This window comes from Kribbella sp. NPDC055110, from assembly GCF_053607525.1.
The window spans coordinates 1-49,359 of the sequence record NZ_JBSGTS010000038.1 but is presented as its reverse complement, the minus strand read 5'-3'; the positions used below and the strand labels follow the sequence as shown (position 1 = coordinate 49,359).

Annotated in this window: 45 protein-coding genes; 32 read left to right on the top strand and 13 right to left on the bottom strand. The window is 68.5% G+C overall.

Annotated features, from left to right (window positions below):
• The first annotated feature begins 146 nt into the window (after positions 1 to 146).
• From ACWF0M_RS35420 to ACWF0M_RS35375, 10 genes are all read left to right on the top strand, one after another.
• Complete coding sequence (locus ACWF0M_RS35420) at positions 147 to 329, top strand: hypothetical protein (RefSeq protein WP_452240124.1); 183 nt, start codon at positions 147 to 149, stop codon at positions 327 to 329.
• 37 nt (positions 330 to 366) lie between these two features.
• Entirely contained in the window at positions 367 to 1,134 is a 768-nt protein-coding gene (locus ACWF0M_RS35415; RefSeq protein ID WP_452240123.1) for an alpha/beta fold hydrolase, read from the top strand.
• A gap of 66 nt (positions 1,135 to 1,200) precedes the next feature.
• A complete protein-coding gene (locus tag ACWF0M_RS35410; RefSeq protein WP_452240122.1) occupies positions 1,201 to 1,695 on the top strand; it encodes a DUF5956 family protein in 495 nt (164 codons plus the stop codon).
• A gap of 123 nt (positions 1,696 to 1,818) precedes the next feature.
• Positions 1,819 to 2,925, top strand: a complete 1,107-nt coding sequence (locus ACWF0M_RS35405; RefSeq protein WP_452240121.1) for an exo-beta-N-acetylmuramidase NamZ family protein — start codon at positions 1,819 to 1,821, stop codon at positions 2,923 to 2,925.
• A complete protein-coding gene (locus ACWF0M_RS35400; protein WP_452240120.1) occupies positions 2,922 to 3,887 on the top strand; it encodes a GNAT family N-acetyltransferase in 966 nt (321 codons plus the stop codon). The genes ACWF0M_RS35405 and ACWF0M_RS35400 overlap by 4 nt, the downstream gene beginning before the upstream one ends.
• 1 nt (position 3,888) lies before the next feature.
• Positions 3,889 to 5,184 (top strand): extracellular solute-binding protein, encoded by a 1,296-nt coding sequence (locus ACWF0M_RS35395; protein WP_452240119.1) that lies wholly within the window; start codon positions 3,889 to 3,891, stop codon positions 5,182 to 5,184.
• Positions 5,181 to 6,119, top strand: a complete 939-nt coding sequence (locus ACWF0M_RS35390) for a carbohydrate ABC transporter permease (RefSeq protein WP_452240118.1) — start codon at positions 5,181 to 5,183, stop codon at positions 6,117 to 6,119. The genes ACWF0M_RS35395 and ACWF0M_RS35390 overlap by 4 nt, the downstream gene beginning before the upstream one ends.
• Positions 6,116 to 6,991, top strand: a complete 876-nt coding sequence (locus tag ACWF0M_RS35385) for a carbohydrate ABC transporter permease (protein ID WP_452240117.1) — start codon at positions 6,116 to 6,118, stop codon at positions 6,989 to 6,991. Before ACWF0M_RS35390 ends, ACWF0M_RS35385 begins: the two co-directional genes overlap by 4 nt.
• Before the next feature lie 10 nt (positions 6,992 to 7,001).
• Positions 7,002 to 7,748 (top strand): PIG-L deacetylase family protein, encoded by a 747-nt coding sequence (locus tag ACWF0M_RS35380; protein ID WP_452240116.1) that lies wholly within the window; start codon positions 7,002 to 7,004, stop codon positions 7,746 to 7,748.
• Between the two features lie 64 nt (positions 7,749 to 7,812).
• Positions 7,813 to 8,571: a carbohydrate deacetylase gene (locus ACWF0M_RS35375; RefSeq protein WP_452240115.1), complete on the top strand. Its 759-nt coding sequence runs from the start codon at positions 7,813 to 7,815 to the stop codon at positions 8,569 to 8,571.
• On the opposite strand, the gene ACWF0M_RS35370 is transcribed toward ACWF0M_RS35375, so the two are convergent.
• Positions 8,540 to 9,394 (bottom strand): helix-turn-helix domain-containing protein, encoded by an 855-nt coding sequence (locus ACWF0M_RS35370; protein WP_452240114.1) that lies wholly within the window; start codon positions 9,392 to 9,394, stop codon positions 8,540 to 8,542. The two genes, ACWF0M_RS35375 and ACWF0M_RS35370, sit on opposite strands and share 32 nt — an antisense overlap.
• Before the next feature lie 87 nt (positions 9,395 to 9,481).
• Here ACWF0M_RS35370 and ACWF0M_RS35365 point away from each other — a divergent pair, with 87 nt between their 5' ends.
• A complete protein-coding gene (locus ACWF0M_RS35365) occupies positions 9,482 to 10,243 on the top strand; it encodes a phytanoyl-CoA dioxygenase family protein (protein WP_452240113.1) in 762 nt (253 codons plus the stop codon).
• Positions 10,244 to 10,360: 117 nt separating this feature from the next.
• On the opposite strand, the gene ACWF0M_RS35360 is transcribed toward ACWF0M_RS35365, so the two are convergent.
• From ACWF0M_RS35360 to mce, 5 genes are all read right to left on the bottom strand, one after another.
• Positions 10,361 to 11,728: an AI-2E family transporter gene (locus tag ACWF0M_RS35360; protein ID WP_452240112.1), complete on the bottom strand. Its 1,368-nt coding sequence runs from the start codon at positions 11,726 to 11,728 to the stop codon at positions 10,361 to 10,363.
• The gene (locus ACWF0M_RS35355) at positions 11,725 to 13,557 is read right to left on the bottom strand and encodes a transposase (RefSeq protein ID WP_452240111.1); all 1,833 of its coding nucleotides are present in this window, start codon (positions 13,555 to 13,557) and stop codon (positions 11,725 to 11,727) included. The genes ACWF0M_RS35360 and ACWF0M_RS35355 overlap by 4 nt, the downstream gene beginning before the upstream one ends.
• A 95-nt stretch (positions 13,558 to 13,652) precedes the next feature.
• Positions 13,653 to 14,984, bottom strand: a complete 1,332-nt coding sequence (gene ccrA / locus ACWF0M_RS35350; RefSeq protein ID WP_452240110.1) for a crotonyl-CoA carboxylase/reductase — start codon at positions 14,982 to 14,984, stop codon at positions 13,653 to 13,655.
• 136 nt (positions 14,985 to 15,120) lie between these two features.
• Positions 15,121 to 16,035, bottom strand: a complete 915-nt coding sequence (locus ACWF0M_RS35345; RefSeq protein WP_452240109.1) for an anti-sigma factor RsbA family regulatory protein — start codon at positions 16,033 to 16,035, stop codon at positions 15,121 to 15,123.
• A 90-nt stretch (positions 16,036 to 16,125) separates the two neighbouring features.
• On the bottom strand, positions 16,126 to 16,551 hold the full coding sequence (gene mce / locus ACWF0M_RS35340; protein WP_452240108.1) for a methylmalonyl-CoA epimerase: 426 nt from the start codon (positions 16,549 to 16,551) through the stop codon (positions 16,126 to 16,128).
• Positions 16,552 to 16,677: 126 nt separating this feature from the next.
• Here mce and ACWF0M_RS35335 point away from each other — a divergent pair, with 126 nt between their 5' ends.
• The 4 genes from ACWF0M_RS35335 (at position 16,678) to ACWF0M_RS35320 (ending at position 20,091) form a co-directional block, all read left to right on the top strand.
• Positions 16,678 to 17,880: an acetyl-CoA C-acetyltransferase gene (locus tag ACWF0M_RS35335; RefSeq protein WP_452240107.1), complete on the top strand. Its 1,203-nt coding sequence runs from the start codon at positions 16,678 to 16,680 to the stop codon at positions 17,878 to 17,880.
• Complete coding sequence (meaB, locus tag ACWF0M_RS35330; RefSeq protein ID WP_452240106.1) at positions 17,880 to 18,836, top strand: methylmalonyl Co-A mutase-associated GTPase MeaB; 957 nt, start codon at positions 17,880 to 17,882, stop codon at positions 18,834 to 18,836. The genes ACWF0M_RS35335 and meaB overlap by 1 nt, the downstream gene beginning before the upstream one ends.
• Positions 18,837 to 19,132: 296 nt before the next feature.
• Entirely contained in the window at positions 19,133 to 19,291 is a 159-nt protein-coding gene (locus tag ACWF0M_RS35325; RefSeq protein ID WP_452240105.1) for a hypothetical protein, read from the top strand.
• Positions 19,292 to 19,380: 89 nt separating this feature from the next.
• Positions 19,381 to 20,091, top strand: coding sequence for a PH domain-containing protein (locus ACWF0M_RS35320; RefSeq protein ID WP_452240104.1), 711 nt, complete (start codon positions 19,381 to 19,383; stop codon positions 20,089 to 20,091).
• Between the two features lie 1,085 nt (positions 20,092 to 21,176).
• On the opposite strand, the gene ACWF0M_RS35315 is transcribed toward ACWF0M_RS35320, so the two are convergent.
• The 4 genes from ACWF0M_RS35315 to ACWF0M_RS35300 form a co-directional block, all read right to left on the bottom strand.
• Positions 21,177 to 22,661 (bottom strand): RNA polymerase sigma factor, encoded by a 1,485-nt coding sequence (locus tag ACWF0M_RS35315; protein WP_452240103.1) that lies wholly within the window; start codon positions 22,659 to 22,661, stop codon positions 21,177 to 21,179.
• A gap of 18 nt (positions 22,662 to 22,679) precedes the next feature.
• Complete coding sequence (locus tag ACWF0M_RS35310) at positions 22,680 to 23,027, bottom strand: YciI family protein (protein WP_452240102.1); 348 nt, start codon at positions 23,025 to 23,027, stop codon at positions 22,680 to 22,682.
• 76 nt (positions 23,028 to 23,103) lie between these two features.
• The gene (locus ACWF0M_RS35305; protein ID WP_452240101.1) at positions 23,104 to 23,826 is read right to left on the bottom strand and encodes a maleylpyruvate isomerase family mycothiol-dependent enzyme; all 723 of its coding nucleotides are present in this window, start codon (positions 23,824 to 23,826) and stop codon (positions 23,104 to 23,106) included.
• A gap of 31 nt (positions 23,827 to 23,857) precedes the next feature.
• A complete protein-coding gene (locus tag ACWF0M_RS35300) occupies positions 23,858 to 24,304 on the bottom strand; it encodes a DUF4231 domain-containing protein (RefSeq protein ID WP_452240100.1) in 447 nt (148 codons plus the stop codon).
• Between the two features lie 32 nt (positions 24,305 to 24,336).
• On the opposite strand from ACWF0M_RS35300, the gene ACWF0M_RS35295 reads away from it, so the two are divergent.
• The 11 genes from ACWF0M_RS35295 to ACWF0M_RS35245 all read left to right on the top strand — a co-directional run bounded on the left by ACWF0M_RS35295 (position 24,337) and on the right by ACWF0M_RS35245 (position 37,974).
• On the top strand, positions 24,337 to 24,840 hold the full coding sequence (locus tag ACWF0M_RS35295) for a MarR family winged helix-turn-helix transcriptional regulator (RefSeq protein WP_131463626.1): 504 nt from the start codon (positions 24,337 to 24,339) through the stop codon (positions 24,838 to 24,840).
• A gap of 158 nt (positions 24,841 to 24,998) precedes the next feature.
• Positions 24,999 to 26,585 carry a peptide ABC transporter substrate-binding protein gene (locus ACWF0M_RS35290; protein ID WP_452240099.1) on the top strand — a complete coding sequence of 529 codons (1,587 nt, stop codon included), beginning with the start codon at positions 24,999 to 25,001 and terminating at the stop codon, positions 26,583 to 26,585.
• The gene (locus ACWF0M_RS35285; protein WP_452240098.1) at positions 26,585 to 27,961 is read left to right on the top strand and encodes a M14 family zinc carboxypeptidase; all 1,377 of its coding nucleotides are present in this window, start codon (positions 26,585 to 26,587) and stop codon (positions 27,959 to 27,961) included. The genes ACWF0M_RS35290 and ACWF0M_RS35285 overlap by 1 nt, the downstream gene beginning before the upstream one ends.
• Positions 27,961 to 28,887, top strand: coding sequence for an ABC transporter permease (locus ACWF0M_RS35280; protein ID WP_452240097.1), 927 nt, complete (start codon positions 27,961 to 27,963; stop codon positions 28,885 to 28,887). Before ACWF0M_RS35285 ends, ACWF0M_RS35280 begins: the two co-directional genes overlap by 1 nt.
• Positions 28,880 to 29,761, top strand: coding sequence for an ABC transporter permease (locus tag ACWF0M_RS35275; RefSeq protein ID WP_452240096.1), 882 nt, complete (start codon positions 28,880 to 28,882; stop codon positions 29,759 to 29,761). The genes ACWF0M_RS35280 and ACWF0M_RS35275 overlap by 8 nt, the downstream gene beginning before the upstream one ends.
• Entirely contained in the window at positions 29,762 to 31,225 is a 1,464-nt protein-coding gene (locus ACWF0M_RS35270; RefSeq protein ID WP_452240095.1) for a serine hydrolase domain-containing protein, read from the top strand. It begins immediately after the preceding gene.
• Complete coding sequence (locus tag ACWF0M_RS35265; protein ID WP_452240094.1) at positions 31,218 to 31,730, top strand: GbsR/MarR family transcriptional regulator; 513 nt, start codon at positions 31,218 to 31,220, stop codon at positions 31,728 to 31,730. The genes ACWF0M_RS35270 and ACWF0M_RS35265 overlap by 8 nt, the downstream gene beginning before the upstream one ends.
• Complete coding sequence (locus ACWF0M_RS35260) at positions 31,727 to 33,352, top strand: dipeptide ABC transporter ATP-binding protein (protein ID WP_452240093.1); 1,626 nt, start codon at positions 31,727 to 31,729, stop codon at positions 33,350 to 33,352. The genes ACWF0M_RS35265 and ACWF0M_RS35260 overlap by 4 nt, the downstream gene beginning before the upstream one ends.
• 243 nt (positions 33,353 to 33,595) lie before the next feature.
• The gene (locus ACWF0M_RS35255) at positions 33,596 to 35,269 is read left to right on the top strand and encodes an acyl-CoA mutase large subunit family protein (protein WP_452240092.1); all 1,674 of its coding nucleotides are present in this window, start codon (positions 33,596 to 33,598) and stop codon (positions 35,267 to 35,269) included.
• Entirely contained in the window at positions 35,190 to 36,986 is a 1,797-nt protein-coding gene (locus ACWF0M_RS35250) for an NAD-binding protein (protein ID WP_452240091.1), read from the top strand. The genes ACWF0M_RS35255 and ACWF0M_RS35250 overlap by 80 nt, the downstream gene beginning before the upstream one ends.
• A 175-nt stretch (positions 36,987 to 37,161) precedes the next feature.
• On the top strand, positions 37,162 to 37,974 hold the full coding sequence (locus tag ACWF0M_RS35245; RefSeq protein ID WP_452240090.1) for a tetratricopeptide repeat protein: 813 nt from the start codon (positions 37,162 to 37,164) through the stop codon (positions 37,972 to 37,974).
• Here the strand turns inward: ACWF0M_RS35245 and ACWF0M_RS35240 are convergent.
• Positions 37,971 to 38,417, bottom strand: coding sequence for a MarR family winged helix-turn-helix transcriptional regulator (locus ACWF0M_RS35240; protein WP_452240089.1), 447 nt, complete (start codon positions 38,415 to 38,417; stop codon positions 37,971 to 37,973). The genes ACWF0M_RS35245 and ACWF0M_RS35240 overlap by 4 nt on opposite strands.
• 284 nt (positions 38,418 to 38,701) lie before the next feature.
• Between ACWF0M_RS35240 and ACWF0M_RS35235 the strand changes: the two genes are divergently transcribed.
• The 3 genes from ACWF0M_RS35235 to ACWF0M_RS35225 all read left to right on the top strand — a co-directional run bounded on the left by ACWF0M_RS35235 (position 38,702) and on the right by ACWF0M_RS35225 (position 42,142).
• Positions 38,702 to 39,592 (top strand): hypothetical protein, encoded by an 891-nt coding sequence (locus ACWF0M_RS35235; protein WP_452240088.1) that lies wholly within the window; start codon positions 38,702 to 38,704, stop codon positions 39,590 to 39,592.
• 143 nt (positions 39,593 to 39,735) lie between these two features.
• Positions 39,736 to 40,623, top strand: coding sequence for a MurR/RpiR family transcriptional regulator (locus tag ACWF0M_RS35230; RefSeq protein ID WP_452240087.1), 888 nt, complete (start codon positions 39,736 to 39,738; stop codon positions 40,621 to 40,623).
• Positions 40,624 to 40,666: 43 nt separating this feature from the next.
• Entirely contained in the window at positions 40,667 to 42,142 is a 1,476-nt protein-coding gene (locus tag ACWF0M_RS35225; RefSeq protein ID WP_452240086.1) for a hypothetical protein, read from the top strand.
• Positions 42,143 to 42,581: 439 nt separating this feature from the next.
• Here ACWF0M_RS35225 and ACWF0M_RS35220 read toward each other — a convergent pair whose 3' ends face one another.
• Positions 42,582 to 44,018 (bottom strand): citrate/2-methylcitrate synthase, encoded by a 1,437-nt coding sequence (locus ACWF0M_RS35220; RefSeq protein WP_452240085.1) that lies wholly within the window; start codon positions 44,016 to 44,018, stop codon positions 42,582 to 42,584.
• A 73-nt stretch (positions 44,019 to 44,091) separates the two neighbouring features.
• On the opposite strand from ACWF0M_RS35220, the gene ACWF0M_RS35215 reads away from it, so the two are divergent.
• On the top strand, positions 44,092 to 45,234 hold the full coding sequence (locus tag ACWF0M_RS35215; RefSeq protein WP_452240084.1) for a citrate/2-methylcitrate synthase: 1,143 nt from the start codon (positions 44,092 to 44,094) through the stop codon (positions 45,232 to 45,234).
• A gap of 2 nt (positions 45,235 to 45,236) precedes the next feature.
• Here the strand turns inward: ACWF0M_RS35215 and ACWF0M_RS35210 are convergent, their stop codons facing one another.
• On the bottom strand, positions 45,237 to 46,670 hold the full coding sequence (locus ACWF0M_RS35210; RefSeq protein ID WP_452240083.1) for a flavin-containing monooxygenase: 1,434 nt from the start codon (positions 46,668 to 46,670) through the stop codon (positions 45,237 to 45,239).
• 101 nt (positions 46,671 to 46,771) lie between these two features.
• Between ACWF0M_RS35210 and ACWF0M_RS35205 the strand changes: the two genes are divergently transcribed.
• Together ACWF0M_RS35205 and ACWF0M_RS35200 are read left to right on the top strand one after the other, a co-directional pair.
• Positions 46,772 to 47,143, top strand: coding sequence for a YciI family protein (locus ACWF0M_RS35205; RefSeq protein WP_134010936.1), 372 nt, complete (start codon positions 46,772 to 46,774; stop codon positions 47,141 to 47,143).
• Between the two features lie 38 nt (positions 47,144 to 47,181).
• Positions 47,182 to 48,717, top strand: a complete 1,536-nt coding sequence (locus ACWF0M_RS35200; protein ID WP_452240082.1) for an RNA polymerase sigma factor — start codon at positions 47,182 to 47,184, stop codon at positions 48,715 to 48,717.
• Positions 48,718 to 49,359: the final 642 nt, after the last annotated feature.

The window sequence follows — 49,359 nt, the reverse complement described above, 5'->3', positions numbered from 1 at the left end:
GCAACCCCAACCACACCCAGAACCGTGGCCCGAGCCAGAGCCGCACCCGGCGCCCAGGCCCCCGGGGGGGGCCCCCCCCCCCCCCGCTGCTCGGTGGTACCCAGAGCCGGGAGGCGAAGGCCGACGGCTCGTGGAACGTCCGGCGGGTGTCCGGGTCCGCGTCCGCGAAGTCGTACCGCTGCCCGGGCTGCGACCAGCAGATCCTGCCGGCCACCCCGCATGTCGTCGTGTGGCCGGAGAACCCCAGCCTGCTCGGTGCTCTGGGCGGTGCGCAGTCGCTCGACGAGCGGCGCCATTGGCACACTGCTTGCTGGCAGCGCAGCCGATGAAAGGGTTCTCGGTGAGCTCGGTGAAGGGTTGTTGGGCATGAAGCTTCCGGTCACGGCGTACGGCGAAACCGGTACGCCGGTCGTGGTGATGCACGGGTTGTTCGGCTCGGGACGGAACTGGATGACCGCCGCGCGCCGGCTCGCGGACCGGCACCGGGTGTTCGCGTTCGACCTGCGCAACCACGGCACCTCGCCGCACGTCGAGACGATGAGCTACCCGGAGATGGCCGACGACGTCCGCGAGACGATCGAGTCGCTCGGGGTCGGGCCGGTCGCGCTCGTCGGGCACTCGATGGGCGGCAAGACCGCGATGCTTACCGCGCTGCAGCATCCCGCGGTGGTCGAGCGGCTCGTGGTTGTCGATGCGGCGCCGGTTGCATACCCGCCGGCGTTCGTCGAGTACGCCCGAGCGATGCGGAACGCCGACCTGTCCTCGATCACCCGTCGCGCTGAGGTCGACGCCCAGCTCGTCGACGCCGTACCGACGCCTGGGACGCGCGCCTTCCTGCTGCAGAACCTGATCCTCGACGCCGACGGCGCCCGGTGGCGACCGAACCTTCCGGTCATCGAGGCTTCGCTGCCGGCGATCTCCGGCTGGCCCGCCGATGCTGCCGGCCTGGTGTACGACGGGCCGACGCTGTTCATCTACGGCGGCAAGTCCGACTACGTCCAACAGGACCACCGCGCGACGATCGCGACGTACTTCCCGCAGGTGCAGTACGCCGAAGTCCCCGAGGCCGGCCACTGGGTCCACGCCGAACGCCTCGACGACTTCTTGGCAGCACTCACCCCGTTCCTGCCGTAGAGCAGCCAGCCTTCGCCCCTCCGCGCACTCGTCTAGAGTGCCGTGAGACCAGCTGGGAGAGCGCTGATGGTGAGTTTCGACTGGGGACTTGATGAGCCGCCCGCGGCACCCGGCGACGGGCGCGTGGCGCTTCCACCCGCCGACCTACCTGAGGTGGTTGAGCTGGTAGATCAGGGCTGGAGTATGGCACCGGAGGAACCCCTCTGGGTCTTCTTGCCTGCGGTATGGCCCAGAACTCATCGAACGTGGGTGGTGGACCGTTCGACACGCTGGGTCGAGCATTCGCGTGACGGCATCGTTGTCGAACGCGTGCCATGGTCCGCCGACTTGTACGCGGAGGTCGAGGCGGACTCCAACGGTTTGCTGGCCGAGGCAGAGGTTCCACCCCGGCCGGCCAACCGGCTCTGGCTGCTCAAGCCGCCGTCACCCGATATCTCTGTCCAGGCCGTGCTCGACCGGGTGCTCGAGCCGACTGTGTCCCCGGACAGCGAGATCGTCCCAAGCTGCAATCCCGCCTTCGTCAGTCACGCACACCGGACGGTCCACGGACTCTTCAGGTGACCACGGTGGTACTGACAGGTGGGTGGTAAACGGTTGTCCGTAATCCATTGACCTCTGACTGGAAGTATCGGTAAGTTTTCAACCCAGTTCCTGCAGGATCCATGATCTGGGTTGGTGGTGGCGATGGTGGTCCGGACCGGCGCGCAGCGTCTGGCCGAGGACCCGGGGTTGGTGCCGGACGGGCGCCTGGGACTGATCACGAACTTCACCGGCGTGCTGCCGGACCTGACGCCGACGTCGGTCGCGTTGGGTGCGGCCGGGTTGCCGCTGGCGGCGTTGTTCGGTCCCGAGCACGGCCTCCGCGGTACGGCGCAAGCGGGTGCGAGCGAAGGGGAAGGCGTCGACCCCGACACCGGGCTACCGGTGTTCGACACCTACCGACGTACGTTGGCCGAACTCGACGACCTGTTCTCCGGTGTCGACGTGCTGCTGTTCGACATCCAGGACATCGGGACGCGGTTCTACACCTACGTCTGGACGATGTACGACTGCCAGCAGGCGGCCGCCCGGCTTGGTATGCCATTTGTGGTGCTGGACCGGCCGAACCCGCTGGGCGGCGTCCGGGTCGAGGGACCGCTGCTGCAGCCCGGGTTCGAGAGCTTCGTCGGGCGGGCGCCGATCCCGCTCCGGCACGGGCTGACGGTCGGCGAACTCGCCCTGCAGTTGGGCACGGCAACGGTCGTCTCCGTCGAGGGTTGGACCCGTTCGACCACCGGGACCGGTATGCCATGGGTGCCCCCTTCGCCGAACATGCCGACCCCGGACACGGCTTTGGTATACCCCGGCACCGGATTGTTCGAGGGCACGAACCTCAGCGAGGGCCGCGGTACGACGCGACCGTTCGAGACGATCGGGGCGCCGTACGTCGACGACCGGCTCGTGCCGGCGCTGCGCGCGTGTGAGCTGCCTGGGGTGATCTTCCGGCGGACGTGGTTCGAGCCGGTGTTCCACAAGTACGCGGGCCAGGCGTTGTCCGGCGTACAGCTGCATGTCGTGGACCCGGAGGCGTTCGAGCCGGTGCGGACCGCGTTGGTGATGCTGCGGGTGCTGAACGAGCTGTATCCCGACGACTTCGATCTGCTGCCGTCGCTCGACAAGTTGTGGGGTTCGGACTCGCTGCGGAAAACGCTGGAGGCCGGTGACGACCCGGTCGAACTCTTGCCCGCGGCAACCACACCGGCCGGATGGGTACGCGACGGCGTACTGCTCTACGAAGGGACAGACCGATGATCCGCTCGTTCCAAGTTGGTGACGGGCCGGCGATCGCCGCCGCGTGGACCGCTGCCGCACCGGCCGATCCGATCAGCTACCAGCGGTTCCGCGACCTGTTCCTGCTCGACCGCAATTTCGACGCGGCCGGTCTGCAGGTGGCCGTGATCAATGATCAGATCGTCGGCGCCGCGTACGCCGTCCGCCGGCTGATCGCCGTCGACGCCGACGACCTGGAGCCGGCGTCCGGCTGGATCCCCTTCTTCTTCGTGCATCCGGAGTACCGCGGTCGTGGCCTCGGGCGTGAGTTGTTGTCCGCGGCAATGGACTGGATCCGCTCCCACGGACGGTCCGAGGTGTACTTCTCGTCGTACACGCCGAACTACTTCCTCCCCGGTCTCGATGCAGCCCGCTACCCGTCAGCCGCTCGACTGCTCGCCGCGCTGGGTTTCGAGCGCGGGTACGACGCGGTCGCGATGGACCGCAGCCTCGCCGGGTATGCCAAGCCGGTCGAGGTCCGTAAGCGGATCGACGCGCTGACGGCCGAGGGCTACAGCTTTGGTACACCATCCGACGACGAGCTGACCGCGCTGATCGCGATCGCCGGCGCGGAGTTCAACCCGGACTGGGCGCGCGCGATCCGCGAAGGCGTCGTATCCGGTCTGCCATTGCACCGCATTGTGGTCGCACGCGATCCGAGCCGGGCGATCCTCGGCTGGGCGATGCACGGGACGTACGAGGCGGTGATCGACCGCTTCGGGCCGTTCGGCGTCCTGCCGGCCTCCCGCGGCACCGGGCTCGGGAAGGTGCTGCTGCACCTGACGCTCGAGCGGATGGTCGCCGCCGGCGCGCATAGTGCCTGGTTCCTGTGGACCGGCGAGAAGTCCGCCGCCGGGCAGCTGTACCTGAAGACAGGTTTCGACATCACCCGCACGTTCACCATCCTCCGGGCGCCCCTGCTCCCGGATGGCGGGAAGGAATGACATGAGGATTTCCAGAGGTCTGCGGCTTGCCGTTGCGCTCGGACTGCTCGCCACGGCCGCGGCCTGCGGCGGCAGTGAAGCGGGTGGAGGCGGTGACAAGGTCGAGCTGACGCTGCTGAGCCACTACAGCGACGGCCCGTCCAAGGAAGGGCTGGACAAGATGATCCAGCAGTGGAACAAGGAGAACCCGAAGGTCCAGGTGAAGGCGCAGGTGGTCAAGTTCGACGACCTGCTCACCACGATGACGGTCCGGCAGACCGGAGGCCGCGGCGCCGACATCGTCAGCGCGTACGGCCTGTGGGGCGGCCAGTTGATGAAGGCGAACGTCGTGGCGAAGGTCCCCGACGACATCGCGACCAAGATCAAGGCGGAGTACAGCCCGGCCGCGCTCGGCGCGGTCACCACCGGCGACACGTTGCTCGGCTACCCGACCGAGCTGAACACCTACGTGCTCTTCTACAACAAGAAGATCCTCGCCGCGGCCGGCATACCAAAGCCACCGACCACCTGGGCCGAGCTCGCGGATGCCGCCAAGAAGACGGTGAAACGGGATGCCAAGGGCAACATCCAGGTCGAGGGCCTCAGCCTGATCCAGGACGGCGACAACAAGTCCGTGCACCCGTTCTTGTCGCTCCTCGACGCGGCCGGCGGGAAGTTCCTCGCTCCGGACGGTACGGCGCAGTTCGACAACGCCGAGGGCAAGGCGGCGCTGAAGTTCGAGGCCGACCTCGCGGCCGCGAAGGCGACCAACCCGTCGATCATGCCGACCAAGCAGTTCCGCAGCGGCGGTGTCGCGATGGCGATCCAGGCCGGCTGGTGGATCGGCAGCCTGAAGACCCAGATGAAGGACAAGTACTCCTCCGACGTCGGCGTGACCGCGATCCCGGGGCCGACCGCGGGCAGCAAGGGCTCGCTGGCGTACGGGTTCTTCATGGGCGTGAACCAGCGCAGCAAGCACGGCGACGAGGCGTGGAAGTTCCTGACGTGGATGAACGAGCACAAGGCTTCCGAGAGCAATGGCACGGACGGCCAGGTGACGGAGACGGGCAAGTGGCTCGCGGATCAGGGTCTGATCCCGCCGCGGTCCGCTGACCAGGCGGAGTACAAGAAAACGCTGTCCGACCCGAACCTGGCGCCGATCTACGACGCGGCGACGTACGCGATGGCCGAACCCAACCAGCCGGGCGCGTACGAGGCGAAGACCGCGCTGCACAACGCGATCATGGGTGTGCTTGCCGACGGCAAGAACCCGGACGACGCGCTGGCGCAGGCCGCCAAGGCGGTCAAGCCGCAATGACGGCCGCGGTCGGCCAGGCCGGTGCCGTTGTGGTGCCGGCCCGGCGGCTCGGCAAGCTGCAGCGCGAGGGACGGGCGGCGTACCTGTTCCTCGCGCCGGCGTTGCTGTTCTTCTGCGTGTTCCTGATCCTGCCGTTCGTCTTCGCGATCGTGCTCGCGTTCTCCGACTGGGGCGGGTTCGACCTCGGGACCCTGAAGTGGGCCGGCACGGCGAACTTCACCGACGTCCTGAGCTTCGACGGGACGTTCGTCAAGCCGATCCTGGTGAACACGCTGCTGTTCGCGTTCGGGTCGGTGTTCCTGGCCACGTTCGGGTCGGTACTGGTTGCCTACTGCATCGATCGGCTGGCGTTCCAGGGGTTCTGGCGGGTGCTGTACTTCCTGCCCGTGGTCGCGACGGTCGTGGCCATCGGCAACGTGTGGAAGATGATGTACCAGCCGGCCGGGCTGATCAACGGCGCCCTGAACAAGCTCGGCGTGAACAGCATCGGGTTCCTGTCCGATGCGTCGTACGCGCTGCCGTCGGTGACCGTCGTACAGGCCTGGGCCTCGATCGGCGGCGCCGTCCTGATCCTGACCGCCGGACTGAAGGCGATCCCGGAGATGTACTACGAGGCGGCCGAGGTGGACGGGGCGAGCTCGTGGCACATGTTCTGGTCGATCACGGTGCCGTTGCTGCGGCCGGCCCTGCTGTTCGTGCTGATCACGCAGTTCATCGGCGGGTTGCAGTCGTTCGCGCTGATCATCGTGATGACGGGTGACGGCGGTCCGGTGAACGCGACCAACGTCGCGGCGTTCGAGATGTACCAGCGGGCGTTCAAGTACGGCGCCTGGGGTACGGCGAGCGCGATGGCGATGGTGCTGTTCGTGATCATCCTGGCGATCACGTTGCTGCAGTTGTGGGTCGCCCGGCGGCGCGGAGAGGAGACCTCGTGAGGCGGCACGGCAAGTTCCCGTGGTTCGCGTACCTGGTCGTGATCCTCGGCGGGGTGGCGATGGTGATGCCGTTCCTGGACATGGTGATGAGCTCGTTCAAGGGTGCGGGCGAGTACGGCGTGATCCCGTACAAGCTGCTGCCGGAGTCGTTCAATCTGGACAACTACCGCGAGGCGTTCTCGCAGCTGGAGCTGCCGCGGTTGTTCCGCAACAGCGTGATCGTCACGGTCAGCGTGACGGTGTCGGTGCTGATCACGTCCGCGCTGGCCGGGTACGCGCTGGCCAAGCTGCGGTTCCGCGGGCGAGCGGTGATCTTCCGGTTCATCCTCGCGACGATGATGCTGCCGCCGTTCCTGCTGCTGATCCCGACGTTCCTGATCATGCTCAACTGGCCGCTGGCCGGCGGCAACGACTTCCTCGGCCGCGGCGGTGACGGCGGGCTGACGACCAGCCTGCTCGCGCTGATCCTGCCGTTCACGGTCTCCGGTTTCGGGATCTTCCTGATGCGGCAGTTCATGATCTCGCTGCCGGACGAGATGCTCGAGGCGGCCAAGATCGACGGTGCGAACCAGTGGCAGATCTGGCGGCTGATCGTGCTGCCGCAGACCAAGCCGGTGGCGATCACGCTCGGGCTGATCACGTTCATCGGCACGTGGAACGAGTACATCTGGACGCTGCTGATCTCGTCGTCCGACCCCTCGTTGCAGACGCTACCGGTCGGGATCCAGTTGCTGCAGAGCTTCCTCGATCCGGACCGCACCATGCCGATCGTGATGGCCGGGCTGGTGATCAGCACGTTGCCGGTGCTGTTCGTGTTCCTGGTGTTCCAGAAGTACTACGTGCGTGGCGTCGTACTCAGTGGCCTCAAGTGAGGAGACCTTCGTGACCAGATCAGTGCTCGCCGTCGGTGCGCATATCGGCGACATGGACCTGACCGCCGGGCCGACGCTGGCCAAGCTCGTCCTGGAGGGCGCGTCGGCGACGATCGTCGCGCTGACGCCGGGGGAGCGCGGGCACCCGCGGCTGACGCCGGCCGAGTACAAGAAGCAGAAGATCGCCGAGGGTACGGCGTTCGCGGAGGCGATCGGCGCGGACTTCCTGGTCCTCGACAACAGCGACGGTTTCCTCCCCGACACCGACGACGTGGCCCTGCAGCTCGCCCAGATCATCCGCGAGAAGCAACCCGACACGATCATCACGCACTGGAAGCACTCCATCCACCGCGATCACGAACACACCGCCGTACTCGCCGAACGCGCTCGCTTCCTGGCCGGTCTGCCCATCGACCCCGCCGACGATTTCGCCGCCATCACGCCGTACGCCGCCTTGGCCGAGAAGCTGTCCGCGCTGCCGCGGCACGGTGTGCGCTCGTTCCTGCACGCCGAGAACTGGGAGGACATGGAGGGCTTCACGCCTTCGCTGTACGTCCCGATCCCGGAGGAAGCCTTCTACCGCTGGGTGTCCGCGATCCGGCACCAGGCGTTCGCGCGCGGCGAGACGTACGGGTTCCGGTACATCGACTACTACACCGCACTGATGACCACGCGCGGCTGCCTGGCCTCGTACCCGAGGGCGTGCGCGTTCCAAACGAACCAGTCCCCAGAGGTCACCAAACTTGCCGGACCATAGGAGATCTGTCGGCGGTCGGCCGTAGGGTCGTGGTTGGCTCTGTCAGCGGATGGTGGGAGTAGGCGTGAGTGAAGTCCGGCTGGTTGTTCAGGGTGACGACTTCGGGATGTGTCATGCGGTCAACGTGGGGACGGTGCAGGCGTTTCGCGAAGGGATCTTGACGCAGGCGTCGACCATGGCGGCCTGTCCGTGGTTCACCGAGGCGGCGGCGCTCGCGCGTGAGTTCGCCATCCCGGTAGGAGTGCATCAGACGCTGACGTGTGAGTGGGACTTCCTGCGGTGGCGCCCGCTGACGGACGGGGCGACGTTGGTGGGGGAGGACGGCACGTTCCGGCGTACGGTCGAGGAATCGCGCGCCGCGGTGAGCCATGCGGACGCGGTGCGGGAGTTGTCGGCGCAGGCGGCGAAGTTCGCGGCGGAAGGGCTGGCGCTCGAGTATCTCGACGTACACATGGGGCAGGCGGCGCCGGCGGCGTACGACGAGGTATCGGCGGCGCTCGGGAAGCCGTTCATCTACGGGCCTGAGGAAGCGAAGCGGTTCGGATCGATCGAGACGTTGAGCGACCGGGACGCCGTGGACAAGAAGCCTTGGGTGCTCGAGTATCTGGACAAGCTGACGCCCGGCGTGCACCTGCTCGTCACGCATTGCGCGGCGGCGGAGCCTGAACTCGCCGCCCTTCACCGCCCCGGCTCATACACGTATCGCTGGGCCGAGGAATACCGCCTGTCCGACCAGGCAATCGTCACCGACCCCGAAATCCGCCAGGCCATCGCCGACCGATCCATCCAACTCACGACGGTCCGCGAGGCCTTCGCCGACTGACATCCTCCGCCGAGTCGTGAATATCGGCTGCCGGGTCGAGCCGATATTCACGACTCGTCGTACGGCGTCTCAACCATTTGCCACGACTCGGCGAGCGGGCTTCTGTGGAGCGCAGGGCGCCGGGTGGTTTGCCGGTCGCGGCCTTGACGTGGCGGGAGAGGTGGCTGACGGAGTTGTAGCCGGTCAGCTCGGCGATCGCCTGCAGTGGGAGGGTCGAGTTGCGGATGTGGGAGAGCGCGTGGCGGAGGCGGACGGCCTGCAGCGCTGACTGGGGGCTGGTGTTGCGCAACCGGGTGAACACGGCACGCAGGCCCGAGGGGGAAATCCCCAGACCGGCGGCGACGTCGGCGATCCGCAGTCCGGCGGCGAACTGCTCCTCGAACAGCTGCTCCGCTTGAGCGACCAGCTGTTCAGCGGGCGTCGGCGGTGGGCTGGCGGCGCGGCGGAGGCGGAGGTCAAGTTCGGCGAGAAGGAGTGCCCGGAGTTCCTCGATGTTCTCGCGCACCAGGGCGTCGAAGACCCGGCCCAGAGTGTGGTCGGCGTCGTCGTAGCAGAGGCGCGGCCACGGGTGGGTGGCGGCGGCGTCCACCTGGAGGAAGCGGTTCGCGTATCCGGTGCGGCTCTGCTCGGCATGCCACGTGCGCGGTGGGGTGAGGAGGACGGTGCCGGGCGTGGCGTCGTACGTCACGTCGCCGACGGGGCAGGTGATCCGGCCGCGAACGTAGTACACAAGCTCCCAGGACGTGTGCGCGTGCGACGGGTAGTCCTTGCCAGGCGCAGCCGTGTGTACGCCGGCGCCGAGCAGTCGTGGCGATTTGTGCATAAGCCCTGTCGCCTCCTGCATTGATTCCCTGGTACGACGCAACGATGCTGGCATCGATTCGTGCATCTTGTGAAGGAGCACTGCGCTATGGATATGGCGACTGCACTACGCGAGCTCGGCGTGACGGACGACGTACTCACGCAGGACGAGAAGGACCAGCTCGACCGCGACGGATTCCTTCCGCTGCAGGGGATTCTCGCTGCGGAGGAGGTGGCGGCGATCAACGAACGGCTGGCCGAACTGACCGCAGCCGAGGGGGATCGGGCCGGCCGCGAGGTGCATCAAGAGCGGGGCGCGGACCGGCTGTCGGACCTGGTGAACAAGGACCCGAGGTTCGAGGTGTGCTTCAGCCACCCGCGCGTACTGGCGGCGATGCGGCACGTGCTGGGCGACTTCCGGCTGTCGTCGCTGAACAGTCGCGCGGCACTCCCCGGCAAGGGCCACCAGGCGCTGCATGCCGACTTCGATCACCCGGTCGAACCCGGCCAGTACGAGGTGTGCAACTCGATCTGGCTCCTCGACGACTTCACCCCGTCGAACGGTGCCACCCGAGTAGTCCCCGGCTCCCACCGACGCGGCACCATGCCCGGCGACGAAATGCCCGACCCCGCCGCCGCCCACCCCGACCAGATCCAACTACTCGGCCAGGCAGGCACGGTAGTCATCTTCAACAGCCACCTCTGGCACGGCGGCACCCAGAACCACACCAACAACCCCCGCCGAGCCCTCCACTCCTACTTCACCCGCCGCCACCTACCCCAGCAACTCGACCAGCAGGCCTACATCCGCCTGAACACCTACACCCGCCTAACCCCCGCCCAACACTTCATCCTCGACGTCACCACCTGAAAACCGTCTAGCTGGTGTACGGGCCGATCCGCGGATCGGCCCGTAGACAAGCCGGTTGGGGAGGGTTACCTACCCGAATCGGGTAGGTAACCCTCCCCAAGTTGTTCGGTTCGTGGGTTAGGAGGCGTCGGCTTTGCGGACCCAGACTTCTCGGATGATGAGGAGGATGGCGGCGGCCGAGGGGATGGCGAGGAGGGCGCCGACGACGCCAAGGAGGGCGCCGCCGAGGAGGGCGGCGATGACGGTGACGGCACCGGGGATGTCGACGGCTCGGCGCATGATGCGCGGTGCCACGACGTAGTTCTCGACCTGCTGGTAGATGATGCCGTAGATCAGGCAGGCGATACCGATCCCGACGCCGCCGGTGAAGCCGATCAGGGCGACCACGACGACGCCGATCAGGCCGCCGACCATCGGGATGAAGTCGCAGAACATCACCACGATCGCCAGCGCCACGGCGTACTCACGCAGCCCGACGATCTCCAGGAAGATGAACATCATGACGCCGGCGGTCAGCGCCACCAGGAACTGGCCGCTGACGTAGCCGCCGACCCGTCCGAGAACCTCGTCGCCGAGGATCGAGACGCGGGTACGGCGGGTGCGCGGGACGAGGCTGTACGCCGCGCGCTTCACCGACGGGAGTGAGGCGAGGAAGTACAGCGTCAGGACCAGGATCGTGAACGTGTTGAACAGCGCGCCCGCGACCGCCTTGCCGACGCCGAGGATGCCGCCGAACGCGCGTTGCGCCAGCGCCGGATCCTGGATGTACTCCTGGGCCTTCTGGATGAAGTGGTACTTGTTGTTGAGTTCGTTGAGGGTCCTCGACTTGGTCAGCAGGTCGAGCCACTCGGGGGCGTTCTTGATCAGGCTGTTGATCTGGTCGCTGACGACCGGGACGATCGCGACCCCGACGCCGGCGACCGCGAGGATCATCAGCAGGAACACCACGCCGACGGACAGGCCGCGCTTCAGGCCGCGGCGCATGAACCACTCGACCAGCGGGTTCAGACCGACCGCGATGAACATCGAGACCAGGAGCAGGATCAGGACCGAGCGGGCCTGGCCGGCAGCGTTCCACAGACCCAACGCGACGAGTACGCCGAGCGCGGCGAAGAACCCGAACGTGAACGGGTTCCCCCGGCGCAGCGGCGGACCCGGCGTACCCATCCCTACCGACGGGTGCCGCTCTTCGATCAGCAGCTCGTCCGCGAGGTTGGTGTCGCCGTCCTCTCCATCCTCGGCAGCAGCCTTGTCAGCGGCGGCGTCGGCCTCGTCGGCGGACTCGTTCGCCTTGTCAGCAGAGGCGTCGGCCTTCTCGGCGGACTCGTCGGCCTTGTCTGCTGAGGTGGCGGCGTTCGTTGCGGCTTGTTCGCTCTTGCCGGCGGCGGCCTGGGCTTCCGCGGCGGCGGACTTCGCTTCGCGCGTGGCGTCGGCGAGGTCCTGGTCGGGGGTCGCTGTGGAGGTGTCGTCGCCGGCTGGCGTCACATCTTGTCCTTCGGGGATCGTGCGCTCGAGGTGGCCGCATCGGTCTTCTCGTCGTCCGCGGACGACTCGTCGTCGGAGGACTTCGCCGAGCTGGAGCGCGGCGTCTGGACCCGAGTGTCGTCGCTCGCGAGGTCATTCAGCCGGAACTCGTCCACCATGGTCGAGTCCTTCGGCTCCTCGTCGCCGTCCGAATCCTTGGAGTCAGCGGTCTCGGCAAGGTCGGCATCGTCGGCGAGGGCGGCAAGCTCGGCGAGGTCGGCGGCGTCGGCATCAGGGTCGGCCGGGCCGCCGGCGGTCCTGCTGCTCGTGCCGGCGAGGTCGGGGGCGTCCTTCGGGTCGATGCGCAGGCCGGTGTCGATCCGGGTCTCGTCGACGCGGGCGTCCCCGGCGCCGATGCCGACGAACGGGCTGGAACCCGTGAACGGTCCTTCGGTGTCGTACGACGACTCGCGCGAGGATCCCGTCGACAGGCCCGCGGCCGGCGTCGCCCCCGGGAACGGGTTGTCAGCCGCCGTCGCCGCCGGGAAAGGGCTCTCGTCATCCCCAACCTCCGATGCACCCGACCCAGCCGGAGGCGAGCCAAGCGAACCCGAGCCAGCCGGAGCTGAGCCGAGTGCGGAGGACTCGAAGGTGGTGCCCGAGGTGGGCGGGTCGGAGGGGAACGTGGTGGAGGGCTCGGCCGCGAAGGGGCTGCCGATGCCTGTGCCGGTCGCACCTGCCGGGGGACGGGGGGACTCGGCGGGGCGGGCGAACGGGTTCACGTACGGGGCCGCGGCGGTCTCCGAGTCCAGCTCGGCAGCCTGACGGGCGATGTTGCTGGCGATCTCGTTCAGGCCGGCGATCTGGGTGAGGATGCCGTCGCGGCGCTTGGCGAGGCGCTCGGTCTCGCGGGCGACGACGGTACGGGACCGCTCCGCCTCGTCGGCGGCGTTCGCCAGCTCGGCCTCGGCGCGGGTGCGCGCGGTGGTCAGCAGCTGCTCGGCCTCCCGGCGCGCGCGGGACAGCGTCCGCTCGGCGGACTCTTCGGCCTCGGCGCGGATCTTGCGGGCCTGCTCGGTCGCCTCGGCCACCCGGCGCTCGGACGCCTCGGCGGCCTCCTTCATCTGGGTGGTCAGGCTGTCGGTGTCGGCCGCGATCTGCTGGTGCTTGTCGGCCAGTTCCTTGGCCTGCTGCTCGCGCTCGTCCGCCAGCCGCGCCCGCAGCGCCGCCGACTCGCGCTGGATCGCGGTCCGGATCTTCTCGGCCTCGTGCAGCGCGCCGTTCTTGAGCGTGCTCGCCTGCGACTCGGCGGTCAGCTGCAGCTGCTCCGACTTCCGCCGGGCTGCCTGCAGCACCTCGGCCGCCTCGGTCTCCGCCGTACGCCGCAGTTCGGCCGCGTCACCCTCGGCGGTACGGCGCATGCTGTCCGCCTCGTTGAGCGCGACGGTCCGGATGTCCTCGGCCTCGCGGTCACCGGTCGCCCGCGCCGCGGCCGCTTCCTTGGCCGCGTTCGCGCGGAGTTCCTCGGCCTCGCGCTTGGCCTCCTCCAGCGCCTCGGACGCCTGGTCCTGGGCGAGCCGCAGGATCTGCGCGGCCCGGTCGCCGAGACCGGCGTACGACGGGTTCGCGCTGGCCTCGAGCTGGCGACGCGTCTCCGCCAGCTGGTGCTGCATCGGCGCGACACTCTGCTGCAGCTCGTCGGCGCGGTTGCGTGCCTCGCCGAGTTGCATCTCCAGCGCGCGGACATAGTCGTCCACGGCCTGCTTGTCGTACCCGCGGCGACTGACCGGGAAGCCCCCGGCCGCTGTCGCCGTGCGGTCGAAGAACGGCAGGCTCGACTCGTCAGGCATTCTCCCGAGGTTCCCTTCTGGCGGCTCAGCGTGAATCCCCCACCATAAGCCTGTCAGAACCCACCCGAAACCAGCCAATCGGGAGTCGGCGGCAACTACCTGTTGCGGAAGCGATTAATTGCGGTCAGATGCTGCTCGCGGAGGGCTGGGTCGCGGACGCCGAGGCCTTCGGTGGGGGCCAGGGTGAGGACGCCGACCTTGCCCTGGTGGAGGTTGCGGTGGACGTCGTACGCCGCCTGCGCGGTGTCCTCGAGTGGGTAGACCTTGCTGACCGTCGGGTGCACCATCCCCTTGGCGATCAGCCGGTTGGCCTCCCAGGCCTCGCGGTAGTTGGCGAAGTGCGAGCCGATGATTCGCTTCAAGTTCATCCACAGGTACCGGTTGTCGTACTCGTGCATGAAGCCGGACGTGGACGCGCACGTCACGATCGTCCCGCCGCGCCGCGCGACGTACACCGAGGCCCCGAACGTCTCCCGCCCCGGGTGCTCGAACACGATATCGGGGTCGTCGCCGCCGGTCAGCTCCCGGATCCGCGCTCCGAACCGCTTCCATTCCTTCTGGTCCTGGGTGTGCTCGTCCTTCCAGAACTTGTACCCCTCGGCGGACCGGTCGATGATCAGCGAGGCGCCCATCGCGCGGCAGATCTCGGCCTTCTCCGGCGACGACACCACGCACACCGGGATCGCGCCGCCGTTCAGCGCGAACTGCGTCGCGTAGGAACCGAGACCGCCGGACGCGCCCCAGACCAGCACTACGTCGCCCTGCTTCATGTTGGCACCGTTCGCGGACACCAGCTGCCGGTACGCCGTACTGTTCACCAACCCCGGCGACGCCGCTTCCTCCCACGTCAGGTGAGCCGGCTTCGGCATCAGCTGGTTCGACTTCACGAGCGCGATCTCGGCGAGACCGCCGAAGTTCGTCTCGAAACCCCAGATCCGCTGCTCGGAGTCGAGCATCGTGTCGTTGTGCCCGTCCGGCGACTCCAGCTCGACCGACAGGCAGTGCGCGACCACCTCGTCGCCCGCCTTCCACGCGTTCACGCCCGGTCCGGTCCGCAGTACGACGCCCGCCAGGTCGGAGCCGACCACGTGGTACGGCAGGTCGTGCCGGGCCGTCAGCGGCGACAGTTTCCCGTACCGCTTCAGGAACGAGAAGGTCGACACCGGCTCGAAGATCGACGTCCAGACGGTGTTGTAGTTGATCGCGCTGGCCATCACCGCGACCAGCGCCTCACCCGGCCCGAGCTCGGGCGTCGGTACGTCGTCGAGGTGCAGACTCTTGCGCGGATCCTTCTCCTTGCTGTCCAGCCCCTCGAACATCGTCGCCTCGTCGGCGTGCACGGTGATCCCGCGGTAATGGTCCGGTACGTCGAGCTCGCCGACGGCGGCGCTGTCACCGGCAAGGATCGCGTCGAGGATCTGCTTCACGTCGTACCTCCTGAAGCGGCGGTCTGGGTGAGCGGAACTTACCGTCGAGTATGCGCGCGTGGCTGTGCCGTGTAACACACTGGAGGACGGTTGAGACGACCGTCACTTTTGCAGTCCACCGTTGTCAGTGGTCTTATCAACGCAATCTGGTGTGCAGTCGTACTTGGGTGAAGTCGTCCCCGGACCGCAACTGCGCCAGGTCGCACAGCTGATTGGCGAGCCAGACGCCCCGCCCGCCGAGCCCGTCGAGCGGCGGCAGCACCCGTCCGACGAGCAGGTCGTCGATCCGCCCGCAGTCCTGTACGTCGCAGATCAGCGTGCCATCGGCGATCCAGACCGCCAGCCGCCCGCGCCCGCCGCCGAACCGGATGCTGTTCGTGCAGATCTCGTGCAACGCCAGCGACAGGTCCTCGAGCCGGTCCCGTGACACACCGTGCGACGCCGCCTGCCCACTCAGCCATTGCCGGATCTGCCCGAGCTCGTCCGCCCCGAACTCCCACCGCTCGGCCCGATCCGGTACGTCGTCCAGCGCGATCCGAAACTCCTTCTCCGCAAGGCCATCCGCGGTCGACCGAGTGGCACCGGAATGCGTGACGGTCGGGTCGATGCCGACGGACGCGTCGTACCCGCAGTACAGCCGGAACTCCCGGTCCTGCGCGAACGCGATGTCGGACAGCGCCTCGTGCAGCAGCACCTCGTCGTACGCCGCCGCGCTGCGTCCCGGGTATGCCGGCTCGCAGAGTCCGCGCACCGGTCCGGGATGCTGCTCGATGACGCCCCGCCAGTACGGGATCAGCCGCGCAGGGTTGCCCCCGGCAACGGTCATGTCGACGAACCGGACCTCATGCTGCAGCGGTCCGAGAGCGTCGCGCAGTACGGCGATCCGCTCCGGCGGTAACACGGCCACGGTGGTTTCACCCGCCGCCAGACCCTCCTGCACGAACGCAGCGGAGCGCTGCACGAACTCCTCGTCCGACACGTGGACAAAGGCGTCGTGCAGGAATCCGGCCGGCGCACCGTGCAAGGAGTCGGTGGCGCTGTCCTTCAGCACCCGATCAGCGTAGTCCGCCAACGAGGCCGACGAGACTCGAATAGCGCGCCGTCACGCCCAGGTCCCGCCTGGTCACCCTGCGCCTGGACCCTAGTGCGGGGTGGCCGGCTCCACGAGTTCGACCAGGACCCCGCCGGCTGACTTCGGGTGGACGAAGTTGACGCGGGAGCCGGCGGTGCCGCGCTTCGGCTCGTCGTACAGCAGGCGGGCGCCGCGCTCGCGCAGGACCTTCGAGACCGCGTCGAGGTCGTGGACCCGGTAGGCGAGCTGCTGGATGCCCGGACCGCGCTGATCGAGGAACTTCGCGATCGGCGAGGCGTCCGACAGCGGCGCCAGCAACTGGATCGAGGAACCCGAGTCGCCGACCGAGAGCATCGCCTCCCGGACGCCCTGCTCCTCGTTGATCTCCTCGTGCGCCACGGTCATGCCGAACACGTCGGCGTAATACCGGACGGCCTCGTCGAAGTCGGGCACCGCGATGCCGACGTGGTCGATCGCGTCGAACAGCTGATCCATCCCGCCAGCGTGGCGCACGACGTACCCGCGAGACCATCGAAAGTGGCCCAGCCGACACCATCCGTGTGACCCGTCTGACGTCATCGAGCAGCGGCGTACCAGTGCGGTCGCAGGTATCGTGACGGCATGTCTGACACGCGGAACCACAGCGTCATCGTCGCCGGTGCACGGACCCCGATCGGGCGGTTGCTGGGTGGCCTCAAGGGCTTCACCGGAGCAGAGCTCGGCGGGTTCGCGATCAAGGGCGCACTCGAGAAGGCCGGCGTCGCGCCGGACCAGGTCGAGTACGTGATCATGGGCCAGGTCCTGCAGGCCGGCGGCGGTCAGATCACCGCCCGCCAGGCCGCGGTCAAGGGCGGCATCCCGATGGATGTGCCGGCCATCACGATCAACAAGGTCTGCCTGTCCGGGCTGAACGCGATCGCGCTCGCCGACCAGCTGATCCGCGCCGGCGAGTACGAGATCGTCGTCGCCGGCGGCATGGAGTCGATGACGAACGCGCCGCACCTGCTGCCGAAGTCCCGCGAGGGCTTCAAGTACGGCGACACCACGCTGGTCGACTCGATGGCGTACGACGGGTTGTGGGACGCGTTCACCGACCAGGCCATGGGCGCGCTCACGGACCAGGCGAACAACGAGCGCCAGAAGCTGAGCCGCGCGGAGCAGGACGAGTTCAGCGCCCGTTCGCACCAGCGCGCCGCCGAGGCCTGGAAGAACGGACTGTTCGCCGACGAGGTCGTCCCGGTCGAGGTCCCGCAGCGCAAGGGCGACCCGATCGTGGTGGACAGCGACGAAGGTGTCCGCGGTGACACGTCGGTCGAGGTGCTGGGCAAGCTGCGGCCCGCGTTCGGCAAGGACGGCACGATCACGGCCGGATCGGCGTCGCAGATCTCCGACGGCGGTTGTGCGGTCGTCGTGATGAGCAAGGCGAAGGCCGAGGAACTCGGGCTCAGCTGGATCGCCGAGATCGGCGCGCACGGTTCGGTCGCCGGGCCGGACTCGTCGCTGCAGAGCCAGCCGGCCAACGCGATCGCGAAGGCGTGCGCGAAGGAAGGCATCCAGCCCGCGGACCTCGACCTGATCGAGATCAACGAGGCGTTCGCGGCGGTCGGGATCGCGTCCGCGCGCGAGCTCCAGGTCGGCGACGACAAGGTGAACGTGAACGGCGGCGCAATCGCGCTCGGCCACCCGATCGGGATGTCCGGCGCGCGCCTCGTGCTGCACCTGGCGCTGGAGCTCGGCCGTCGCGGCGGTGGCGTCGGCGCGGCCGCACTGTGCGGCGGCGGCGGCCAGGGCGACGCGCTGATCGTCCGCGTCCCGAAGAGCTGATGCCGCGCAGGACCGCGCCGGTCGGTGAGTTGGTTGGGCGGGCCCGGGAGGGTGAGTCCCGGGCCGTCGCGCGGCTGATCTCACTGGTCGAGGACGAGTCGCCGCTGCTGCGCGAGGTGATGGCCGAGCTGGCGCCGTACGCCGGTCATGCGCACATCGTCGGCATCACGGGCTCGCCCGGGGTCGGCAAGTCGACGTCGACGTCGGCCCTCGTGTCGGCGTACCGCGAGACCGGGAAGCGCGTCGGCGTACTCGCGGTGGACCCGTCGTCGCCGTTCTCCGGCGGCGCGCTGCTCGGGGACCGGGTGCGGATGCAGGACCACGCGACCGACCGCGGGGTGTTCATCCGGTCGATGGCGTCCCGCGGGCATCTCGGCGGGCTGTCGTGGTCGACGCCGCAGGCGCTGCGGGTGCTGGACGCGGCCGGGTTCGACGTGGTGCTGGTGGAGACGGTCGGGGTCGGGCAGTCCGAGGTGGAGATCGCCGGGATGGCCGACACGACGCTGGTGCTGCTGGCGCCGGGCATGGGTGACGGCATCCAGGCGGCCAAGGCCGGGATCCTCGAGGTCGGCGACATCTATGTCGTGAACAAGGCGGACCGGGACGGCGTCCAGTCGGTGACCCGGGACCTGCGGTCGATGCTGGCGCTCGCCGAGCGGTCCGAGGGCGCCTGGTTGCCGCCGATCCTCAAGACGGTCGCGTCCCGCAACGAGGGCGTCGCCGAGGTGGTGCAGGCGATCGAGGACCGGCTGGAGTGGATGCGCGGGAACGGCGTACTCACCGAGCGCCGGCGGAGTCGCGCGCGGGACGAGATCGAGGCGATCGCCACGACCGCGCTGCGGGCCCGGTTCGCGCACCTGCACGGGGACGCGCGACTCGACGTACTCGCAGCGAAGGTCGCGGACGGCGGCACCGACCCGTATTCGGCGGCCGACGAGTTGATCGCCGCTTTGTGACACTTGTCTCGCCATGGAACAATCGACCACGTAGTGTCACATGGTGTCTTTGCATTTCGTTCATCAGAAGTTGTGCCGAATTCGGGCAAAGGCCGCAGGATTTCCACCGGGTACGGCGATCCGCGTCTCAGGGCGGCGCGCCGATGGCTGCCTTGCCCCCGGATCCGTTACAGAATGGACCTTGTGGCTGGTGAGCATTGTGCGGTGGGCTGTGTTCAGTCAGTGACAATTGGTCACGGTCCGTGATACAAACTCAGACACAGTCGACCGAGTGGTTAGGAACAAGGAGTGGCGACATGCCGAAGAAGTTGTTGATCTGGTCGCTCATCGCCTTTGCCGGCTTCTATCTCTTCACTCAGCCGGCCAACGCGGCGGGCGCGGTAGGTGGCGCGTTCTCGGCCGTTGGTACCGCGTTCGGAAGTGTCATCACCTTCCTGACGGCGCTGTTCAGCTGATCTGCCGCCTCTGTGTCCCGTTGGCTGTAGTAGTGCGGGACACTTGAGTCGTACGGGGTCACACAACAGCGTGACAGGGGAGTGAACGGATGGCCGGAATTGGCCTGTTCCGGATCTTCGACCCGAAGGTCCGGCGCCATCTGATCTCGGACGAGGGCGAAGTCGTCATCGACGAGGTGCGGCACCACTGGGTGGTGTTCACGGTGCCGATGCTCGAGGTCGTCCTCGCGGCGGCGCTGCTGCTGACGATGGCCACCACCGCGATCGGCGGGCAGCCGGTGCTGCTGGCGATCGTTCTGGTGCTGCTCAGTCATGCCTTCTGGCAGTTCCTCACCCAGCATCGGGACCGGTTCGTGGTCACCAACATGCGGGTCATGCGGATCCGCGGCGTCTTCTCGCAGACGGTCGCGACCACCCCGATCGCCCGGGTCCTCGACATCACGCTGCAGAAGCCGATCATCGGGCGGATGCTCGGCTACGGCCACTTCGTGTTCGAGTCGGCCGCGCAGGACCAGGGCTTCCGCGAGATCAAGTGGGTCAGCCGGCCCGACGACCGCGACCTGACCATTCAGCGCGTCATCCAGCGCACCGGCCTGCGTGCCTCCGCGAGCGTCGACGTACTGCAGGGCGACGAGGACTCCGACGACGACGGCACCGGCCCGATCGGAATGGACTCGGCCCAGGAGGTCACCGCGAGCACACCAGCTCCGGCCGCCGCGCACCCGTCCCGTCCCGCCTCGCCACCCTCCTCGAAATCCATCTTCAACAGCGAACGCGGCAACTGGACCGACAACGAGTAGTCCGCCGGCATCTCCGGTCGTACGGGTGAGTCCGCATCCGGGACTCGGAACAGGCCATGGAGTGCTGACACCTGACATTTCCTGTCCCCACCCACCAACTCCTGTTCCCACTCCAGTCTCCGCAGGCAACCGAGGGCGCAGGCCCCGCATGAAGCCCAAGAGAACGGTTATCCGGCTCTTGCGACTGACGTGTGGGTGGGTCGACGGGGTTCTGGAGCGGGTGCCGGGCCTGGCGTGATGTGCACGCTCGACAGGATGTGTCGGGTGTCTGGGTAGTGCACCTGAGCGTGAACGCCCCCGCGCGTACACCGTCTCGCCGGTGCACTACCTGTCGAGCGTGCACATCACCCCGCCGCGAGCAGCCGCGCCACCACCAACCCGATCACCCAGCCGGCACCAAACCCACCCATCCGGCAGAAGACCGGATATCCGGCTCTTGTGACGGATGTGTGGGGCGGTGTGGCTGCCAGGTGTGGGTGTGCGAGCTGGGGACTGCCACCCACCTGAAGCGACCAGCCAACGTCCCCAGTCGCTCCCGTCATCCCGGCTGGACTGATCGGCCTGGTCGGCCCACTCGCCTGGGCTCGGGCGTGTGTGTGCTGCGGGTCTTGTGCAGGTCGACAGTACGTATACGTCCACTGGCGCGCGGTCCGGCCCGCCGCCCGGTGCGCGGTGCCGGGTCGTAGACGTATACGTACTGTCGAGCTGCAGATTGCGTCGCACCGCGTCTCTACGGGACCGTGGTCGGCCGGTTGCCGGGGGAACACACCGTCTCTGGGTGCTGTGCACAGGAAATACCAGGTCCCGGCCCACCAGAACCTGTCTCACGGCCCGCAACTCACCCACACATCCGACACCAGAGCCGGATATCCCCTCGCGTTGGGGGTTCTCCCCTCTAGTACCAACGGAGAAGGCACAACGCCGTCGGATATCCCCTCGTGTTGGGGTTCTCTGCTGGTGTACGAGGGATATCCAGCTCCGTGCCTCAGCGCCGTGACGTGCGCCCGGGCGCTCGGCCCGGCTACTCGGGGAGTCCCGACTCAACCCTGGTGCCTGCACATGCGTTGCTAGAGCCGGTTGGTTGTTCAGGTGTCGTGCCGGTGGTGGTTGGCGAGCTGGTGGAAGTGGTTGCGGCGGCGTTCTCGGTGGGGGCGTTCGGGATGGTTGGGTGGGGCGGTGTCGAGGGCCTGCTGCAGTTCGTCGGCGGCTTCGGCGTAGCGGGAGCGGCGGGCCAGGAGTTCGCCGCGGACGGCGTGCCGGCGTGAGCTGGGCGGGATCTCGTCGAGCAGTTCGAGGGCGGTGTCGACGTCGCCGGTTTCGGCGATCGCGACGACGCGGGCGAGTTCGGCGGCGGGGCTGGGGGAGACCTCGACCAGCAGGTCGTACAGGCGGACGATCTCGCGCCAGTCGGTCGCGGTGTAGCTGGGTACGCGCGCATGTTCGGCCGCGATCGCGGCCTGCAACTGGTACGCATCGGCCTGCCGCGCGGACCGCTCCAGCGAGTCGTTGAGGAGCGTGGCGCCACGGCGGATGAGGTCTTGATCCCACAACGAGCGGTCCTGCAGATCGAGCGTCACCACCTCTCCGGAGGCGTCGACGCGAGCCGGTCGACGTGCCTCGGTCAGGAGGAGGAGCGACAGCACCGCGGTCGGTGTCGGCTGATCGGGGAGGAGTGAGTGCAGGAGCTCGGCAAGCCGGATCGCCTCCGCGCACAGGTCGACGTCGTACGCCGCCTCGCCCTCGGTCGGCGCGTGGCCCGCGGTGTAGAGGCTGTGTACGACGGCACAGACCGCGGGCAGCCGTTCGGGTAGGTCGGTCTCGGCCGGCACGCGGTACGGGATGCGCGCGGCGGCGATCTTCTGGCGCGCGCGGACCAGCCGCTTCGTCGTGGCGACCTCGGTCGTCAGCAGTACGCCGGCGATCTGGGCGGGGGATAGGCCGCAGAGGGTGCGGAGCGCGAGGGCCACGCGGGTCGGTGGGGACAGCGAGGGGTGGCAGCAGGTGAAGATCAGCCGCAGTAGGTCGTCCTGAACGACGTCTTCGGGATCGAGCGCACCGTCCGGGTCGAGCGCGCGGTCCGCGTCGGATGGGTGCCCGCCCGGGTTGCGGCGGGTGAGGTCCAGGAGTTCGGAGCCGGCTCGTTCCTTGCCGGTGCGGGCGCGTTCGCGGCGGATGATGTCGATCGCCTTTCGGCGGGCGGTGACGGTCAGCCAGGCGCGCGGCTCGGGCGGTGCGCCGGTCACCGGCCACGCACCGAGTGCCGCCAGGGCCGCCTCCTGGACCGCGTCCTCGGCGAGCTGGACGTTGCCGACGGTCCGGATCAGGCTCGCGAGAATCCGCGTCCCCTCGATCCGGATCGTCTCGGCCACCGCGTCGTACCGCCCGCTCACAGGAGGATCGTCGTACCGCTCGCTCGCAGGTCGATCGTCGTACCGCTCGCTCGCAGGTCGATCGTCGTACCGCTCGCTCACAGGTCGATCGTCGTGCGGCTCGTTCGCGGGAGGGTCGTCGGACCGCTTGTTCGCGGGACGATGCGGATCGGCTTCGCGGGTGCGGCGTGCGGCGTTCACGGGATCTGGTCCACGGTTCTACTTGGCCGCGATCACCGGCCGGACCTCGACTGCGCCGCCCCAGGCTGCCGGGATCTCGGCCGCGACTCGCACCGCCTCCTCGAGGTCCTCGGCCTCGATCAGGTAGTAGCCGGTCAGCGCTTCCTTGGTCTCGGCGTACGGTCCGTCGGTGGTGACCACCGGCCCGCCGCGGGCACCCTCGACCCGGACGACCGTTGCCGTCGAGGTCGGATGCAGGACGGCGCTCGCCTTCACCTGCTCGGCGAACTCGACGCCGAACCTCCGGTACTCGGCCAGCTCGTCGGCCTGCTCGGGCGCCCACCAGTCGACGTCAGCGGTGTAGGTCAGTGCAAGGTACTGCGCCATCGGAGTCCTCCTTCTCGCTGAGACCACTGTGGTCTCTCGTGAAAGGAACGAACAGCCCGTCGGCAAGAGGACATCGTCATTGCGACGCCTCCGAGATTCTCCCGCGGAACGCCCGCACGACGTTCGGATCGCCGACCATCTCGATCGCATCCTCACCGGCCCGCCCCCACAACCACAGGTAGACCTGCGCCGGGTCCCCGGAGACCTCAGCCGCCGCGTCCCCCTCAGCCCCTTGCCGTACGTCGACACTCGTCGCGTCGGCGTACACGGTCCAGGACCGGCCCGCCGCGGTCAGCCGGACGGTCGCGTCGATGGGGTAGGCGGTGTCGCCCTCCTCCCACCACGGTCCACCGAGCGTCGGGTAGAGGACCTCGTCGATCCCGTCGAGGGCCAGCTCGGTGTCGATCGGCGTGACGACATCGTGCGCCTGCTCGACGTCGATGCGATGGATGACGGTCTCGTGCGCCATCCGCCGGTACCAGAACCCGGACGTGGAGTCGCGCGGGTTGAACGTCCACGTCGGCGTCTCGGTCCCGGCGGCTTCCAGGGCGTCGACGATCGCCTTGCGCGCGTCGTCGTACCACTCCAAGGAAGTGAGGCCGGAGAAGTCCGGCGGCCACGGCTTCGGGCGGGCGCCGAGTTTCAGAACCTCGACCTTGTGGACGTACACCATCGCGACGTGCCGCACCACGTCGTCGACCGTCCATCCCGGGCAGCTGGGCACGGGCGCGTCGAGCCCGGTTCGCGCCACCTCGCCGAGCCGGGCGCTGTCGGCCCGCACGTGCTCCAGAAATCTCATGCCCGCACCTTCTCAGAGCCCGCGGACATTTTCAGACGCTCCGCGCCTTCAAAGCCGCCTCCCAGTCCTGGGTCTCGGAATAGCTGATCTCGACCACGCGCTCGGCGAGCAACTTCACCGGCTCCTCGGCCTTGGCGTACCGGCCGGCCTTCTGCGAGTAGAGCCAGGCCTCGTTCCGAAGCTCCTGCGCGGTCCGCGTGTACGTCGGATACGAGTCCTTGAACCCGAACAACGTCCGGATTCCCTCGGCCAGCGCGATCACACCGCCCAGCGACGGGGCGAGCCAGATGGGGGCGTTGATGGCCACCGAGACGGCGATCACCAGGGCGGCGATGAGCTGCACGGTGCCGAGCGCCCGGTACCAGATGCGGGCACGCCGGGCCTGCGCGGCGTACCACCGGAAGCGGATGCTGATCAGCTGCTCGGCGGGCGCATCGGTCCCGAGAGCAGGAAAGTCCGAATCTCTGAGCCTAGACATGGTGGGACAAGTGTCGGGCTAAGGTTCGGCTCATGGCCAGGAAGAGGGCGTTGCCGTTCGATCCGATCGACGAGGCGTCGCGGCAGTGGGGGCGGCGGTGGGGTGCGGTCGAGCAGATGCGCGCCGTGACGTCGCTGATGCGGGCGCAGCAGATCGTGATCAACGAGCTGGACGAAATCCTCCGCAAGCACGGGCTGACGTTCGCCCGATTCGAGGCCCTGGTGCTGCTGACCTTCTCGCGGCGCGGGTCGCTGCCGCTGGGGAAGATGGGGGAGCGGCTGCAGGTGCATCCGACGTCGGTGACCTCGATCGTCCGCCGGTTGGAGGCGGCCGGGCTGGTGACCCGGACGCCGCACCCGGACGACGGTCGCGCTGTGCTCTGCGAGATCACTCCCGAGGGCCGCGACCTGGTCGAACGCGCCACCGCCGACCTGGTCGCCGCCGACTTCGCGCTCTCTGGACTCACCGACGACCAGCTCAAGATGCTCTGGTCCGTTCTCGAGCCCCTCCGCCACAACGCCGGCGACTTCAACTAGAGGCTTTGACCAACAGCTCCTTGTGTTACGCCTGCGCTAAAAGTTCATTTCCTACTGAAACTTCCCAAGTTTCCCTATTGCCAGTTAGTGGGACGAGCGTCCAGGATCGGAGACGAGTCGGCCACCCTGCAGGCCGGCACACGTCCCTGGAGGACCTCATGAAGCGTGCTGCCGCTGTTCTCCTCGCCGCCACCGTGGCCCTGGCCGGCTGCTCCGGCGGCGGCGGATCCGGGTCGGCCGATGGCGCGACGAAGTCGGTCTCGTTCGCCGTCTCCGACCCGGTCACCCTCAACCCCGGTCGCCAGACGATCGCGTTCTCCCAGGTCAAGGAGCTGTTCTCGAGCCTGACCTTCGTCAAGAGCGACGGATCGATGACCTATCTGAACGCCGAGTCGGTCAAGTCGTCCGACGCCGTGCACTGGGCCGTCAAGCTGCGCCCGGGCTGGACCTTCCACAACGGCGAGAAGGTCACCGCCGAGAGCTACGTGAAGGCGTGGAACACCGTTGCCTACGGCCCGAACGCCTGGGAGAACAGCGGCCAGCTCGTCAACATCGCCGGGTACGACGCCCTCAACCCGGCCAAGGGCAAGCCGACGACCACCCAGTTGTCGGGCCTCAAGGTGGTCGACGACCTCACCTTCACGGTCACCTTGAAGAGCGCGGACGGTCAGTTCCCGGTGCAGCTGTCGCAAGCGCAGTCCGGGTTCTTCCCGCTGCCCGAAGCGGCGTACAAGGACTTCGACGCGTTCGCCAAGCAGCCGATCGGCAACGGGCCGTTCCAGATGGTCGGCAGTTACACCGAGAACGAGCCGATGACGGTCAAGCGGTACGACGGCTACCAGGGCCCGAAGCCGAGCGTCGACGAGATCGTGTTCAAGCCGTACACCGACATGACGACGGCCTACACCGACGTACAGGCCGGCAACACCGACATCCTGTTCGTGCCGGCGGCCCGGATGGCGCAGGTGAAGAAGGACTTCGGCGACCGCGCGTACGTGTTCCAGGGCCTGGGCATGAACTACCTCGGTCTGCCGCTGTGGGACAAGCGCTACCAGGACATCCGGGTGCGGCAGGCGATCTCGATGGCGATCGACCGGCAGGCCGTGAGCAACGTGATCTACGGCGGCATCTGGGAGCCCGCGACGGCGCTGACTCCGCCGGGTGAGCCGGGTACGCCGAAGGGCCTGTGCGGCGAGCCGTGCACGTTCAACCCGGCCAAGGCCAAGCAGCTCCTGGCCGAGGCCGGCGGCTGGACCGGCACGATGGAGATCCGCTACCCGGGTGGCTCGGGCCTGGACGACCTCTACAACGCCTACGCCAACCAGCTCCGGCAGAACCTCGGGATCAACGACGTCACCGCGACCCCGACCACCGACTTCCCCGAGTTCCAGAAGCTGCGCAACGACAAGAAGCTGAGCGGCCCGTACTTCTCCCGCTGGGGCGCCCTCTACGCCAGTCAGCAGAACACCCTGCGCTCCTTCTACACAAAGGCCGGCGGCTGCGTGAACTGCATCCCGTACTACACCCCGCAGGTCGAGCAGCTGCTCGCGAAGGCGGACGCACAGGTCGACCCGCACAAGGCGATCGAGGGGTACGTCGACGTACAGAAGGCGATCCTGAAGGACTTCCCGGCGCCGCCGATGTTCTTCGAGAAGTACACGTACGCGACCTCGGACCGGGTCGCCAAGCTGGCCGAGGGTGCGGGCAGCCTCGAACTCGAGAACACCACCCTGGCGGACAGTTGATGGCGGCAACCAACGACGGCCCGCTCCAGGCGATCCTGGAGCGGGCGCACTGCGTCCCCGACCTGACCCACTTCCCGGGCGTCGACGAGATCACCGCCCACCTCGACGCCCTGACCGACGAGCATCCCGACCTCGTCACCCGGAAACGGATCGGTACGTCGAGACTCGGCGACCCGATCACGATGTACTCGATCGGCGACGGCCCGGACCAGGCCCTCGTGTACGCCGGCGTACACCCGAACGAACCGATCGGGTTCTGGACCGCGATCCGCCTGGCCGAGGATCTGTGCGCGGACGCGGAGCTCCGCGCGACGTGTCGCTGGAACATCATCGGCTGTATCGACCCGGACGGCACCCGCCTGAACGAAGGCTGGTTCGACGGCCCGTTCACCCGGGTCCACTACGGCGCGAACTTCCACCGGCCCGCGCCGGCCGAGCAGGTCGAGTGGTCGTTCCCGTTCCAGTACAAGAACGCGTACTTCGACCAGGTGCTGCCGGAGACGCTCGCCCTGATGCGGGTGATCGACGAGCTGAAACCGATCATCGCCGTCTCCTTGCACAACACCGAGCTCGGCGGCGTCTACTACTACGTCACGCAGGAGCTCGAGGGTTTCGTCGACGAACTGCACGCGGTGGCGGCGTCCTTCGGGTTGCCGCTCGACCTCGGTGAGCCGGAGACGCCGGTGGCGCGTCCGCTCGGTCCGGCGGTGTTCGAGATGATCTCGGCCAAGGCGACGTACGACTATGCCGAGCGTCTGGGCCTGCCGACACCGAGTGGATCGGGCGGTTCGTCGGCGGCGTACGCCGAACGGCACGGGACGGTCACGCTGGTCGCCGAGTTGCCGTACTGGACGCATCCCTCGGTGGACGACGAGTCGTCGACGGATGCGTCGTACCGTCAGCTGCTCGCGGACGCGGCGGACGAGCTCGAGCGGAACCTGCGGGAGATGGACGAGATCTTCCAGCAGGTACGGGCGTACCTGTCGGACGACTCGCAGCTGGTCCGCGGGATCAGCGCGTTCCTGCCGTACCTGTTCCGGCGGCCCGAGCGGGACAGGCGGCGAGCGGCCGAGATCGACCCGGGCAGGCGTGCGACCGTCGCGGAGGCATTCGGCCTGTTCGACACGAACCGGATGTTCCGGCTCCGGTACGGCGGGATGCTGGTCCGCGCCGTCGAAGGAGAAATCGCTCGCGGTGGCGCTGCGGCCGCGCTTCATGCTCCGGCCAAACGTCTGCGCGAGCTCTACCGCGATTGGCAGGACGAGGCCGCGACGCTCGACACGCAACTGCGGACCATTCCGATCAAGGACCTGGTCGGCGTGCAGTACGCCGCCGCGCTAGCGCTGCTCGATGCGGTGCGGAGGCGGGCCGACTGATGGCGCGGTTCACGATCCGGCGGCTGATCGAGCTGGTGCTGGTGTTCTTCGGCGTCACGTTCGCGATCTATGCGGCCGTCTTCGCATTGCCCGGTGACCCGATCTCCAGTCTCGGCGGCGATCAGCCGTTGTCGCCGGCGGTGGTCGAACGGATCCGGAATCTGTATCACCTCAACGATCCGCTCTGGTCGCAGTACCTGCGCTATCTCGGGCATCTGCTCACCGGCGACCTGGGCGTCGACTTCCGCGGCCGGTCGGTGGCGGAGCGGCTGGCGAGCCGCTGGCCGGTGACGATCCGGCTCGCGCTGACGGCGTGGGTGATCCAGGTCGTGATCGGTGTCGGCCTCGGTCTGATCGCCGGACTGCGGAAGAACACCTGGATCGATCGCGGCGTGCTGATCCTGACGATCCTGATCGCGTCGGTGCCGATCTTCGTGATGGCGGTGACGGCCCAACTGGTGTTCGGCGTGAAGCTGTCGCTGTTGCCGATCGCGGGCGTGACTGACGGCTGGCCGACGTCGTACTTGCTGCCGGCAACGGTTCTCGCGATCTACGGGCTGGCCGCGGTGGCGCGGCTGACACGCGGGAGCGTGGTCGACACGATGAGTTCCGACTTCGTCCGCGCACTGTGGGCGAAGGGCCTCAGCAGGCGCCGGGTCATCGGCGTGCACGTCCTGCGGAACTCGGCGATCCCGGTGCTGACGTATCTCGCGATCGATCTGGGCGCGTTGCTCGGCGGGGCGGTCGTGACGGAAGGCATCTTCAACCTGCCGGGCGTCGGGCAGTTGCTGTTCGAGTCGATCCGGGTGCACGAAGGACCGACGGTGGTCGGTATCGCGACCGCCTTGATCCTGATCTTCCTGCTGACCAGCGTCGTCGTCGACGTGCTCAACTCCCTCCTCGACCCGAGGATCCGCCATGACTGACGCAGTGCTCCTTCCGATCGTGGACGAGGATGTCATCGCCCGACGTGGTGTCTGGGCGACCGTCCGCCGCCGCGTGCTCTTCTGGCTTCCGCTAGCAGTGCTAGCGGTTCTGTTTCTGATGGCGCTCGTCCCGCAGCTGTTCACTAGCGCCGACCCACGCGCCTGCGACATCTCTTCGAGCGCGCGCCCGTCCTCACCCGGTCATCCGTTCGGCCAGGACCTCCAGGGCTGCGACGTCTACGCGAACGTCGTCCACGGCGCCCGCGCATCGCTGTCCGTCGGCCTGGTGTGCACGTTGACCGCCCTGGTCATCGCCGTCGGCGTCGGCACGATCGCCGGGTACGTCGGCGGCTGGGCGGACTCGATCCTCGCTCGGCTGACCGACGTCTTCCTCGGCTTCCCGTTCCTGCTCGGCGCGATCGTCGTACTGAACAGCCTCGGCAAGCGGTCGGTGCTGTCGGTGTCGCTCGTCCTCGCGGTGTTCTCGTGGCCGACCCTGGCCCGGATGGTGCGTACAACGGTCCGCGCGACCCGGGACGCGGAGTACGTCCAGGCCGCGAAGGCGATGGGGTTCCCAACCACCCGGATCCTCACCCACTACGTGCTGCCGAACTCGATCGGCCCGGTGCTCGCGGTCGCTACGCTCACTGTCGGCGGCGTGATCGTGGCCGAGTCGACGCTGACGTTCCTCGGCCTCGGTCTGCGCGCGCCGTCGATCTCGTGGGGCCTGCAGCTCGCGACCGCGCAGTCGCGCTTCCAGCAGGCGCCGCACACACTGATCTACCCGTCGATCTTCCTCGCCGCCACGGTACTGAGCCTGATCACCCTCGGCGACGTGGTCCGCGACGCGGTGAACCCGAAGGGACGCTCCTGAATGACCACCAATCACAGAACGGACGCCGCCTTGTCCTACGACATCCACATCGCCCGGGAAGCCGCACCGGCCATCGAGAGCTGGCTCGACTACCAACGTCGCTACCTGCGGACACCCGGGGTCCAAGCGGCGATCCGGGTCGGCGACGAGCTCGTCCTCTCGACCGCCCTCGGCCACAGCGACGAGGTCGCCGGTACGCCGCTGCGCACCGACCACCTGTTCCGGATCGCGTCGCACAGCAAGACCTTCACGGCGACCTCGATCCTGCAGCTGGTCGAACAGGGCAAGGTCCGGTTGGACGATCCGATCGACACCTATGTCCCCGAGCTGGACGGGAGCGCTTTGGCGCCGGTCACCGTGCGCGAGTTGCTCGGTCACCAAGCAGGCGTGATCCGGGACGGCGTGGACAAGGACTACTGGCAGCTGATGGATCCGTTCCCGGACCGGGACGCGCTGATCGAGCTGTGCCGGTCCGCCGGTCAGGTGTTCGAGCGCAACGAGTACTTCAAGTACACGAACATCGGCTACTCGCTGCTCGGCCTGGTGATCGAGTCCGCGAGCGGGTCGTCGTACGGCGATTATGTCGCGGCGAACATCGTGGAGCGGCTGGGCCTGACCAACACCGGCGCCGAGTGGGAGCGGGCGCGGGCCGATCAGTACGCCGGCGGGCACACCGGGCTGCTCGACGGGAACGACGTACGCGAAGTCATCCCGCACGTGGACACCCGCGCGATGGCGGCGGCCACCGGGTTCTACTCGACCGCCGAGGACCTGGCCGTCTACGGTGCCGCGCACTTCTTCGGGGCGGATCAGCTGATCGGTGATGCGAGCAAGCGGCTGCTGCAGCGGGACGAGAGCCTGGTGAACGCCAACGGACGTGAGATCGGGCGCTACGGGCTCGGGATGGACATCGTCACGATCGGCGGACGCAGGCTGGTCGGGCACAGCGGTGGGTACCCAGGGCACATCACCCGGACCTTCATCGACCCCGCCGACCAGATCGTCGTGTCGGTGCTCACCAACTGCATCGGCGGGCCGGCGGGCGTCCTGGCCTCGGGGGTGGTGAAGCTGCTGAACCTCGCGGCCGAGCCCCCGGCCGGTACCCAGGTGCCGAGCGACATCGACGCCCGACGGTTCTGCGGGAACTTCGCGAACCTGATGGGCGTCATCAGCATCGCGCTGCTCGGCGGGCGCCTGGTCGCGTTCTTCCCGGCCGCGCCGGATCCGGTCGACAGCTACGAGGAGCTCCAGGTCGTCGACGAGAACACGCTGGCCGTCGTACCTTCGGCGGGATTCGGATCGATCGGCGAGAAGGTGGAGTTCACCTTTGACGCCAACGGCAGCCCGTCGCTGGTCCGGTACGGCGGAAGCTCGCGGTGGCCGGTCGAGGCGTTCCGGGCCCGCCGTACGGCGCAGATCGCGGGAGCCGTGGGGGGAGTCGTTGTGGGAGGTCAGGATGGGTGACGAGCCGATGCCGGACGACGTCTGGGAGGAGGACTCACGCCGCGCGGACTTCGTCGAGCAGTTCGCCCTGCTCCGAGAGCTGGCGGGCTCGCCGCGGATGGAGGGCCGCGTCCTCGGCTACCTGATGGTGAGCAACAAGCCGTACGTCGCATCGGCCGAGCTGACCCGGGCGCTGTCGGCGAGCGCCGGCTCGATCTCGAGCGCAACCCGGCGGCTGATCGATCTCGGGTTCATCGTGCGGCACGCCGTACCGGGCGATCGCAACCATTACTTCAAGGTCGAGGACGACGTCTGGGGGAGCTTCCTGGCGGGGGAGCGGCGGTCGCTCGGCAAACAGCAGCAGCTGTTCGACGACATGCTCGCCGAGCTCCCCGAGGGCATGCCCGGTCCGGCCAAGCGACTGCGGAACGCGCGCAATTACTTCGAGTGGCTGGCGTCGTACCACCGCAAGATGCTCGCGGACTGGCAGGAACACCGCGACAAGCTCGAGGAGGGCGGCGAGTGAGTGACGACGTGCTGCGGTTCGAGGAGTTGACTGTCGACTTCACGGTCGGCGGTACGACGCAGCGTGCGGTCGACGGGATCAGCTTCGAGGTTCGGCCGGGCGAGGTGCTCGCGGTCGTGGGTGAGTCCGGTTCCGGGAAGAGCGTCACAGCGCTAGCAGCGCTAGGTTTGCTGCCTTCGAACGCTCGCGCCGGCGGGCGGATCAGCTTCGGCGGCGCCGACGTACTGGCGATGTCCCAGGCCGAGCTCACCGCGCTCCGCGGCCGGCGGATCGCGATGATCTTCCAGGACCCGTCCGGCGCGCTCGATCCGGTGTTCACGATCGGGGCGCAACTGGTCGAGATGATCCGGGCGCACCAGCCGACGCTGTCGCGGGGCGCGGCGCGCGAGCGGGCGATCGAGTTGCTGCGGATGGTCGAGATCCCCGAGAACCGGCTGAAGTACTACCCGCACCAGTTGTCCGGAGGCCAGTGCCAGCGGGTGATGATCGCGATCGCGCTGGCCTGCGACCCGGAGCTGCTGATCGCGGACGAGCCGACCACGGCGCTCGACGTGACCGTGCAGCAGGAAGTGCTCGACGTACTGCTCGCGATGCGGTCGAAGATCTCCGGCGCGATCATGATCATCACCCACGACATGGGCGTGGTCGCAGACGTGGCCGACCGGGTCGTCGTGATGCGGTCGGGCTCGGTGGTGGAGACGGCCGAGGTGCACGAGCTGTTCGATCACCCCACGCAGGAGTACACCCGAGCGCTGCTGGATGCTGTGCCGCGGGGCGGAGCGCGGGTGTCCGACCCGGTTGCGGACGAGGGGGTGCCGGCGCTGCGGATCGACGAGCTCGTGGTCGAGTACCGCGGTCGCCGCGGGCGGACGGTGCAGGCGGTCGATCACGTGGATCTGCTGCTGAATCCCGGCGAGATCGTGGGGCTGGTCGGCGAGTCCGGATCCGGGAAGTCCACGATCGGCAAGGCGGTGCTCGGTCTCGCACCGATCACGTCCGGCGAGGTCCACGTTGCCGGGCAGGCGCTCACTTCCGCGTCGGCGTCCGACCTCCGGAAGACGCGTGCCCGGATCGGTGTCGTGTTCCAGAACCCGGCCGGCTCGCTGAACCCGCGTGGCACGATCGGGCAGTCCGTCGGCGAGCCGCTTGCCGTCCATCGCGGCTTCCGTGGCGCCGAGCTCCGTCGCCGGGTTGAGGAGCTGCTCGAGAGCGTTGAGCTGCCGGGGGCGTGGGCCGGGCGGTACCCGCACGAGTTGTCCGGCGGCCAGCGTCAGCGGGTGTCGATCGCGCGGGCGATCTCGCTCGATCCCGGGCTGCTGATCGCGGACGAGCCGACCTCCGCACTCGACGTCTCGGTACAGGCCACCGTGCTGGAGCTGCTCCGCTCGCTTCAGGACCGGTTGCACTTCGCCTGCCTGTTCATCAGCCACGACCTCGCTGTGGTCGACCAGGTCTGCGACCGCGTCGCCGTGATGAGCCAGGGCCGCCTGGTTGAACAGGGCGACCGCGAGTCCGTCCTCCGCGCACCCCAGGACCCGTACACCGTCCGCCTCCTCGACGCGGCCCCCGTCCCCGACCCGCGCGAGCAGTCCCGCCGTCGTGGGCTCAGGTTGGCCGGCTAGTCGGATCCCCAGGCCATCACAATCGACCGATTCGCGCCCCGTCCCGCGGGAGGGGGCGGCGAGACGGCAATTGTGATGGGGTGGACGTCCGGCACTCACCAACCCGGGCCGCCGGCCGCCCGGCACGCTCGGCGCGCGGCCGCGGACCGCGCGCGGAGCTGGTTGATGAGTGTTGGAGGTCCGCGGTTGGAAATAGTTGGACGTCCTAGTATTTTGGGACCAGTTCCCGAGGAGGTCTGACTGATGGATGCCGAGCAGATCGCGGCCGGCCGGAGCCGGTGGCAGCAGCGGTACGACGCCGCGCGCAAGCGGGAGGCGGATTTCACCACGCTGTCCGGCACCGAGGTCGAGCCGGTGTACGGGCCCCCCGAGGGCGTCGCCGACCCGCGGATGGAGCGGATCGGCTGGCCGGGCGAGTTCCCGTTCACCCGCGGTCTGTACCCGACCGGGTACCGCGGCCGCACCTGGACGATCCGCCAGTTCGCCGGCTTCGGGAACGCGGAGCAGACCAACGAGCGCTACCGGATGATCCTCAACGGCGGTGGCGGCGGCCTGTCGGTCGCGTTCGACATGCCGACGCTGATGGGGCGCGACTCCGATGAGCCGAAGTCGCTCGGCGAGGTCGGCCATTGCGGCGTCGCGATCGACTCGGCCGTCGACATGGACCGGCTGTTCAAGGACATCCCGCTCCAGGACGTCACGACCTCGATGACGATCTCCGGTCCCGCCGTGCCGGCGTTCTGTATGTACCTGGTCGCCGCCGAGCGCCAGGGCGCGGACATCTCCAAGCTGAACGGGACGCTGCAGACCGACATCTTCAAGGAGTACATCGCGCAGAAGGAGTGGCTGTTCCCGCCGGAGCCGCACCTACGCCTGATCGGCGACCTGATGGAGTACTGCGCCACCACGATCCCGGACTACAAGCCGCTCAGCGTCTCCGGGTACCACATCCGCGAGGCCGGCTCGACCGCCGCGCAGGAGCTCGCCTACACGCTCGCCGACGGCTTCGGGTACGTCGAGCTCGGCCTGTCCCGCGGGCTCGACGTCGACGTGTTCGCGCCCGGCCTGTCGTTCTTCTTCGACAGCCACCTGGACTTCTTCGAGGAGATCGCGAAGTTCCGGGCCGCCCGCCGGATCTGGGCGCGCTGGCTGCGGGACGTGTACGGCGCCAAGACCGACAAGGCGCAGTGGCTCCGCTTCCACACGCAGACGGCCGGGGTCTCGTTGACGGCGCAGCAGCCGTACAACAACGTCGTACGGACAGCTGTCGAGGCGCTGGCCGCCGTACTCGGCGGGACGAACTCGCTGCACACCAACGCGCTCGACGAGACGCTGGCGTTGCCGAGTGAGGAGTCGGCCGAGATCGCGCTGCGCACCCAGTCGGTGCTGATGGAGGAGATCGGCGTCACCAACGTCGCCGACCCGCTCGGCGGTTCCTGGTACGTCGAGGCGCTGACCGACGCGATCGAGGCCGAGGCCGAGGCGATCTTCGCGCGGATCAAGGAGATGAGCCCGGACGAGACGATGACCGGCGGCATCCTGCGCGGGATCGAGGACGGCTGGTTCATGGCCGAGATCGCCGACGCCGCGTTCGAGTACCAGCAGAAACTCGAGAAGAGCGAGAAGAAGATCGTCGGCGTCAACACGCTCACCGACACCGTGTCCGGCGAGCTCGAGATCCTCCGGGTCTCGCACGAGGTCGAGGTCGAGCAGTGCCGGGTTCTCGCGGAACGCAAGGCGCACCGCGACGAGGACCGGGTACGGCGTACGCTGTCGGCTCTGGTGGAGGCGGCCAGGGGCACTGGCAACCTGATCGAGCCCATGCTGGAGGCAGTGCGTGCGGAGGCCACGATGGGGGAAATCTGTCACGTTCTTCGGGAACAGTGGGGAGAGTACCGAGAGCCCGCCCGATTCTGAGGAGCCGCCACCGTCCGGGCGGGAGACCCCCGGCACGGCTGCTTCCTCGGACGGACGGCGAGTGGTGGTCTGCGGTTCGGACCGCACGATGCTGCGGGTCGTCACCGAGCTGGTGAGTTCGGGCGAACGGGTGACCGCGATCGTCAACCCCGCCTCCCGGCACTACGACCGGATCGGTGAGCTGGGCGCGACTGTGATGGGTGCCCGGGTGATCAGCGAGTCGTTGCTGCGGCGGGCCGGGGTCGACGCCTCCGACGACGGTACGCCGTCGACCGCGCGCGCACTGGTCCTGCTGGACACCGACGACGTACACAACGTCCACACCGCGCTGACTGCGCGGGACATGGATCCGGAGCTGCGGATCGTCGTACAGATGGTGAATCCGCGGCTGAGCAAGCAGCTGAACAGCCTGCTCGGCGACTGCGTGGTGATCAACGGGCCGTCGCTCGCCGCGCCCGCGTTCGTCTCGGACACGCTGGAGGACGACGAGCTGACCTGGATGGATCTCGGCGGTCGGCGGGTCGTCGTCGGACAGGCTGATCTGATCCGCGAACCGCATCTGACGGTGCTCGCGGACACGACCTCGTCCGCGACGCCGCAACTGTTGCCGATGACCAGCGCCGACCCGGACGGCGACATCGTGCTCGGCACCGGCGTACAGACGATCTGGCCGAGTCGCGACGTACGGCCGGCCGGCTGGTTCATGGCGCTCCGCGACATCCTCGACAGCCGGGTCCGGAAGATCGCCGCGGTGATGGCGTTTCTGATCGCTGCCGGGACCGCCGTCATTCACTTCTTCGGCGGGATCGAGTGGTGGCGCGCGCTGTATCTCGCGGCCGGGGTGGTGACATCGGCGGGGATCGACGACGACAAGTTCAACGACGCGCAGCCGTGGGTGAAGGTGAGCGCCGTATTGGTCCAGCTGACCGGCATCGTGTTGATGGCCTTGCTGACCGCGGTCGTGGTCGACTCGCTGATCGGTGCGCGGCTGTCGCGGATCATCGGCGGCGTCCGGGGGCGGCCGCGGAACCATGTGGTGGTGTGCGGCCTCGGTACGGTTGGCGCGCGGGTACTCGAGATCCTCACCGAGCGGGGCGTCGCGGTCGTCGGCGTCGATCAGGACGAGGACGCGCCCGGCATCCAGGTCGCGCACCGGCTGAAGATTCCGGTGGTGATCGGGGACAGCAGCAACGAGGAGACATTGCGGTCGGCCGGCGTCCAGCGGTGTCAGTCGGTGCTCGCGATCACCGACGGCGACATCACCAACCTGGAATCCGCGATGGTGGCCCGCGACCTGAACCCGGACGCCCGGATCACGATGCGGATGTTCGACCACGACCTCGCGCAGCGCGTCGAGCGTCGGCTGGGCCTCGGCCACAGCAAGTCGGTGTCGATGCTGGTGGCGCCGGCGGTCGCGGCCGCGGTTGCGAACCGGCGCAAGCAGGTGACGATCCCGGCCGGTCGCCGCGTGCTGCTGCTGACCGAGGTGATGGTCGAGCCCGGGTCGGTTGCCGATGGCCGGCGGCTCGGAGAGCTGAACGAGGCCGAGGGGCTGCGGGTGCTCGCACGGCAGGATCGGCAGGGACCCTGGGAGTGGAGTCCGGCGTCCGAGCGGCCGGTCAAGGTGGGGACCCGCTTGGCTGTCGCGGGGACCCGAGCAGGCCTCGCGCGGCTGCTGATGGTGACCCGGGCGCAGCGCAAGTCGGCCGCGTCGTAGAGGATAGACCTGTGAACGTCGTACGGAGTGTGCACGGAATGCGAGGACAGTGGTGAGCCAGTCCAACTTCTCCCGTCCCGGGGCGGTCGATCTGTCGTCCCTTCGTAAGCCGGCCGGTGCTCCAGCGGGTGGTGCCGGGGGTGGCGCTGCTGGGGGTGGCGCTGCGGGTGCCTATGTGCTGGAGGTCGGCGAGGCCAACTTCCAGGCCGACGTGATCGAGCGCTCGGTCCAGGCCCCGGTCGTGGTCGAGCTGTACTCGCCGCGCTCGCAGGGCTCGAATGCCCTCGGTGCGGTGCTGGTCCAGCTGTCGACCGAGTACGCCGGGAAGTTCCTGCTCGCCCGGATCGACGTCGACGCGAACCCACAGGTCGCCCAGGCGTTCGGCGTACAGGCAGTGCCGGTCGTGATCGCCATCCTGCGGGGTCAGCCGGTGCCGCTGTTCCAGGGCGTCCTCGGCGAGCCGGAGGTCCGGCAGTACCTCGACCAGCTGCTGACGGTCGCGGTCGCGAACGGGATCACCGGGCGCGCCGAGCCGGTCGGTTCGGTGGCTTCCTCGGCTGCTCCGGAGGAGGACGCGCCGAACCCGCGGTACGAGAAGGCGGAGAACGCTGTCGGCGCGGGCGATCTGGATGGCGCGATCGCGGCGTACGAGGAACTGCTGAAGGAGACGCCGAGCGACGCCGAGGCGAAGTCGGGGCTGGCCCGGGTACAGCTGGTGAAGCGTACGCAGGACGTGCCGGCCGACGTCCGCACGCGGGCCGCCGACAACCCGACGGATGTCGAGGCGCAGCTGCTGGTGGCCGACGTCGACCTGATGGGCGGGCACGTGGACGACGCGTTCGCGCGGCTGATCTCCACGGTCCAGGCCACGGCGGGCGACGAGCGGAACGCCGTACGCCTGCACCTGCTCGAACTCTTCGAGGTCGTCGGCGCCGACGACGAGCGCGTCGTCAAGGCCCGCCGCCGATTGATGGCCGCGCTGTTCTAACTCTTCAGGATCGGGTCTGTTGTCAGGGCCTGTGAGACTCGGGCGAGGAGGGTGCGGAGAGTCTCCGCCTCCTCCTCGCTGAAGGCGTCGGCCAATCTGCGCTCGACGCCGGTGGCGCGCTTGTCCGCCTGCTCGAGAGCCTTCCGGCCCGCGGCGGTCGGGCGCGTCTCGATGACGTGTCTGTGCAGCGGATGGGGTGTGCGCTCGATCAGGCCTGCTGACTCAAGGTTGCGCAGGATCGTCGTCATCGTCTGTGGCGTGACCAGGCACCGGCGAGCGAGCTCGGCCGCCGAGATCCCCGGCTGCTCGTCCAGGACGAACAGGGCCGCGTACTGCGGCACGGTGAGCCCAGCCGGCTTCACCGCGGCCGCCTTCGCCGCCTGCAGCTCCTGCTCAACCCGCTTGAGGTGACTACCGAGCCGTTCGTCGAAGGACATCCGCATGGAGACCATCGTACGAACTGCGTTGGTGATATATGCATTGACGATCATCAGACCTCTGATTAGTCTCTGTGTTCGTATCCACCGAGAAAGGGTTCCCCATGATCGCCCGCGCCCTGGCAACAGCCCTACTACCCGTAACCACCGCCCTACCCGCCACGACCGCCAGCACCGTCCCACCAGCCGCCACTACCAGCCCGGCCGCCGCCGCGGCCACCGCGGCCTCCGGCACCGCGGCCACGTCCGCCAGCGCTTCAGCCGCGTCGGTTCCCGCAGGTTTGCGTCGGGTGGTGCAGATTGACGGGCGGACGGGGGATCGATATCCGGAGGGGATCGCCTGGGATCCGACCCGGCGGGCGTTCCTGGTCGGGTCGCTGGCGACCGGCCGGATCTCCGTCGTCGGCCGCGACGGCGTACCGCATCCGTTCGGCGTCGCACCCGGCGTCTCCACCTTCGGCCTCCACGTCGATGCCGTGCGCAACCGAGTACTCGTCACGTACGCCGACATCGGCAACGGCGAACGCTCATCGGAAGCCACCACCTACAAGCAGTCCGGCATCGCCGTCTACAACCTGCGTACCGGCCAACTCGAGCAACGCGTCGACCTGAACACACCACGCCTGAACCCAGCCGGCGGCCACCACGCCGTCAACGACCTGGCGATCGATGCCGCAGGCAACGCTTACGTCACCGACCCGGCATCCGACGCGATCTACAAAGTCACCCCGACGGGCACCGCAACCGTCCTGATCCGCGACGAGCGCCTCCGCAGCGACACGATCGGCGCCAACGGCATTGTCTGGCACCCGGCCGGCTACCTCCTGACGGTCCGCTACGACACCGGCACCTTGTTCCGCATCTCACCGCGCGGTGAACTCAGTACGACTGGTCTGACCAGTGCACTGGTCGGCGGAGATGGCCTGGCACTCACGCCCGACGGTCGCCTGATCGCGATCACCAACAAGCTCGGTGCACCAGGCGTCGAGCAGGCGACCGTGCTGAGCAGTCGCGACAACTACCGCACCGCACAGGTCCGATCGGTCGAGCCGTGGCCGATCGCCGGTCCGACGACAGCCGCGGTCACGCCGTACGGCACCTACGTCCTGAGCGGCCGGATCGAGGTACTGATCGCCGGCGGCTCGTCAGACCAGTTCACCATCCGACGAACGACCCGCTGACTGGTCCGACCAGTCACCATCCGGCGAACGAGCCGCTGACTGGTCCGACCAGTTCACCTGCGACGGGATGAGTCGGTGACTGGCCGGAAGTGGACAGTGTGAATTCTTGTAATTGTGGTTGAGGTGCTCTGAGAATTGTTTACATGAGCGCTGTCGCGTCACCGCCGCCGACGCCGAGGCTTGAGGCGCGGATCCACGGCCTGCTGCCGGCGCTCAGTCCGGCGCAGGCGCGGATCGCCGCGGAGGTACTCCGGGACCCGGCGGCGGTCGCATCCTCGACGATCGGCCAGTTGGCGGCCCGCTGCGGTACGTCGCTGCCGAGCGTCACCCGGTTCTGCCTCGCGCTCGGCTTGTCCGGGTACGCCGAGTTGCGCCTGACGCTGGCGGCCGAGAGTGGTCGGACCAGTCCGAGCTGGGAGCGGGGGACCGGCTCCGAGGTGGGTCCGGACGACTCGCTGGACGACGTACTCCGGACTCTGCTGCGCGCCGACATGCGCGCGCTCGAGGACACTGTCGCGGCACTCGACGTCGACGCGCTCGGGCGGGCTGTACAGGCGATCTCGGATGCGCGGCGGATCGATCTGTACGCCGTGGCGGGGTCGGCGTCCGTCGCCGAGGACCTGCGGTTGCGGCTGCACCGGATCGGGCGTGGCGCGAGCACCTGGAGCGACGTACACACCGCGCTGGCCAGTTCCGCCCTGCTCGGCAACGGGGACGTCGCGATCGGGATCTCGCACAGCGGCGAGACGATCGAGGTGCTGGAGCCGATGACCCGGTCCGGCCGGCAGGGCGCGACGACTGTTGCCATCACCAACTATCCCCGGTCGCCGCTGGCCCGGCTGGCGGACATCGTCCTGGTCACCGCGGCCCGCGACGTCACGTTCCGCACCGGAGGACTGGCCGGCCGGCACGCTCAGATGATCGTCATGGACGCCATCTATCTCGGCGTCGCCCAACGCGACTATCCCCTGGCAGAACAGGCTTTCGACGCGACTGCCGACGCAGTGTCCACGCATCGGCAACGCCCCTGACAACACTCGCCACTCCGTTCGACCCGCCTTTCGAAGGAGAGACATGCAGAGTCCGCACCAGACCTTCGGCCCCAGCCGCCGCAGCCTGCTGCTAGGCGCCGGCGCCACCGCCCTCGCCGCAGGATCCGCAGCCACGGCATCCGCCACAACAGCATCCGCCTCGACCGCATCCGCCTCGGCCTCCGCGTCTGCAGGATCTGCGTCTGCTGGATCCGCCTCTGTAGGTGCCGCGTCCGGTATAGGGACATCAAGTGCCGCGTCCGGTGCGGTCGGCTCGGCCGCGGTCGCCGTACCGTCACCTGACACGTTGCCGTTGACGGGCGGGGCCGACTTCCCGATCGGGTTGTTCTGGCCGCCGCACCCGTTCGCGAGTACGGCGGAACGGTTCGCCGAGATCAAGAACGCCGGGTTCGACTTCGTCATCTCCGGCAACTACGCCGGCGACGGCAACATCTTCCAGTACCAGCTCGGCCTCGCCCGCGACGCGGGCCTGAAGATGCTGATCTCCGACGACATCCAGATCCGCAACATGTCCCGCTGGTTCTCGATCTCTGACACCACGTCAGATTTCCTCAGCGTCACCCCGGCCGAGGCGGCTGCGCTGTACATCCGGGCCCGCGACGCGTACGGACCGTACTCCTCGCTGGCCGGCTTCAACTTCTACGACGAACCCGGCCCGGGCTGGTTCGCGACGCTGGCGAAGGCGCTGTCGATCTCCCGTGAGCTGGCGCCGCAGCTGCTGCCGTACATCAACCTGTTCCCGTCCGACGACGCGTCGTACTACCGCAACTTCGTCGACGTGGTGAAGCCGTCGCTGATCTCGTTCGACCGGTACCCGCTGCTCTCCGAGGGTCGCGAGGACGCGAACTACTTCCACAACTGGGCGATCGTCCGGGACGCCGCGCTGCACGGCGACATCCCATCGTGGGTGTTCATCCAGACACTTGCCTACAACAACCATCGCGAACCGACCGCGGCCGAGCTGCTCTGGCAGGTGAACCTCAGCCTCGCGTACGGCGCGAAAGGCATCCAGTACTTCACCTACTGGACGCCGGAAGCCGCCCGCGGCGAAGGGTTCGGGCCGGCGCTGATCACTGTCGACGGGCAACGGACATCGCGGTACTACGCTGCGAAACAGATCAACACAACCTGGCTGCATCAGGTCGGCCGCGAACTCAAACCGCTCGTCTCCGAGACCGTTGAGCACGCCAACGAAACGCCACTGCCGAACAGCGCTGTCGGCTTCACACCGACGAACCTGGTGTCGGGGATCACCGGCGACTCGGTCGTGGTCGGAACGTTCCGCTCCCGCGCGGCGTCGGGCGACCGGTGGTTGCTCGTTGCCAACCGTTCGCACAGCGCGCGGGCCCGAGCGGTCGTGTCGGTCAACGAGCAGACAGTCGGGTCGATCGGGATCTTTCAGCCGGCACGCCAGAAGTACACCTCACAACGCGTTGGCCCGGTCCCGATCTCACTGAACCCCGGCGCCGCAACCCTCCTCAAACTAACCACCAAGTAGCCCGCGCTAGGGCTGCCCTGCCCTGGAGCGTCGCCGGTCCGGCGACCGACGTACGACCGGTGCCGCGTCCGTCGAGTCGTGGATATCGGTCGCCGAACACCGCCTCGATCCACGACTCGCGGATTCTGGGACCAACCAAACGCCACGACTCGGCGTGAGACCGGACGAGCGGTGGCTCGCGTGGGGTCGACGCGCCCGTGCGAGACCGCCGGCCCAACAACCCGCCGACGATCCAACAGCCCGTCAGCGGCGCAGCAGCCCGCCGGCAGCGCAAGCAGCCCGCCCCGGCCGCGGCCCAACAACCCCGCCAGCAGCCCAACAACCGTCAGCGGCCCCACAGCTGTCAACGGCACCGCAGCCAGCCGGCAGCGCAAACAACCTGCCCCGGCAGCGGATTGGTGGGGCCCTGGGGAGGTGCTTCCGGGGTGGGTGGTGGGGGTTAGGTGGGTTGGCCGGTGTAGATGCCTAGGGTTCGGAAGCGGAGGGGTGGGGCTGCGTATTCCTCCAGGGCGTGGGCGGTCCAGCCGATCATGCGGGCGAGGGCGAAGACGGCGTCGCCGGCGTCGGGGCGGAAGTTGTAGGCGTGCATGACGGCGGCGAGCGCGAGGTCGCTGTTGGGGAATGTCGGCGTACGCTCGGCGATCGCGTGGACCGTGCCGACGATCGGGTGATCGCCCAGGAGTTCGAGCAGTACGTCGGCGCGCGGGTCGCGGTGCTGGTAGATGCGGTGGCCGAAGCCGGGGATCGGTTCGCCGGAACGCAACTGGTCCGACAACGCCTTCAACGGGTCGCGTTTCGCTCGGTCCAGGAACTCGTAGGCGAGGGTCGGCGCGGCGCCGTGGTACTGGCCGTCGAGTGCGCCGAGTCCTGCCGAGATGACGGCGTACAGGTTCGCGCGTGCGCTGGCTGCGACTCTGGCCGCGACGGTGGAGACTGCGAGGCCGTGGTCGGCCAGGAGGATGAGCGCGGCGTCGAGTACCTCCGGTCGGGGCTCTTCGTCGGAGAGTTTCGGCCAGAGTTTCCCGCCCAGCGTCGTACGCGTCACGATCCGTCCCGGGAGTGCTGCGACCAACGTCCCGATCAACCGCCCAGCCGCGGCAGTCACCGACGCCGGGGACAGATCGAACCGCAACGGATCCGCGGCACCCAACACCGCCACCGCCACCCGCAACCGATCCGTCAACCGAGCCCCCGCCGGCACCACCTCCATAGCAGCCCGAGCCAGCTGCACCCCCTCCCGCTCAACCCCAAATAACCCTGCCTCCACCCCACCCGCCAATATCTCCCCACCCGCCCCAGCACCCACGCCTCCAGCACCCGCTCCGGCGGCACCCGCGCCGCCAGCTCCCGCGCCGCCGGCACCGACGCCGCCAGCTCCCGCGCCGCCAGCACCGACGCCCCCAGCTCGCGCGCCGCCGGCACCGACGCCGCCAGCTCCCGCGCCCCCAGCGCCGACGCCCCCAGCGCCCGCGCCCCCCGTGGCCGCGCGGGCAGTTGCCGTGTTCGGGGCGCCTGTGGCTGGTGGGTGGGTTGGGGGATCTGTTGGAGGTTGGCCTGTCCAGAGGAGGGCGGCTACTTGGGGGAGGGTGGCGGTGGTGGCCAGGGATTGGGCTGAGTGGCCTCGGTAGTAGAGGTTGTCGTCTTGGAGGAGGGTGAGTTCGGACTCGATGCGTTCTATTACGCCGGAGTGTTCTACTGAGCGGGCGGCGAGGCGTTCTACGTCGGCGGTGGGGAACAGGCTGCCGCGGCGGCCGCGGGCTCGGACGCTGGTGAGGAGGCCTCGGCTGACGTAGGCGTAGACCGTCGCCGGCTTGACCTGCAGACGGCGCGCCACCTCGGCGGTGGTCAGGTAATTCTCGTCACCTTCGGACGGCATTCCCGCTCCTCGGATCACTCATGTTGACTGGATCAATATTGACAATCATTGATCGCCTGTCAACTCTGAAGATATGTCAACAACGATCAATGTTCCGCCCGGCTTGCGCAACGTCGTCGTCACCGAGACGACCCTCGGCGACGTCCGTGGTGACGAGGGTTTCTACCACTACCGCGAGTACTCGGCGATCGATCTCGCCAAGTCCAAGACGCTCGAAGACGTCTGGTACTTGATGTTCGAGGGCCACCTCCCGACCGCCGCCGAGCGCGACCGGTTCATCGCCGAGATTGCCCCGCTCCGCGTCCTCCCCGACGAAGTCGGCGCGGTCCTCCCGGCGATCGCGACCGCCGGTACGACGTTCAACCCGCTCGCCGGTCTCCGCACCGCTCTGTCGCTCCTGGCGGCTGTCCGCGGTCTCCCACCGCTCTGGGACGCCGACCCGGCCCGCCGCAAGGCCGACGCGATGCTGGTGTGCGCAGTGACGCCAACGATCCTCGCCGCCCTGTACCGGCTCCGCGAAGGACAGCAGCCGCTCGAGCCGCGCGCCGACCTGTCGGCGGCCGAGAACTGGCTCTACCTGGTGACCGGCACCGAACCCACCGCCGTCCACGCGACCGCGATCGAGCACTACCTGGTCTCGACCGTCGACCACGGCTTCAACGCGTCCACCTTCACCGCTCGCGTCATCGCGTCCACTGGCGCGGACGTGGTTGCGGCCGTCGCGGGTGCGATCGGCGCGTTCTCCGGTCCGCTGCACGGTGGCGCGCCGGATCGCGCTCTCGCGAGCCTCGACGAGATCGGTACGCCGGATCGCATCGACGACTGGGTCCGCGCGAAGGTGTCCGCCGGCGACCGGATCATGGGGTTCGGGCACGCGGTATACCGAACCGAGGACCCGCGGTCGCTGATGCTGCGAGACATCGCCCGCGGGATCGGCGGCGAGCTCGTCGACTTCGCGACGACCGTCGAGCAGCGCATCGTCGACGTCCTCGCCGAGCTGAAGCCGGGCCGCAACCTGTACGCCAACGTCGAGTTCTACGCCGGGGTCGTGATGGAGCTGTGCGGCATCCCGCGCGCCATGTTCACGCCGACGTTCGCGGTCAGCCGCATCATCGGCTGGTCCGCCAACATCCTCGAACAGTCCACCGATCCGAAGATCATCCGCCCGGCCGCGACGTACGTCGGCCCGCCACCTCCGACCCCCGTGCCCAACTGACCCTAGGTGAACTGCATGACGCCGTCGTCTACTGAGTTGTAGCGGAGGGCGATGAGGTCTCGGGGGTAGTTCTGGCGAAGGCGCCAGGGGCCCTGGGTGCCTTGCCGGGGGAGGATCTGGGCGGCGCGGCGGATGTAGCCGGACGACAGGTCGACAACGGGGCGGGGTGGGGCGTCGTACTCGGACGGGTCGACCTCGGGGAGGCAGACGCGGGTGTCGGTTGCGGTGAGGTGGTTGAGCAGCCGGCACACGTACTGCGAGGTGAGGTCGGAGCGCAACGTCCACGAGTTGTTGGTATACCCGATGCACCAGGCGAGGTTGGGTACGCCGCTCAGCATCATGCCCTTGTAGACGAACGTGTCGTGCGGCGCGACGGACCGTCCGTCGACGGTCACCTGGATGTTGCCGAGCGCAACCATGCGGAGACCGGTCGCGGTGACCACGAGATCGGCCTCCAGTTCGCGCCCGGATCGCAGCCGCAGCCCGGTCGGGGTGAACCGGTCGATCTCGTCGGTCACCACCGAGGCCGACCCGTTGCGCAGGGCCTTGAACAGGTCCGCGTCCGGGACCAGGCAGAGCCGCTGGTCCCAGGGCTTGTACCGCGGCGTGAAGTGCGGATCGACCGGTATCGACTCCGGCAACTGCTTCGCCACCGTGCTGTTCAACAGCCAGGCAGCATGCGCCGGCCACCTCCGGAACGCGCTGTAGACCGCGGTGCTCGCGACAACGTTCTTCCCGCGGATCAACCGGTGCGCGAGCTTCTCTGGCAGTACGGCGCGGATGCGGTCGGACATTGCGTCGTGGGCCGGGCGGGAGGCGACATAGCTCGGCGACCGCTGCAGCATCGTCACGTGTTCCGCCGTACCCGCCATCGCCGGCACCAGAGTCACCGCGGTCGCGCCGCTGCCGATCACGACGACGCGTTGACCGGTGTAATCCAACTGGTCCGGCCAGTGCTGCGGGTGCACGATCTGCCCCTGGAAATCCTTCTTTCCGTCGAAGTCGACGACGTACCCCGAGTCGTAGTCGTAGTACCCGCTGCACACGTAGAGGAACGAGCAGGTGTACGACGTGTCCGTCGTCTCCACCGTCCACAGCGCGTCCGCCGACGACCACGAGGCGCGGACGACGTGCTGACCGAAGCGGATATGCTTGTCGATCCCGTACGTCGACGCGGTCTCGTGCAGGTAGTCGAGGATCGACGGCCCGTCCGCGATCGCCTTCGCCGCCTTCCACGGGTGGAACGGGAACCCGAGCGTGAACATGTCGGAGTCCGAGCGCACCCCCGGGTACCGGAACAGGTCCCAGGTGCCGCCGAGCGCGTCGCGGCCCTCCAGTACGGCGTACGTTCGGTCCGGGGACCGGGTCTGGATCCGGTACGCCGCACCGATCCCGGACAGGCCCGCGCCGACGATCAGGACGTCGAGGTGCTCCATGTACCCCACGGTAATAAAAATTCTTTCCGCGTGTTGTCGATTCCGTGTCGCGATGATCGTCAGCAAGATGTCAAGTACAAGCCCTAACGAGGGAGCCTGAGATGGCGCAGTACATGTTCCTGCTGTTCGACAGCGAGGAGTGGTACGACAACCTGACGCGCGACGAGTGGCAGCAGGCGATGAAGCTGCACGGGGAGTTCGCGGCGGCGGTGGAGAAGGCCGGCGCGCGGATCCTCGGCGGGGAGGCGCTCGAGCGGTCCAGTACGGCGAGCACGGTCAAGAACCGCGAGGGTGCCGAGCCGCTGGTCACCGACGGGCCGTTCATCGAGACGCGGGAAGCGCTCGGCGGGTTCTACGTGATCGAGGCGCGGGACCTCGACCAGGCGCTGGAGCTGGCCAAGCTCTGCCCGTCCGGCAACATCGAGGTCCGGCCCGTGATGCCGACGTCCGAGGACGCGGCGCCGCCGGCCTGACCAGTGAACGCGATCCCGCACGGACGATCGTCCTGATCATGCCGTCCGACCCGGGTACGCCGACGCTCGGTCCCGTCGGCGTACCCACGGGCGGGGAGACAGGGGAGGGCCCGGGTGCGCGGACGTTCGGTTCGGTCGGCGTACCGGCGGGCGGGTGGACGGGAGAGGGCCCGGGTGCGCGGACGTTCGGTTCGGTCGGCGTACCGGCGGACGGGGAGACAGGGGAGGACCTGGGTACGCCGACACACGGTTCCGTCGGCGTATCGAGGGGCGGGGAGACTGGGGGTACGCCGACGCTCGGTCCCGTCGGCGTACCCACGGGCAGGGAGACAGGGGAGATGGTGAGCGAGGCGGTCGAGGTGGCTCGGGTGGTGGACCGGGTGCACCGGGAGAGTTGGTCGACCGTGCTGTCGTCGGTGGTCCGGCTGACTCGGGACCTGGATCTCGCGGAGGACTGCACGCAGGACGCGTTCGTCCAGGCGCTGCGTACCTGGCCGGACGGGATTCCGGACAATCCGGCCGGCTGGCTGACGACGGTCGCCCGGCGGCTGGCGCTGGACCGGCTGCGGCGGGAGACGAACCTGCGGCGGAAACTGCCGCTTCTGGTCGAGCAGCCTGACGACGCCGAGCAGCCTGACGACGAGCAGCCGACGGATCCGTTGCGGCTGGTGTTCACGTGCTGCCACCCGGCGTTGGCGCGGGAATCGCAAGTGGCGTTGACGTTGCGGCTGATCTGCGGGTTGACCACGCGCGAGGTCGCCGCGGTCCTGCTGATCGGCGAGGCGACCGCGGCGGCGCGGATCACCCGGGCGAAGAAGAAGATCGCGGCGGCCGGGATTCCGTACCGCATTCCGGCGGATCACGAGTTGCCGGCGCGGATGGATGTGGTGCTGACCGTCGTACACCTGGTGTATACGGCCGGGTACGTCGCCACGGGGGTGGAGCTGACGCGGAGCGATCTGACCGGGCGGGCGATCGAACTGGCGCGGATGCTGGAGCGGTTGATGCCGGACGAGCCCGAACCGCTAGCACTGCTAGGACTTCTGTTGATGACCGAGGCGCGCGGTGATGCGCGGGTCAGCGCGGACGGTGAACTCGTGCTGCTGGCCGATCAGGATCGCTCGCGGTGGGACGGGAAGCTGTTGGCGGAGGGTGTGTCGCGGGCGACGGCGGCGTTGCAGCGGGGGCACGGGCGGTTCGCGCTGCAGGCGGCTGTTGCCGGGCTGCATGTCACCGCGCCGTCGTGGGAGAGGACGGATTGGGGGCAGGTGGTCCGGATGTACGACGCGATGATGGTGAGCTGGCCTACTCCGATCGTCGCGCTCAACCGGGTGGCGGCGCGCAGCCTGGTTCCTGGGGCCGACCTCGAAGCGGTCCTGGCCGAACTGGATGCCTTGAGCAAGGAGCCGGCACTCGGGACGTATGCCTACCTGCCCGCGACCCGGGCTGACGTCCTGGCCCGGCTCGATCGGCAGCAGGAAGCAGCCGAGGCCTACGAACAGGCGATCCGCCTGACCGCCAACGAAACCGAACGCCGCTTCCTCACCACCCGCCTCACCAACCTGAACCGCTAGCACCGTCTCCGGGGTTGGAGCGGATGTTCGGGTCTTCTGCTCGGTGGGTGGGCGGTGACTGGTGCGCGGAGGGCGGGGTCGGGGCTGGCGGGGGGCTTGAGCAGGTTGCTGCGTGTCTCCAGCCGTGAGTTCGTGTCGGTGGCTACCGGTTCCTGTCTCCGGACCGTCGCCGCGGCACAGTTGTCGGCCGGGCGGTTCGCTCACGCGGCGCGGAGCCGAGTGCGGGGGATCGATGCTCGATCCGGGGTGCCCGGGAGCGGGGAAACAAATGTGCGTATTGTGGCGATTTCTTTCCCCGCCACGACACCTCACACTCCCGAGAGCTCCGGACAACCCGGGAACCCGGGAACCCGGGTTGTCCGGGGCGCCGGGGCGCCGGGGAGCCGGGGCACTGGGGGACCGGGGAGCCGGGGCACTGGGGGGACTGGGGGATTGGGGGACTGGGGAGGATCTTCTGCCCTGATCGGGCTGTGTTCTGATCGGGCAGGATTCCTCCCCGCTCACCCGAGTCTCGCTCCACGCCACGCCCGGTAACCCGCCCTGCCGGCGTGGTGGTGAAGGGGGCGGGGGCGGCACCGGCTCAGACACCGCCGGGAGCCACGCTCCGCAGGACGGCACGGCCAATCGATGACCCCACACATG

Bases quoted from the DNA above. Each gene is read 5' to 3' on its own strand.
- ACWF0M_RS35415 (WP_452240123.1), top strand. From the start codon at position 367: ATGAAGCTTCCGGTCACGGCGTACGGCGAAACCGGTACGCCGGTCGTG.
- ACWF0M_RS35410 (WP_452240122.1), top strand. From the start codon at position 1,201: ATGGTGAGTTTCGACTGGGGACTTGATGAGCCGCCCGCGGCACCCGGC.
- ACWF0M_RS35405 (WP_452240121.1), top strand. From the start codon at position 1,819: ATGGTGGTCCGGACCGGCGCGCAGCGTCTGGCCGAGGACCCGGGGTTG.
- ACWF0M_RS35400 (WP_452240120.1), top strand. From the start codon at position 2,922: ATGATCCGCTCGTTCCAAGTTGGTGACGGGCCGGCGATCGCCGCCGCG.
- ACWF0M_RS35395 (WP_452240119.1), top strand. From the start codon at position 3,889: ATGAGGATTTCCAGAGGTCTGCGGCTTGCCGTTGCGCTCGGACTGCTC.
- ACWF0M_RS35390 (WP_452240118.1), top strand. From the start codon at position 5,181: ATGACGGCCGCGGTCGGCCAGGCCGGTGCCGTTGTGGTGCCGGCCCGG.
- ACWF0M_RS35370 (WP_452240114.1), bottom strand. From the start codon at position 9,394: ATGCACAAATCGCCACGACTGCTCGGCGCCGGCGTACACACGGCTGCG.
- ACWF0M_RS35365 (WP_452240113.1), top strand. From the start codon at position 9,482: ATGGATATGGCGACTGCACTACGCGAGCTCGGCGTGACGGACGACGTA.
- ACWF0M_RS35355 (WP_452240111.1), bottom strand. From the start codon at position 13,557: ATGCCTGACGAGTCGAGCCTGCCGTTCTTCGACCGCACGGCGACAGCG.
- mce (WP_452240108.1), bottom strand. From the start codon at position 16,551: ATGGATCAGCTGTTCGACGCGATCGACCACGTCGGCATCGCGGTGCCC.
- ACWF0M_RS35335 (WP_452240107.1), top strand. From the start codon at position 16,678: ATGTCTGACACGCGGAACCACAGCGTCATCGTCGCCGGTGCACGGACC.
- meaB (WP_452240106.1), top strand. From the start codon at position 17,880: ATGCCGCGCAGGACCGCGCCGGTCGGTGAGTTGGTTGGGCGGGCCCGG.
- ACWF0M_RS35325 (WP_452240105.1), top strand. From the start codon at position 19,133: ATGCCGAAGAAGTTGTTGATCTGGTCGCTCATCGCCTTTGCCGGCTTC.
- ACWF0M_RS35320 (WP_452240104.1), top strand. From the start codon at position 19,381: ATGGCCGGAATTGGCCTGTTCCGGATCTTCGACCCGAAGGTCCGGCGC.
- ACWF0M_RS35310 (WP_452240102.1), bottom strand. From the start codon at position 23,027: ATGGCGCAGTACCTTGCACTGACCTACACCGCTGACGTCGACTGGTGG.
- ACWF0M_RS35305 (WP_452240101.1), bottom strand. From the start codon at position 23,826: ATGAGATTTCTGGAGCACGTGCGGGCCGACAGCGCCCGGCTCGGCGAG.
- ACWF0M_RS35300 (WP_452240100.1), bottom strand. From the start codon at position 24,304: ATGTCTAGGCTCAGAGATTCGGACTTTCCTGCTCTCGGGACCGATGCG.
- ACWF0M_RS35295 (WP_131463626.1), top strand. From the start codon at position 24,337: ATGGCCAGGAAGAGGGCGTTGCCGTTCGATCCGATCGACGAGGCGTCG.
- ACWF0M_RS35290 (WP_452240099.1), top strand. From the start codon at position 24,999: ATGAAGCGTGCTGCCGCTGTTCTCCTCGCCGCCACCGTGGCCCTGGCC.
- ACWF0M_RS35285 (WP_452240098.1), top strand. From the start codon at position 26,585: ATGGCGGCAACCAACGACGGCCCGCTCCAGGCGATCCTGGAGCGGGCG.
- ACWF0M_RS35280 (WP_452240097.1), top strand. From the start codon at position 27,961: ATGGCGCGGTTCACGATCCGGCGGCTGATCGAGCTGGTGCTGGTGTTC.
- ACWF0M_RS35275 (WP_452240096.1), top strand. From the start codon at position 28,880: ATGACTGACGCAGTGCTCCTTCCGATCGTGGACGAGGATGTCATCGCC.
- ACWF0M_RS35270 (WP_452240095.1), top strand. From the start codon at position 29,762: ATGACCACCAATCACAGAACGGACGCCGCCTTGTCCTACGACATCCAC.
- ACWF0M_RS35265 (WP_452240094.1), top strand. From the start codon at position 31,218: ATGGGTGACGAGCCGATGCCGGACGACGTCTGGGAGGAGGACTCACGC.
- ACWF0M_RS35255 (WP_452240092.1), top strand. From the start codon at position 33,596: ATGGATGCCGAGCAGATCGCGGCCGGCCGGAGCCGGTGGCAGCAGCGG.
- ACWF0M_RS35240 (WP_452240089.1), bottom strand. From the start codon at position 38,417: ATGCGGATGTCCTTCGACGAACGGCTCGGTAGTCACCTCAAGCGGGTT.
- ACWF0M_RS35230 (WP_452240087.1), top strand. From the start codon at position 39,736: ATGAGCGCTGTCGCGTCACCGCCGCCGACGCCGAGGCTTGAGGCGCGG.
- ACWF0M_RS35225 (WP_452240086.1), top strand. From the start codon at position 40,667: ATGCAGAGTCCGCACCAGACCTTCGGCCCCAGCCGCCGCAGCCTGCTG.
- ACWF0M_RS35220 (WP_452240085.1), bottom strand. From the start codon at position 44,018: ATGCCGTCCGAAGGTGACGAGAATTACCTGACCACCGCCGAGGTGGCG.
- ACWF0M_RS35215 (WP_452240084.1), top strand. From the start codon at position 44,092: ATGTCAACAACGATCAATGTTCCGCCCGGCTTGCGCAACGTCGTCGTC.
- ACWF0M_RS35210 (WP_452240083.1), bottom strand. From the start codon at position 46,670: ATGGAGCACCTCGACGTCCTGATCGTCGGCGCGGGCCTGTCCGGGATC.
- ACWF0M_RS35205 (WP_134010936.1), top strand. From the start codon at position 46,772: ATGGCGCAGTACATGTTCCTGCTGTTCGACAGCGAGGAGTGGTACGAC.
- ACWF0M_RS35200 (WP_452240082.1), top strand. From the start codon at position 47,182: ATGCCGTCCGACCCGGGTACGCCGACGCTCGGTCCCGTCGGCGTACCC.